The sequence below is a fragment of the Clostridium sartagoforme genome (genome assembly GCF_039521405.1).
Taxonomy (GTDB): Bacteria; Bacillota; Clostridia; order Clostridiales; family Clostridiaceae; genus Clostridium; species Clostridium sartagoforme.
Genome location: NZ_BAAACH010000025.1, coordinates 15,948 through 61,561, shown reverse-complemented (window position 1 = coordinate 61,561; position 45,614 = coordinate 15,948). Strand labels below are relative to the sequence as shown.

The following is a 45,614-nucleotide window of genomic DNA, read 5'->3' as shown; positions in this document are numbered from 1 at the left end:
TGCGAGCTCCTTTTAACTATATAGTAATTTATTTATTTTTAAAATACGCTATTTTCTGAACCGCTTACCAGTATTTTAATAAATTTATAATAAAAATTAATTAAATTTTATCAAATGATAGTGCTACTTCTCCGTCACCAATTATTGCTATTATTTTTTTTGGTGCAATATTACGGAGATAAAATTTAGTGTTATATGGTATTAAGCTAATAAATTGAACATTCATATTTTCATCAAGAATCATAATTTTAGTAGGGGTGTTGGTAATTAGTGTTATTCCTATATCAACATCATTTTTATTATCAAATTTATAAAAACCTTCTGTATAGGTTTTTGAAATAGTTGGTACAGGTTCAGCATAATTAGATGTTGTACTTGCATTAACACTGTTAGTCAATGATATAAGTATTATTATTGCTAAAAATATTTTTTTTATCATCATTTGTATTCTCCTTTATTTTTTATTTTTTGATAAAAAAAATTTTTTATGCTTATAATGTAGATTTTTAATGATAATTCAGTTTGCAATTTAAATATATAGCGAACTAATTAAAAAGTATTATCTTTGAAAAGTGAATAGTACGGTATTTTGTAAGATATACAATAATAAGTTTAGAATGTAATATAATATAATGCGAAATAAAGTGTATATAATCTTTATTTAACTACTTGGTTTTGTAAGTAGAGTAAAAAATTTTTGTGGAATGTTGTAACGAAATATAATTTTGATAGTCTTATATATGAAAGGTGGTGAGAATGTGACTGAATTTGAAGAAATATACTCTGAATATTTCAAGGATGTATATAGATATGTGTTATGTCTCACTAAAAATAAGAGTATTACCGAGGATATAACACAAGAGACATTTTTTAAAGCATTAAAAAATATTAATAGTTTTAAAGGAAATTGTAAAATGAGTGTTTGGCTCTGTCAAATTGCTAAAAACCTATATTTTTCGTATTTAAAAAAAGAACAAAATAATTTTGAAAGAGTTGAAGATATAGTTGATGTTTTTGACGCTGATTTTGAACAAAAAATAGTTGATGATGAAAGTACATTTGAAATTCATAAACTACTCCACAATTTAGAAGAACCATATAAAGAAGTCTTTACCTTGCGTTTTTTTGGAGATCTATCATTTTTAAAAATAGCTGAATTGTTTGGCAAAACAGAAAGCTGGGCAAGAGTCACTCATCATCGTGCAAGAATAAAATTAAAGGAGAAATTAATATGAGATTATCATGTGAAGTTATTAGAGATTTGTTACCATTGTATTATGATAAAGTTTGCAGTAAAGAAAGTTCTTCGTTGATAGAAGATCATTTAGTTGACTGTCCGCAATGCTTAGGGGAATTGCAAAAACTTAAACTGAATTTAGAAAAACCAATTGTTTCAGATGGAGAGATACAAGTAATAGAAAATATTGCGTTAAAATGGAAAAGGGATAAGAAAGTTTGGTTTACAAAGGGTTCCATGTTTATTTCTGCTTTAGCAGCTATAATTTGTTTCATCGCCTATAATGTTATAGGTGCAAAAGTTATGCCAGATGGAACATTGGTTGAGCCATTCGCATTAATACCAATGGGATATATATTTATCTTAGTGTTTATCATTTCACTAATATGCAACTTTGTATTCTTAAAGAAGTACAAAAGTAACACTAAGTAAAATAAGCATATACTAAGTTAGGTTAATTCACAATATTCAAATTACAAGATTAAAATTAAATATAAGTTAATAAGAATACAAAAGTACTATAATAGTTATTTATAATAAAAAGGTGGGTGTATCTTGCAAAATAATAAATTACTATCAATATCAATAATTATACTTGCGTTGGGTATGCTTTTAAGTTCTATTTATTTTGGATACTCAATACAAAAGGGAAGTAATATACAAGTAGAAAATGCTGCTGTAAATAGTAGTGTTATGAATATATCTGAAGTTGCCAACTATCTTGGAATGACAGAGGAAGAAGTTCAAGGAATAATTAATACAGAAAAAAATATGTTAGAATCAAGAGGAAGTTATACAGGTATTATGTTTCCTTATTTTATAGTAAATGATAAATTATATTTTTATAAAGAGCAAATAGATGAATGGTTAAAAGATATTTCAATTCAACGTAAAGAATATGATACAAAAAAACTCTTTGTATTTTAATAAATTCAAAATCTAAAATTACTGTAAATCATGAATAAAATATTAAATTAGTAGATAATTATGAGTTGTTTATAAAAATCATAATATAGTTGTAATAAAATATGGAGGAGAAATTATGAAAATTATAGATAGTATCTATGGTGAGTTTAAGGTTGAACCAATTTTAGAAGAACTTATAAAAACAAAAGAGGTACAACGATTAAAGGGAATTCATCAGGGTGGAGCAAGTTATTTGATTAATATTGAATGGAATGTTACTAGATATGAACATTCTGTTGGTACAATGTTGTTTATAAGAATAATGGGGGGGAGTATTGAGGAACAGATAGCAGGTTTATTACATGATATTTCTCACACTGCCTTTTCACACGTTATTGACTTTGTTTTTAAAAATAGTAATGAAGATTATCATGAAAAAATATATGATGAAATTATTGAATCTTCTAATATCCCTAAAATACTATCAACTAATGGATATGATTATAAGGATATACTTTTAAATGAGTCTAAGTGGACAATACTTGAAAAGAGAGCACCTAAATTATGTGCAGATAGAATAGATTATACATTAAGAGATATGTATCATTATGGGTTTATATCAAAAGATGAAATTAAGACATTTCTAAGTAATTTATCTGTAGTTGAAGGAGAGATCGTAGTTAATTCTGTGGAGATTTCTGAATGGTTTGTAGATGTATATTATAAAGAGGTTATAGGATTTTTTATGAATCCATTAAATGTATATGCTTATGATAGATTATCTAAAGCATTAGAAATAGCAATTAGATTACATGAAATTACTTTAGAAGACTTATTAAAAGAAGATGGATATGTATATAGTTTACTAAGGAATTCTAGTTCAGAAGAAGTAAGAAACTTAATTGAATCAATAAATAGTCAAGTAAGATTAATAGAAAATAAAGATAAATATGACATATTTCAAAAAAATAAGATAAGGATAATTGACCCAACTATAAATATTGGTGGGAAACGCTATAAAACCTCAGAAAAGTCAAGTTTTGTGAAAATATTAAATGAGAAGGCATTAAAAAAGTCTGAGGAAGGTATATTTATTAAAATAGGATAAAATTATTATTAAGCAGTATATATTTAAAATACCGTATTATTCAAAAGAGTGTACGGTATTTTTTAGCTGGCAATTCAGAAATATTATGCGTGGATTAAATAAGTAATATATTCTATATAAAGGTGTTCCTTGAAAATTGAATAGTACGGTATTTACAAAATATGTTATAATTATAATATGAGATAGATAAATAGGAATTTACTGGAGGGTTGCTAAGTGAAAAGGAAGTATTGTTTAATTGCGAATGTGATTTTGTTGGCATGGTTTTTCTTAGATATGGTAGGAGTATATTTTAAGAACAATCATCTAGTTACACGTTCATGGCGTGATGATGGAATCTTTTTTATCATTTTTCTTGGTGCGTTAATTTTATTTTTGCTAAAAGAGAATGTCGGGAAATATATATTAATTATATGGCAATCATTATGGTTATTAACCCAATTTATTTCTCATGAATGGTACACTATTGTTGGTGGCGGGGAAGAAAAAATACGATTTTTTGAAGGATCAATAAAGTTTATTAAATCTGATTTAAGATATATTCCCGACGTGTACCATATTGTTCTTCACATTTTGATACTTGTTGCATTGATTTCTACAATCATATATTCTATGAAATCAAAAAGATACTCATAATAATAAATTTCAAATTATTTTATGATTGTTTTAATTTTAGGATTTATATTTCTCTTAGAGATATAGTTTTTAAATATAATGTTGTGGAAATTATAAAGAATGGAGAATAATTTAATGAGTAATTATGCAATAGAAAATAAACTAGAGAATCTTATACCTATTATTTATCCAAGCTTGAAGAATAAAAGGGGAATCGAAACTGTATTATTATATAAGATTCTTCCTTGTAATGAGATTGATTCTTCTGAATTAGTAAAAAATGCATATGAAATTTTTTATGATGGTTGTATCCCTAATTCATCAGATACAATTTTTAATGCTTTGATGCCATTAAAAGATTTCTGTGTATTTAGATTGTTTGAGCTTTCCAAAGTGAACGAATGCTATTATCCTTTATATGATGGTATTTTGAGAAAAGATTTATATGAATTGATGTATTTGTATTTAGATGATATTTTTTATGGCTATGATGAATTGCGAAAGTTATTTGATGAATACTGTGATTTGATGTATTCTTTTTCTAATTTTATGCCTGTACCAATATATTTTAATGGTTCTAAAAATATAAAAGGTAAAGGTACATGGAAACTTAATAAGGATTATCCTTTCTTATATTTACAAAATTTAAAAGATGAAAATTCTTTTATTGATAATCGTGAATTTAATTTGAAATGGTTAAACGAAAATATGGATAAATATGAAGTTAAGAGCATGTATAACTTAAAGCCACCTTACGAAGTCATGAAAGAATATTACAATGATTATAAAAAAGAAGCATTAATGGAATTTATTAAGAAAGCAATTTATTTAATTAGAACAAGATTTGAAGATTAGGAAATTCTGGTCTATATAATAAATTAAATAATTAACTTGAGAAAATACTGTGCTATTTAAAAGTGGATATGCAGTATTTTTTAGTTCCAACTAATTACTATTAAATAAGTTGAAATAGTAAGAAATTGCATATAATATCAATAAATAATATAATTGATTTAGTACAAATAGGGAGTGTGATATCATGAATATTAATCTCATGGATAGAAAAATGCTTAAAGCACTCTGTGCAAAGTCTGTATGTATGAGCTTAGGCGACAATTTGCACAGAGATAGATATTTAGTCGCTTTTAACAAATAAATTAATATATCTACAGGCTTTGTTTCCTTAATTAAATAATAGGTTTAAGGAAGTGAGCTTTATGAAATATGTAAGAAGTGATAGAATACTACCAGATGATTTAGTTAAAGAAATTCAAAAGTATATTCAAGGTCAATATATATACGTCCCTTCCCCTCCTGAAAAGAGAAAAAGATGGGGTGAAAAATCTAAAAGTAGAGATTATATAAAAGCTAGAAATGCAAAGATATTAAAGCAATATATAGGTGGAAAATCAATTAGCAATTTAGCTGAAGAATTCTTCCTTTCAGATAGTAGTATTAAGAAAATTGTATATAAAAAGAATAAATAGGTTAAAGCTACCACTCTTGTATGGGTGGTAGTTTTTATGCAAAAAATGATATAGAAATGATTATTATCTTTTTTTAAAAATATAGAAGCTTTAAAATGATATTGAACATGAAATTCATTTTAAAAATGAATTTATAAATTTTCTCGTAAATATTAGAATAAGAGGAGAGAGTTAAAATGAATAGAAAAATATCATTAATTCATTCTAAAAATTTAGCTCCAGTAGATTATGCTTATGCTGGACGTGTACCTTCCGGAATGGACTTATTATTTTTAGCGGGAGCATGCCCTATTAATAGAGACGGAGAAGTGCCTTATTTGAATGATTATGAGCTTCAGGCAAAACTTTGTGTAGAAAATTTGAAAGAAGCACTGAAAGATTGTGGGGCAACCTTGGAAGACATTTCATATACTAGAGTTATTGTAGCATCGCAAAATCAGGCAGATCTGGTAACTGCATGGGATGCAATAAGAAAAGAGTTTGGAAATCATGATGTTCCAAGTACATTATCTGGAGTTACAGTATTAGGATATACCAATCAATTGGTAGAAATTGAAGCGGTAGCAGCAGTAGAAAATAGTAAGAAATGATAGTAAATATATAAATGAAGATTTTATTTATAGTTTAAGTTATTGATATAATAATCGATAAATTTAATAAAAGATGGTTTAAATATGGGGGAAATGAGAGTGTATTGGAGGAATTAAATATGAATGGTTTAGAGATTATTGATATCATTGAGAAGTCTGACAGATTACCAGTAATGAGTAGTGAAATAACTAATATAATAAATATGATTAGTGATTATGATACCATAAACATAGAAGATCTTGCGGAGAAAATAGGAAGTTGTGGTAATCTTAGAGAATCATTATTAAGCAATGTCAATTCTGGGTATTTTAGATTGGCAAGAAAAATAGAGTCTTTATCAGATGCAATAGTATATTTAGGAATGGAGACTGTTGAAAGGTTAATAATAGCATATTTAATAAAGTATTTAATTCCTAATGAGATGGGAAGATCAAAGGAGCTAAATAGGGAAAAGTATTGGAAACATTGTCTAGGTACTTCAATTTCAGCTACATTATTGGCTGAAAAGATAGGCAAAAAGGATAAATATAAATATTTTGCTTATGGATTGATTCATGATTTAGGAGTAGCATTACTTGATATATGTGTTCCACATATAGTTGATGAAGTTGTAATAGCGCAACAAAAGGGAATTCATCAAATAATAGCAGAAAGATTAGTAATGAAGGGAGCTACACATGAGCAATTTGGGCAATGGCAATGTGAAAGATGGGGACTACCTGAAGATATTAAAGAAATTGTATCACATCATCATACACCTTTAATGGCTAAAAATTATAAAGAAGAAGTTTATATTCTTTGCATAGCAGATTCAATTAGTTCTTTATATTATGAAAGACTATTATGTTTGAATACTAAATATGTATTAAATAAAAGTGTTATGAAGCAGATGGGAATAACTGAAGAAGATATTGAAGAAATAACTAAAGTATTACCAATGAAGGTTGAAGAAGCAAATAAACAACTTAATTTCAATTTATTTCAGCAATAAAATTAAGAGAGCTCCATCTAAGAGCTCTCTTATATATTTGCTTATAAAGCTTATTTTCATAAAACTTTTATAACTTAAAAGTATTTATAGATGAGTTAAAAATGCTTACTACAGAAATTAGACTAGTTAATACTCCTGATAATAAAAACCACTTATCTACTCCAATTATTTCGCACATTGGTCCAGCAATTAATAATCCGATAGGTGTAGCAAATAACATTATACTATTTACTATTCCAATAACTCGTCCCAAAATGCTAGGTTCAATAGAACTTTGGATTAATACATAAAATGAAGCACTATATAAGGGTCCGCTTAATCCTATTAGGGCTGACATAACAAGAAATCCTATGAATATATTGCTTGGAAGCAGTCCAGATATAGTTAAAGCAATACCTGATAGCAGGACAGAATAACCTATTATTTTTACCTTTTTGTATCGTTCTCCTATAATTCCGATTAATGTAGAACCAATAAGCATTCCAACTGCAAAAGCAATCTCAGCAAATCCAGCTTCAACAGCTCCACCATTAAAATGCGAACTTACAATAAGAGGAAATAAAGATCCTATAGGAATATATATCACAGCAACCATTGATAATATTATGGTTAATATAAACAATGCTTTATGTTTTTTTAGTTCTTTAAATCCATATTTAACTTCAGTAATAAAGCTTTCATTTTTAGTTTCTTCTATTTTTATTGGATTAGGTATATTTACAAAAGTTATTGATATACAAGCTATTACAGCTCCAATAATATCTACAAGCATAACATATTCAATAGAAACAAAACCAAGCATAAAGGCTGCTAAAGCTGGTCCAAAAATATTAGATGCAGATTGAATAAATTGAGTTACACTTGCTGCAACTGATAAATTTTCCTGTGGGACAATCATAGGGATTGATGCTTGTATTGCTGGCATATGAAATGCACTGCCTATAGATCTAATAATAAGAACAATATAAATTATACTTAAAGATTCTCTGCCAATAAAAAATGCAATTATTAAAATTAATGTTGCCATTGCAATTGCTATATCAGCATAAATCATAATAAGTTTACGCTTATTTCTATCTACAATTGCTCCAACAAAAGGTCCTAAAATTGCTTGAGGCAGAAAACCAACCATTGATGCAATGGTTAAAACAATTGCAGAGTTTGTTTCCATTGTTAACCACCAAACTATAGCAAATTGAACCATACTGCTTCCTATAATAGAAAAAAATTGTCCGGCTGATATTATATAAAATACTTTTTTCCAATTGTTAATTTCATTATTTTTTAATTTCTTTTCCATAAGTCAAATCTCCTTAATACTATTAAATTTTATTTCAAATTAGTTTAATAGCACAGAGCATGACTTTACTTAATGATAGTCACAATCTGTGCACTATCTTCTTAATTTTAAAGATCCAACTATCATATTTAATCCTCCTTAAAATTAGGCATAAAAATACTCTGAAGAATTATAGTTACCTCAAAGTAAAGTTAATGTCTAAAATTCTCTTATAGGATAATTTATTTTAATGGATTTGTAAAGCGCTTTTACTTATTTCTGAATTTTTGGACCTCAGAGGTAGTAAATTAAAGCTAAAAAAATCCAATTTTATTAAAAAAGTCCAAGCTTTACGTAATATTTTAGTTATTTTAAAAAGGAAATCTAAAAATATTAAAAACTTACATAAAGATATTTCTAAATTAAATTAAGGATCATGTGATAATATAAATACATAAGGTGTAAAGCATTACAAAAGAAAGTAACATATAAGTTTACGTCGATTTAAGAAGAAGTTTATATAAATGTAAACTATATGTGTTAGAGGTTAAATACTAATAAAATATTATACATGTAATTTAATATGGAGGGGTTTAAATGAAAATCAAAAAATTAGCATCGATTTTATTGGCAGCAACGTTAAGTTTAGGTCTAGTAGCTTGTGGAAGTAATAGTGGAAGCACAGGCAAGAAGGACGAAGACAGCAAAAGCAAGAAAATAACAATATGGGCATGGGATGAAGCTTTCAACATAGTAGCAGCAAATAAAGCTAAAGAAATATACAAGAAAGAAAATCCAGATGCAGAAATTGAAGTTGTTACAATGGCTCAAGATGATATTGTAGCTAAATTAAATACAAGTTTATCCTCAGGATCATATGAAGGACTTCCTAATGTTGTATTAATTGAAGATTATAAGATTCAAGGATATCTAACAGCATACAAGGATGAGTTTGCAGACTTATCATCAGTAGCTAAAAAAGATGACTTTGCAGAATATAAAACAGGTGTAAATTATATTGACGGTAAATTATATGGAGTACCTTTTGATAGTGGAGTAGCAGCAACTTTTTATAGAACAGATTTAATTGAGAAAGCTGGATACACTAAAGAAGATATGGAAAACTTAACTTGGGAAAAATACATTGAAATAGGTAAGGCTGTAAAAGAAAAAACTGGAGTTGCAATGTGTACATTAGATCCTAGTGATATAGGACAAATTAGAATGATGTTACAAAGTGCAGGAGCATGGTACACAGATGCTGATGGAAAAGTTTCAATTGCAGACAATCAAGCATTAAAGGATTCTATAAAAGTATATAATGAATTAGTAAAATCAGGAATAACAAAGCAAACAGCAGATTGGGATCAATTTGTAGGAGCATTTAATAATGGCGAAGTTGCATCAGTAGTTACTGGTTGTTGGATTGGACCTTCAATTAAAAAGGCTGAAGATCAAAGTGGAAAATGGGCTATAGCACCATTCCCTAAAATGGCAAGCAACTCTAAATCTGTTAATGCATCTTCAATAGGAGGAGCAGGTTGGTATGTTCTTAAAAATGTTGGAAATACAGATATGGCAAAAGATTTCCTAGGAAAAACATTTGCTTCAAATGCAGATTTAATGAACGATTTAGCAGATTCTATAACTTTAGTTAGTACTCTAAATAAAGCAGCACAAGCTTCAAATTATTCAAAACCAAATGAATTCTTTGGTGGACAAGAAATATTTGCAGATTTTGCAGATTGGACAGGTAAAGTACCTTCAGTAAATTATGGTTTACACACTTATGCTATAGAAGATATCATGACTGAAGCTGTTCAAGCTATAGTTAATGGAGCAGATATTGATTCAACATTAAAAACTTTCCAAGGTCAAATTGAATCAGCAGTAGCACAATAAGGATAAGAGATAAATATTATATTCCTTGAGACCTCGCAGGCTCCAAGTCACCAGAATATAATATATATCATCACAGACTTAATAAAAATAGGTAATTAGTCTATAAATTCATAAATAATAAAAAATAGCCATTTATTAAAAGATAATTAGTAAATGGCTATTTCTTGTATAGGGGGAGTACACTTGAAGAGGAGTAATAACAATAGAAGTATAAATTATAAATTAGATCGAAAAGCGTGGTTATTTGTTATACCAAGTATCATACTAGTAACTGTATTTGTGTTTTATCCAATGATACAAGCCTTTATAACATCATTACAAAGTGGAATGGGTAATAATCTAAGTTTTGTTGGTATAGATAATTATAAAAGAATGCTTACAGATTCAACATTTAAAAAAGCATTATTTAATACGGTATTATATTTAGTGATTCAAGTACCAATCATGATTATTTTAGCTCTTGTAATATCAGCTCTATTAAATGATAAAAAATTAAAAGCAAGAGGATTTTTCAGAACAGCAATATTTCTTCCATGTGTTACATCACTTGTAGCATATTCAATTATATTTAAAAGTTTATTTGCAACAGATGGATTTGTGAATGTATTTTTAATGAAAATTAACATGATATCACAACCAATTGCATGGATTACTCATCCTATATGGGCTAAACTATTAATCATAATAGCAATAACATGGAGATGGACAGGTTACAATATGGTCTTTTACTTAGCAGGAATGCAATCAATTGATGATTCAATATATGAAGCAGCTGAAATTGATGGAGCAAATGCTTTTATGAGATTTAAATGTATAACACTTCCATTATTAAAGCCTATTATCTTGTTTACAACAATAAACTCAACAATAGGAACATTACAATTATTTGATGAAACTGTGAATATAACTAATGGAGGCCCAGCAAATGCAACAATAACTATTTCACAATATATATATAACTTATTATTTAAATATTCGCCGAATTTTGGATATGCAGCAGCAATTTCATATGTAATAGTTCTTATAATAGTAATACTATCATTTATTCAATTAAAAGCAGGAGGAGATAAAGATGAGTAAAAAAAGTGGAAAAAGCAGAGTAATAAATTTTTTGAAATATTCATTTTTAACTATTTTATCTTTTGTATCAATTTTCCCATTTATTTGGATGATTATAGCTACAACTAATAAATCAGTTGATGTAACAAGAGGAACTTTAATACCAGGAAGCTATTTCTTTGAAAACTTAAAAAGTCTTTTAGGATCAGATCTTAAATATATGACAGCATTTAAGAATTCATTAATAATTGCAGTTCTTACAACAGTCTTAGCCATGATAGTTTCTTCACTAGCAGGATATGCATTTGAAGTATATAAAACTAAAACTAGAGATAAAGTATTTAATTTTATATTACTATCTATGATGGTACCTTTTGCAGCTTTAATAGTTCCTTTATTTAGATTATTTAGCAAGCTTAATAATGTGCCAGGACTAAAGACAATATCATTAAATACTCATGGAGCAGTAATTATTATTTCAATTGCAACAGCCTTTTTGATATTTTTCTTTAGGCAAAATACAAAGACTTTTCCAAAGGATTTAATAGAAGCAGCAAGAATAGACGGCCTTGGAGAATTTGCTATATTCTTTAGAATTTACATGCCAACTATGAAATCAACTTATGCAGCAGCAACAATAGTTACATTTATGGCTAGTTGGAATAATTATTTATGGCCACTTATAGCTTTACAATCACCAGATAAAAGAACTTTACCACTTGTTATATCAGCTTTAGGATCATCATATACCCCAGACTATGGAATGATTATGACTGCAGTTGTAATTGCAACACTTCCTACAGCATTAATATTCTTCTTAATGCAAAAGCATTTTGTTGCTGGTATGACAGGATCTGTAAAGGGATAAAAATATTAAAATACTAATATAAAGAGGAGTGTATAGAGATTTATGTTAAAGTCAATAAACACACAAAATCAAAAGAACAAGACTATTGAACCTAGTTTAGCTTGGCTATCAGACCCAGAAATTTTTAGAGTTAATAGAATAGATGCTCATTCAGACCATTTGTTTTATGAGAATAGAGAAGATTTAGCATTAGGTTATAATATGCCTCTTAAGCAAAGTTTAAATGGAAAATGGAGATTTTCTTATGCAGTTAATCCAAGAAGTAGAATAAAGGATTTCTATAAAGAAGATTATGACTGTAGTGGATTCGATTTTATAAAAGTCCCAGGACATATTCAAATGCAAGGATATGATAAGTGCCAATATATAAATACAATGTATCCATGGGATGGAGTAGAAGAACTTAGGCCTCCACACATATCAGAGGATTACAATCCAGTAGGAAGTTATGTTAATTTCTTTGAAGTAAAAGATGAACTTAAGAATAAAAGAATATATATATCCTTCCAAGGGGTTGAAACAGCATTTTATGTTTGGCTAAATGGAAGTTTTGTAGGGTATAGTGAAGATACTTTTACTCCATCAGAATTTGAATTAACAGAATATCTTAAAGAAGGAGAAAATAAACTTGCAGTTGAAGTATATAAAAGAGGTAGTGCAAGCTGGATAGAGGATCAAGATTTTTGGAGATTTTCAGGAATATTTAGAGATGTATATTTATATGCAGTTCCAGAGTTTCATGTAAAGGATTTATTTGTAAAAGCTAACTTAGATGATAGCTATAATAATGGTAAACTAAAGGTTAATATGAATTTGGTAAAATTTACACCCCTGGGGTCCAAAAATTTCCAAATGAAAGCTTATTTAAAGGATAGAGATGATAATTTAATTTATAGCTTCGAAAATATTGATGTAAATGACAGTCTAAATGAAGCTAATGTTACTCTTAGTGCAGATATAAGTGATATTAAATCTTGGAGTGCTGAAGATCCATATTTATACACTCTTTATATTGAACTTTTAGATAGCGAAGGAAATTTATTAGAAATAGTTCCACAAAAGCTTGGATTTAGAAGATTTGAAATGATAAATAATATAATGCACTTAAATGGAAAGAGAATAATATTTAAAGGCATAAATAGACATGAATTTAGCTCTGTTAATGGACGAGCAATAACAGAAGAGGATATGCTTTGGGATATAAAATTCTTAAAGCAAAATAATATAAATTCAGTAAGAACATCTCATTATCCAAATCAATCTTTATGGTATGACCTTTGCGATGAATATGGAATTTATTTAATAGATGAAGCTAATTTAGAAAGTCATGGTTCATGGCAAAAGATGGGAGATTGCGATCCAGAGTGGAATGTGCCAGGATCACTTCCAGAGTGGAGAGATGTTGTTGTTGATAGGGCAGAATCTATGCTTCAAAGAGATAAGAATCATCCATCAATTTTAATATGGTCTTGTGGTAATGAATCTTATGCAGGAAGTAATATTTTAGAAATGACAAAGTATTTCCATGAAAAAGACGACACTAGATTAGTTCATTATGAAGGCGTAGTTTGGAATAGAGATTTTGAAGAAATAACTGATATGGAAAGTAGAATGTATGCAAAACCAGCAGATATAGAAGAATATTTAAATAATAATCCTAAAAAACCGTATATAAGCTGTGAATATATGCATGCCATGGGAAATTCCTGTGGAGGAATGAAGCTATATACAGATCTTGAAGATAAATATCCAATGTATCAAGGTGGATTTATATGGGATTATATAGATCAGTCTATAGAAATAATTAAAGATGGAAAAAGAGTATTTACTTATGGCGGAGACTTTGATGATAGAGCAACAGATTACTGTTTCTGTACAGATGGAATTATTTATGCAGATAGGACAATATCTCCAAAGGTTCAAGAAGTTAAAAAGCTTTATGCAAATGTTAAACTTACTCCAGATAATAAAGGAGTAACAATAAAAAATGATAATTTATTTATAAGTACAGGTTGTTATGATTTTGTTGTGTATATAGAAAAGGAAGGAAATAAAGTTTTTGAAAAGACAATAAAAATTGATGTTAAGGCAAGTAGTGAAGAGTATATCAAAATAGATTATCCAGACATAAAAGAAAATGGAGAATATACTTATAATGTTTCTATGAGATTAAGTGAAGATACATTATGGGGAGAAAAGGGACATGAAGTTGCTTTTGGACAAGAAGTTTATAGCATAGTTAGTAATAATGATTGTATAATAAAAGACTTGAAAGCTGAAAGTAAAGCTGGCATAACAAGAGGATTGAAAATTGAAGGTAAAGCTTGTACAATTGTAGATGATGATGGTAATGTTTGCACTTTAGACAGCCAAAATACATTTAAAATAATTCATGGTGATGTGAATATAGGGGTTACAGGTAAAAACTTTTCAATGATGTTCTCTAAACAAGAAGCTGGTTTAATATCTCTTGTATATGATGGAAAAGAATATATAACAAGAGTTCCAAGAACATCTTTCTTTAGAGCAGCAACAGATAATGATAAGGGAAATAATCATAATTTTAGAACAGCACAGTGGCAAATAGCAGGAATGCATCAGATATTAGTAGATTTTAAATATATAGAAGAAAAAGATAAGATAACTTTAACTTATAAATTTGAAATGCCAGTTAGTGTTAAAACTTTTAATACAGTAACTTATACAGTGACTCCAGATGGAAGCTTAAAGATCGATTTACACTATGAAGGTGTTGAAGGATTACCTGAATTACCGTTATTTTCTATGGATTTTAAGCTTAAAAAAGAATTAAGCAATTTTGAGTATTATGGATATGGTCCTGAAGAAAATTATATAGATCGTAATAATGGCGCAATGCTTGGAAGATTTAAAAATACAGTATTAAATAATTTATCCAGATATTTAATTCCACAAGAATGTGGTAATAGAACAGAAGTAAGATGGGTAAAGGTTACAAATAGCAATGATGAAGGATTATGCTTTAAATATGTTGATACACCATTTGAGTTAAGTGTATTACCATATAGTGCATATGAACTTGAAAATGCAATGCATATAGAAGAACTTCCACCTGTTAATTATACATGGGTACGTATAATTGCAAAACAAATGGGTGTAGGTGGAGATGATAGCTGGGGAGCTCCAGTGCATGATCAATATAAAGTTTCATCTAAAGAAGATATAAACTTAAGCTTTATTATATCAAAGAATTAAATTTTTGAACCCCAGGGAACCAATTAATTGGACCCCTGGGGTCCAAAAAATTCCAAAAAAGTATGGAAGGTTTTGAGGAGTGGTATTATGAAAAGAGGTTATTGTAAAGTTTTAATTGTAGAAGATGAATTTATTATGCGGCAAGGAATGAAGCATATGCTTGAGTGGGAGAAGGAAGGCTTTACAATAGTTGGAGAAGCAAGCAATGGGCAAGAAGCCTTGGAATTAATTGGAATTTTAAGACCAGATATTATAATTTGTGATATAGTTATGCCTATATTAAATGGTGTTGATTTTTCGAAAATGGTACAAAAGGATTATCCAGATTTACAAATCATTATTTTAAGTAGCTATGATAATTTTGAATATGTAAAAAGTACTCTTTTAAATGGAGCAGTGGATTATATTTTAAAGCCAACATTAAATCCAAGTCAATTGTTAGCAACATTAAAAAAGGCTGTTGATAGAATTCCAGGTTTAGAATTGGTTAAAAATGAAGAAGTTTATTACAATAATTTAATTGAAAGATACTTACTTGGTTTTGATTCTAAATTAGATAGCAATAAATTTATAGATATATTTCCATATAGCTCTTTTAGAATATTTGGTATAAATTTAAAGCATGCTTGTGGAAGAAATAAAGATGATATAAAAAGAATAAAAACAGTAACCGAGAATTTTTACTTAAATAATAAGAGCTACAAATATCTAAGGATAATGATAAATGATGAAATCTTTCTAAATATAATTAATTACAAGATAAGCAAAGAAAATGAAATAGAAAAAAATATTGAAAAATATCTTGAGAAGAATATTATAAATAAAGAAAATGTTCTTTTTATAATCACCCCTAAGTTTGATAACATTTACAAGGTTAAAGAAGCTTACAATGAAAAATTTATACCATATTTGTCTCATAAGTTTTACCATAAGAATGATATATTATTAAACACAGAGAAATTAAAGACTACAGAAAAGTTAGAAAAATTTGATTCTAGTAGATATTCAAGCTATATAAAAAATAAGGAATTCAATTCAGCAATTAATATGATAGATGAGTATGTTAATTATGCTGTGAATTTGAAAATGGATGAATATAAGCTTAAGAATCTTGTGAAGAACTTGCTATATAATGTTTTAGTAACATTAGAAAATTATAAGATTGAAACTGAAGAGCTAAGGCAAGGTTATTTTAAAAGAATAGATAATACCTCATATTCTCAAGATTTTATTAAAGAAATAGATAAAATAATATTAGAACTTAAAGATATTATTTCTAAAAGAGTTAGTATTGAAGAAGAAAAAATTAAGGAAATTTTAGAGTATATAAATGATCATTACAATGAACCTCTTGAGTTAAGTGATATTTCAAGAGTATTTAATTTTAATTATTATTATTTATCATATTATTTCAACAATCATTGTAAAGAAGGTTTTTCAGAGTATTTAAATAGAATCAGAGTAGAAAAATCTTGTGATTTATTATTCCAGAACAAGTTTTATGTTTCTGAAATAAGCAATATGGTTGGATATTCAGATCATAGTTATTTTTGTAGAGTATTTAAAAAGATAACAGGATATACACCAAGCAATTACAGACGATTAAAATCAAGGGAGAGTGAAATGTAATGAAAAAGAAGCTGATAAAGAATAGTCTATTTGTTAAGATATTATGCGTTGTTGTTGCAGGAGTAATTTGTGTATCAGCTTCTATTAGTTACATTATAATTAATATATCTAAGAATATTTTTACAGATACATATAGTGATTCTCAAAAGAAAATATTTGAAGAGATAAATGATGAACTTTATGATTTTCATGGTGAACTAGTAAAAGTAATAAATTCTGTAAATTCACATAGAGCATTTAGACTTTTTTTCACTGCAAATGATTTATCAACAAAAGAAAATTTTTCAACTATATATAGTGTTAAAAATCAAATGAAATCAGCTTTATCAACTAACACTTATGATATGAGTGTCTTAGTAGTAGGATTAAATGAAAAATCTTATTTTAATCGATCAGAAATTTTAACTATGAGGCCAAAAGAAATATTGAATATGGATATTTCTAAGAAGGCATTAGAAAATAGTAAAACTATTATATATAACTATTTAGAAAAAGGTTTTACATCATCAACAAAGGATGAAGGAGTAATTGTCATAACAAAAGCTTTAAATTTGAAAGATGGGGAACCTTATGGAATTATATATTTTACAATAAAAGAAAAAGATTTTGAAAAATTCTATGATTATTTTACTTTAGAAATAAATGATATAGTTTTATTAAATGAAAATAATGAAGTCTTATCTTCAAATAAAAAAGAGAATATCGGACAAGTTCAAGAATCATTTAGAAGTAATATAGATGAGTTAGTGTTATCGAAGGAACTTAGTAAGAGTTATAATAACAAAAAGAATACAATATTAATTCAAAGATTGCCATATTGTAATTTAACCATATGTGGAACAGTTGATAATTATAAAGCACTAGGAAAAATGTATGATGTAAGTAAAATAGTTTTGATTTGCGTTGTAATAACTTTAGGAATTTTAATAGGAATATTTTTAATCGTTAGGCAAATGACAAGGCCTTTATATTTGCTTACTGAAAAAATGTCTAATGTAAGAAATGGAAACTTTGATGAATATATAGAAGTAAAGGGACCAGGAGAAGTTAAAGAACTTTCATCTACATTTAATTATATGATAAAGGACTTAAATAGATATGTTAATGAGCTTGTTAAAGTTCAAAAGGAAAAAAGAAAAGCAGAAATTCATGCTTTGCAAATGCAAATAAATCCACATTATATCTTTAATACATTATCAAGTATAAAATGGCTTATATGGCAAGGCAGTAATGAAAAATCAATATCAGCACTTGATTCATTTATTAGCTTGCTTAGAAATACCATTAGTAAGACAGATGAGTTTATAACAGTAGAAGAAGAAATAGAAAATATAAAAAATTATGTTTTTATAAATAATATTAGATATGGGGATAGGATTAAGGTGGAATATTTTATAATGCCTGAATGTAATGGTTATTTAGTTCCTAAGCTAATATTACAACCATTTATCGAAAATTCATTTTTTCATGGCTTTCCATCTGACGAAGAAGGAAAAATTCAGGTGTTTATAAAAGAACAAGGTGAAGATATAAAAATAGAGATATATGATAATGGAGTTGGAATAGAAGAAGAAACTTTAGAAAAGGTTAAAGAAAAGAGAGAAACAAGAAATGAGCATTTTAGTGGAATAGGAGTAAATAATGTTGATAGCAGGATTAAGCTTATTTACGGGAATGAATATGGAATAGAAATAAAAAGTAAATTAAATAAAGGAACAACAGTTACAATTTTGCTGCCTATAAAAGAATAAACAAGAAAAGTGATTGAAAAAGTGGACTCTAGGGGTGATTGTCATTACCTCCAGAGTTCAAAAAATTGGAAATGAAAATATTTTTAAAATACTCTTGTAAAGGTAATCAAAAGGTGCTATATTATAAATATACAAAATATTGTACGTTAAATCGGGGGTGATTAGGTGGATGTTCATAATAAGCTTATGCAAAAGCTTGGAATAGCAATTACTTCTTTAGCAGTTGAATTTTTACCCTTAAATGTAGGTGATAGAATAAAAACTGTGGCAGAACTTTCTGAAAGCTATGATACAGCAAGAGGAACAATACAATCTGCCTTAAAATTCTTAAAAGAGCATGGTGCAATAACTTTAGAATCAAGAGGACATTTAGGAACTTTTATTCAGAATATAGACTATATAAGACTTCTAGAACTTACAGGTATAAAGTCATTAGTAGGGGTTATGCCATTACCATATTCAAAAAGATATGAAGGATTGGCAACTGGAATTTATAAATGTTTAAATGATAATGGAGTAAATACAAATCTTGCATTTATGAGAGGATCTAATCATAGATTAAAGGCATTAGAAGATGGAAGATATGATTTTGCAGTAACTTCAAGGTTAACAGCAGATTATTATTTAGAGAATAATAAACAAATCCAAATAGTTAAAAGCTTTGGAGATTTTAGTTATGTTAATGAACATATAATAGTTGTTTCAAAGGAATTTAAAGGTGAATTCCAAAAAGGAACAAGAGTTGGGATAGATAATTCATCTATAGACCAATTTATGCTAACAAAAATATATTTTGATGAAATAGAAGTAGAATATATTCCTCTAAGCTACAGTCAATTTATGACAGCTATAAAGGAAAATAAAATAGATGCAGCAATTTGGAATTTAGATGATATTGAAGATAGAAAAGATGATATTAAGTTTATTCCAATAAATAGAGAAAGTAAAAATATTAAAGATACAGAAGCAGTTATAATTTCTAACAGAAGAAATTCTATAGTTCCAGCACTTTTTTCTAGAGTATTAAATGTAGAATATGTGAAGGAATATCAAAAATCAGTTATAGACAAGCAAATAATGCCTCAATATTAGGGGTATTGTAAGCATCAAAATACAAAAAAATGTACATTGGAGGTTTGAAGATGGATTTAACATTAAGATTAAACATACTAAGAGACGCAGGACAATTATCACAAGATAACTATGATAAAGTTATAAAAGTTATAGAATACTTTGAAGAAAAAAGGGGAATAAAGCTTTTAGAAGAAAATTCAGCTATGTTCATAACTCATTTGTGCTCTGCTTTATCAAGAATTGAAAATAATGATTTGGTAAATAAGCTAGAAGAGGTTGTAGCGCAATCTTTAAAGGAAGATAAAAATTATGAAAAAGCTGTGTTAGTAGCAAGGGATTTAGAGAATATCTTAGGCGAAATTCCAGAATCAGAGTTTGATTTTATAGTAATGCATGTTTGTACTTTACTTTAATTAATAACTTAATGTATGACAAGATAGAAAAATTTAATAATAAATAAACTTAATGCAAAAGCTAATACTAAAACTTAAAAAGAGAAATTTTAAAATATGGGAGGAATAAAAAATGAAAAGAATAGTAGTAGGCGGACAAATAGACAAACAAAGAGTAGCAGACATAATTGCCAAAGTAGCAGGAGACAAAGTGACAATTGAAATCAAAAGTGATATAGAAGCAGCGATGGCAATAAAAACAGGAACAGCAGATTTTTATTTAGGTGCATGTAACACTGGTGGCGGTGGAGCACTTGCAATGGCAATAGCATTACTTGGAATGAACCAATGTGCAACTGTATCAATGCCAGGAAATATTAGAAGTGAAGCAGAAATAAAAGCAGAAGTTGAAGCAGGAAAAAAAGCATATGGATTTACAGCACAACATGCAGAAGAAGTTATACCAGTAATACTTAAGTATTTACTATAGAAGTAAATTATAAAAATCAATCAGTTTTCATTTAAATTTATTATAAAAAATTTTAGGAGGTATTATTTATGCAATACGTAGTTGTAGCACTTTTAGGTGCACTAGCAGCAATATTAGCAAATGCAGGTATAGCTGTTTTCAATGATGGGTTTAGAGCTATAGTTCCAGAATACTTAGAAGGAAGAATGGACAAGAAAGCTTTAGCAGCAACATCTTTTGCAATTAGCTTTGGATTAGTTATAGGTTTTGGTATTCCAGTATCAATAGCTGCATCCATTATATTAATTCACAGTATATTATTAGGTACTGATATTATAGGTTCTTTCTGTCCAAGTGGCAAAAAAGGACTAGTTATATCAGGGGTAGTAGGAGCTCTTTATGGAGTAGGTATAGTTTATGGACTACAAATTGTAGTTGATTTATTTGCAAAGTTACCAGTTAATTTCTTAGGTGCATTAGGACAAGTTGGAACTCCAATAACAGTTGCTTTTGCAGTATTCCCAGCACTTGTTGTTTCTTATCAATTTGGAATTAAAAAAGGTTTCCTTACAGGAATAATTGCTTTATTAGTAAGACAAATTACTGCAATTTATGGAACTTTTGCTGTAAATGGTGGTGCAGCTAAGATTAAATTAGATCAAGAAGGTATGGCATTACTTGCAGGTATGATAATCATGATAATTTTCGCGATGCAGGAAAAAGCAGATCCAAATGCACCACAAATTGATTTAGCAGCAATTTTTGCTGAAAGAGTTAAGAAGATTAAAAAGAATTTACCTATATTAGCATTAATGGGTGGATTAGTATCAGCAGCAACAAGCCTTAGTTTAGTAGCTGGAGACCCAATAAGCTTAAATCTTTTAGCAGAAGGAAAGACAACTGAAGCTGCAATGACAGCATTTGCAAGAGGTATAGGATTTATACCACTAGTTGCAACTACTGCAATTTCAACTGGAGTATATGCACCAGCAGGTATGACATTTGTATTTGTTGTTGGATTCTTAATAGGAAACCCAATATTAGCATTTGTTGCAGGAGCAGCAGTAATGGCTTTAGAAATTTATTTCTTAGATGGATTAGCTAAGCTTATGGACAAGTTCCCAGGAGTTAGAAAATGTGGAGACAACATAAGAACTGCAATGAGTAAGGTTTTAGAAGTAGCTTTATTAATAGGTGGTATGATGGCTGCACAAGCTATGGCACCAGGACTTGGATTATTCGTAGTAGTTGGATTATATGTATTAAATAAAACTTCAAAGAAACCAATAGTAGACATGGCGGTTGGTCCAGTAGGAGCAATAGCAGTGGGTATATTAATAAACGTATTATACTTAGTTGGATTATATGTAGTACCTAAGTAGGAATTGGAAAAGTGAAAGAATGAAAGAGTGAAAGAGTTAAGGAAGTAACTCAGGCAAGCAGAGTTTTAAAGAGTGAAAAAGTGAAAAAGTTAAGAAAACAACTCAGACAAGTTTTTTACTCTTCACTCTTTCACTCTTCCCATTAAACAAAGGTGGTGTTTTTATGAATAAGGAAATTATTTATGCACATGAGCATATTACAATAGATTTGTCTGGAGTAAAGAAGGATATAGATTGTTTTTTAAATAATAAAAAGCAAACTATTGAAGAATTTAAAGATTTAAAGGCTAAAGGAGTTTCTACAATTATAGATGTTACAAATAGAGGCATGGGTAGAAGTACTGAATATGTAGCTGAAGTAATTGATGAAACAGGAATTAATATTCTTCAATCAACTGGATATTATAAAGAGCCATTTCTTCCAGAAGAAGTTTATAAAATAAATGAGAAAAAAATGGCTAAGATTTTAGTAGATGAAATAATAAATGGAATTGATGAAACATCAGTAAAGGCATCTGTTATAGGTGAAATAGGAACTAGTTTAAATAAGATAGAAGAAATGGAAAAGAAGGTATTTGAAGCTTCATGTATAGCTCATCTTGAAACAGGAGCTCCAATAATAACTCATACAACTCTTGGGAAATTAGGACTTGAGCAAATTGAGATATTTAAGAATTTTAATGTTGATTTATCTAAGGTTACATTAAGTCATATAGATTTAAGTGGAGACTTAGAATATATGGTTAGACTTCTTGATACAGGAGTAAATATAGCTTTTGATACAATTGGGAAAAATAATTATCAGCCAGATGAAAAAAGAGCAGAATGGTTAAAGATGCTTTGTGATAAAGGATATAGCAATCAAATAGTGCTATCTATGGATATTACAAGAAAATCTCATTTTAAAGAGAATGGTGGACTTGGGTATAGTTATTTAATAGATAACTTCTTGCCAAGATTATATGAAAAAGAAATTTCTAGCAAGCATATAGAAAATATGTTAGTTAATAATATAAAAAATATATATAAACTAAAGTAGGAGGATAGCTTATGAGAACATACCCATTACATTCAATAGATTTAGAGGAAGCAAAAAAGTTACAATTTAAAGTAATAGATACTATAACAAAGCATTTTGATGGGAGAGAAATCCTATCTTTAGGAGATTTAGGAGTTGTTAAAGGTCTAAATAAGCCAACCTATACTAAAAAAGTAGAAAATGTTTTTGCGGAAGTATTTGATGCAGAAGCTGCAATATTAGTAAGGGGAGCAGGGACAGGAGCAATAAGATGGGGGTTAATTAGTTTCATGAAAAGTGGAGATACTATATTGGTTCATGATGCACCAATATATCCAACTTCAAAAGTTACAATTGAAACTATGGGACTTAAGGTTATAAAAGCTAACTTTAATAATTTAGAACATATAAAAGATGTGATTTCAAAAAATCCAGAAATAAAAGGTGCATTAGTACAAAATACAAGACAAAAGATTGATGATTCGTATGATTTAGAAGAAGTTATAACTACTATTAAAGAAGGCAATCCTAATATAAAAATAGTTACAGATGATAATTATGCAGCTTTAAAAGTAAAGAAAATAGGAAATCAATGTGGAGCTGACCTTGGAAGTTTTTCATCTTTTAAAGTATTAGGACCTGAAGGTGTAGGAGTATTAATAGGTAAGAAAGATCTTATAGATAAAGTTTACTCACTGAATTATTCAGGAGGAAGTCAAGTTCAAGGACATGAAGCAATGGAAGCTTTAAGAGGACTTGTTTATGCTCCAGTTGCATTAGCAATACAGTCAGAAGTTAATGAAGAACTTGTAACTAGATTAAAGAGTGGAGAAGTTGAAGGCGTAAAGGATGCATTTCTTGCAAATGCTCAATCTAAGGTTTTATTAGTTGAGTTAAATGAAAACATAGCAGAAGATGTATTAGATTTAACTACAAAGTATGGAGCAGCATCACATCCTGTAGGTTCAGAATCAAAATATGAATTTGCTCCAATGATGTATAGAGTTTCAGGAACCTTTAGAGAAGCAGATCCTACATTAGAAAAAAGAATGATAAGAGTAAATCCAATGAGAAGTGGTGCAGACACTATAATAAGAATTTTAAAAAGCGCAATTGATGACGTTAAAAGAGAAGCAAAGTAAGGGGGAGTAAAGATGTTTCTTGAAAAAACAATAAATAGAAACAGAAAGTTAGTTCAAGCTGCATTTAAGCTCCATAAAGAAGGATTAATAATGCCAGATACTTATTTAATAGACTTGGATACTTTAATAGAAAATGCAAAAAAGATTAAAGACGAAGCAGATAAATATGGTATAAAGCTTTATTTTATGAGTAAACAAATAGGCAGAAATCCACTTGTTTGCAAGGAATTTATGAAACTTGGCTATGATGGAGCTGTAGTAGTGGATTTTAAAGAAGCTGAAGTTATGATTGATAACAATATAAAAATAGGTCATGTTGGACACCTAGTTCAAATTCCTAAAACTTTAATTGAAAAGGTAATTAAGTCTAGACCAGATTACATTACAGTTTATTCAATTGAAAAAGCAAAAGAAATAAATGAAGTTTGTTCAAAACTCGGACTAAAGCAAAATATAATGCTTAGAGTCTTAGATGAAAATGATAATTTATATTCGGGACAATATGGCGGATTTAAATTAAATGAACTTAAAAGTATAGGAGAAGAATTAACTAAGCTTAAAAGTTTAAACTTATCAGGAGTAACTTCATTTCCATGCTTTTTATTCAATGAAGAAAGTAATGAAATTAAAAGAACAAATAATATAGATACAATTAAGAAGGCTAAAGAAATATTAGAAAAAGAATTTAATATAAAAATAAATCAATTAAATATGCCTTCAGCTACTTGTGTTAATTCTATCGAAAAGATATATAGAGAAGGTGGGACCCATGGAGAACCTGGACATGGATTAACAGGAAGTACACCATATCATAAATTTAATGATGGAGATGAACTTCCAGCAATGGTTTATGTAAGTGAAGTATCACATAACTTACAAGATAAAGCTTATTGTTATGGAGGAGGCCATTATAGAAGATCTCATATGGAAAATGCTTTGGTTGGTCAAGATTTAGAAAATTCAAAGATTATAAAAGTTATTCCACCAACAGATGAGAGTATAGATTACCATTTTGAATTATCAGAAAACTGCAAGGTATCAGATACAGTAGTTATGGCATTTAGAACTCAAATCTTTGTTACAAGAAGCAATGTGGCAATAGTTAAAGGAATAAAGAGTGGTAATCCAGAAATAGTTGGAATTTATGACTCACAAGGAAGAGAAGTTAATTGATAACAAGGCACAGGGAACAGGTAGCAGGGAACAGGGAACAGGTATCAGGGAACAGAGGTATCAGGGAACAAGTAACAGGTATCAGGGAACAAGTAACAGGTATCAGGGAACAAGTACTAAATGTAAACTGTGAACTGTGAATTGTGCACTGTGAACTATATAAAATTGAATAAATAATTAGAGGAAAAGAAATGGATGCTGGGGATGGAAGTAGTATAACCCTGTGCTGAAGTTTCTTTTAATTATAATCAGAAAAAGAAGGAGGAAGTAATATGGGAAAATTTATTGTAATTGTACTCGATGGTTTTGGAATTGGAGAAATGGATGATGTTAAAGAAACAAGACCTCAGGATATAAATTCAAATACTTGTCTTCATATATTAGAAAGAAGAAAAGATGTAACTTTGCCAAATCTTGAAAAGTTAGGTCTTATAAATATATTAGGAACAGAAATAAACGGAATGAAGGAAAATCCTCATGCAACTTTTGGAAAGGCAAAGTTAACTCATTTTGGAGCAGATACTTTTTTTGGACATCAAGAGATAATGGGGACAAAACCAAAGATGCCATTTAGAGAACCTATTAAAAATAAAATAGAAGCTATATATAATGCTATTAAGGAAGCTGGATATAAGGTTAGATATAAGCAAAGTAAAAAAGAAAAGTACTTAGTAGTAGAAGAGGCACTTACTGTTGCAGATAATATAGAATGTGATTTAGGTCAAGCCTTTAATATAACTTCAGCTTTGGATTTAATATCATTTAGTAAGGTGTTAGATATTGGACATATAGTTAGATCAATTGCAACAGTTCCTAGAGTTATAACTTTTGGAGGAAGAGAAATAACTTTAGAAGATATATTAAATGCAGAGGAAGAAAAAGATGGTGGATATATAGGAATTAATGCACCAAAATCAGGAGTTTATAATAAGGGATATGAATGTATTCATCTTGGATATGGAGTTAATCCAAAAACTCAAGTTTCAACAATACTATCAGAAGAAAATGTACCAGTTTACTTATTAGGAAAAGTAGCAGATGTAGTTATAAATGAAAAAGGCACAAGTATTCCTATGGTAGATACTGAAAAGGTGTTGAAAAGAACAATAGAAATATCAAAAGAAGTAGAAGAAGGATTTATATGTTGCAATGTACAAGAAACAGATTTATCAGGTCATGCAGAAAATGTTGATAGATATGCAGAAAAACTTCTTATAGCAGATGAACTTATAGGTGAACTTACTAAAACTTTGAAAAATGATGATATATTATTAGTGATGGCTGACCATGGAAATGATCCAACAATTGGTCATAGCAAGCATACAAGGGAAATGGTTCCCCTTATGATATATGGAAAAAATATAAAAGAAGGAACAGTTGGAGTAAGAGAAACACTTTCAGATGTAGGAGCAACAGTTGCAGATTATTTCAAAGTAAAAGCTCCTGAAAATGGCAGTAGCTTTCTGGAAAAGCTTTATACTTTAGGAGTGTAAGTTCAATGGATAATAAAACAAAATTATATAAAACTAAAATTTTAGCAGACCAAAATTTATATAAGTCTGTTATATCTATAAATAAAAGCTTAGAAGAAGAATCAAAAAATAAAGAAAAAGACTTTTTAACATTTGGAGTTAAAAATACTGTGGATATTCCTAAAGGTTTAGTGGATAAATTAAGAAAAAATTCTAAATATTTATTTTTAACTGTGGATAAGATGTCTCATCTTGGTAGAAGTATAGACACTGATTTAGTTAATCCATTAACTTACAGGTGCATGACAGGCTCAAGCAGTGGAACAGCTATTAATATTTTAAAAGGAATTAATGATTTTGGGATAGGAACAGATGGTGGAGGTTCAGTTTTAGCTCCAGCACTTAGTACTAACTTATATTCATTTATAGGATCAGGAGTAGGATTAGTCACAGGAAAGGAAAGTTTATCCACAGATAGTATATCTTTTACAGGTGGTATTGGGATAATTTCTAAAAATTTTCCAATATTAAAAAATGTAGTTTTTGATATTTTGGATGAGGAAATTCAAAATAGTAATGAAACAAGAAATAAAGAAAAAAATATAAATGATACTGTATTAAGAATAGTAATCCCTAAATGCAATTTAATTACTTTACCTGATGACGTTGATATGAGAGTTGAAATAGATAAGGTAATTAGTAATCTAAATAAAGATAAAGACTTTGAGGACAGGCTATTAAAAAATGAACTAGATAGTAAGAATAGTAATCTGCTTGAAGAAAAAGTCATAAAGCTTGAATTTATAGAATACTCCTTTGAGAATATATATGAAAGGAATATAGCTATAAAAGAAATAAAAAATATATTTGATAATGATGTTGCAGATATTATTTTAACTTATGAAGGGCCAATAGATATTTATGGCTATGATGAAACTATCCAAAGAAGCTTTAAGGGTAAGGCTGAAAAGAAAATAACATCTAATGGGGGAAAGGGAATAGTTAAAGCAATAAATATGTGCAAGTGTACAGGAATCACCATACCAGGAGAGAAGCTTGCAAGTGGATTTGTTATTTGCGCAAAAGAAGGAATACAGGGATTAATTAATGCATTTACTTTAGGACAAGCAATTGACGAATGTATAGAAAAGAATGAGATGTTTAATAGATATTTTATTGATAGAGAGAAGTTTATAGATAGTATAAATTTAGATTAATATGGAAAGATTATTAATAATTAGTTATGAAAGATGTAATTTTTATTGCATCTTTTATTTTTTGTTACACATTTTAGTTTTCAATTAATTTGGTGATAATTAAATTATGATAGCATAGAAATTTAAGTTTAAGTTAGCATATAAAATATTACCATTTAGAATAAAAGTTAAATTGAAAGGAAGACAATCTTATATATAGAAGAAAATAATTTTAGTAAAGCACATAGTAATTTAACCAATTACTTAATTCCTATAAGTGGAGATGATATATCATATGTATATGCAAATTTTAATGGAAGAATATTAGATTGCAATATAATTGATTTAAATGACGAAAAATATATCGAGTTTTCTATAAAAACATCTGAAATAAAAGAGCTAAATAACTTTAACTTATATATTGTATCTAAAGATGAAGAAAGATATCAAGAAATAAGTTGCACACTTATTTAAAATAGGAAAAAGATTGGCGCTTCTGCATCCAATCTTTTTTTCATTATTCATTTATGGAAAATATGAATTTATGAAGTTCTTTGGTTGTTCCATCTATATCTATATTAGTATGGTACATATCTGTAAATCCTGCACTTATTATATTTTCATCTGAAGGAAATCTTCCTTGCTCTATATTACTTAACCCCATTCCTAAAGCTTTACTTGAAATTGATATAATTTCAGAGTTTGAAAGGTTAGTTGTAACTAATGGTAATACATTATTTATAAGGCTAGGAATTTCAGTTAAATTAATATCTTTAAATTTAACAAATAAAGCATTTAATACATCTCTTTGACGTTCAGTCCTTTTAAAATCTCTACCAGCTGTATATCTAATTCTACAATAAGCAGAAGCTTGAGTTCCATTTAAAAGCTGCATACCAGAAGTTGTTATATGGGTGGTAGTTGTTCCATTATTTTTATCTATATTATCAATATATCCATTAATATATTCTAATTCCTCAGAAGTAATTTCTATTTCTACGCCTCCAAGTGCATCTATTATTTTAGGAAGTCTTGCTAAGTCAACTTGCACAAACTTATCTATTTTTAAATTAAAGTTGTAGTTAATTGTTTTTAGTATGGAACTAGGCCCACCATCTAAAATTGTATAGTTTAAATTCATTTTACCACCTTGAGGTAAATCTAAGTAAATATCACGCATTAAAGAGCAAAGCTTTATATTATTATTTTTTGTATCAATAGATAATATCATTGTTGCATCTGCAGCACTTACTTCATAAAGTTCAGAAAAATCACTTCCAAACAAAGCAATAGTTATAACATCATCAGCTTCTTTAGGGGCTTCCTTTCCTGTATTAGTAACATCAGTTCTATCAACTTCAACTCTTTCAACTTTACTAGATAGATAATATGTATAAGATACTATTGAACCTATAATTATTAAAAGGATTACAATTGCAGAAATAAGTCCAATCTTCTTTTTTGACATTTTTTTCATATATTAGCCTCCAATTTTTGAAATATAGATATATTATATCAAAAATAAAGATATATTGGAAATAGATAATAACTATGATAAGTAGTATTAAATGTAAAAGTTAATAAAATTAGTAATGAGAAATATTTAAAGGTATAAGATTTAATATAAAGGATGAAGTGGTAATAAATGAGCTACAATAAATAGAAAAAAGTTATTCTGCTATGATATAATAATGTTAAATAAAATGGAAAACATATTTTCAGAAAAAGCAATAAATAAATACATGTTAATTTATAAAGTAAAATAATATAAGATACATAAAATCTGATACAATAGGATATAATGCATAATATTGTTTATATGTAGTGACTAGCAATATTGCATAAAAATATTGACAATCCAATGATAGCAAGGGTAGTATTTATATTGACAGAAATTATGATAAATTAAATAGGGTTATTCTTGATATAATCAATTATATTATAAAGTTTTATAAGGAGAATTTTATATGAAAGAAATACTTGCAATTATACCGGCTAGGAGTGGCTCAAAAGGAGTTCCAAGAAAGAATATTAAAGATTTAAATGGAAAACCACTTATAGCATATACTATAGAAGCAGCTAAGCATAGCAAATATATTGATAAAGTTATTGTGTCAACTGAGGACATTGAAATAAAGGATGTTGCTATTAAATTTGGTGGATACGTACCATTTTTAAGACCGAATGAACTTGCAACTGATAGTTCACCAAGTATAGATGCTATTTTATATACAATTAATAAACTAAAACAAGAATATGATTATTTTCCTAAGTACATATGTTTACTTCAATGTACATCTCCTTTAAGAACTGCAAAACATATAGATGAAGCTTTTTTAAAACTTCAACAAACTAATATGGATGCAGTTGTTTCGGTATGTGAGGCAGAAGTAAATCCTTATTGGAGTAATATATTTAAGGGTGATAAACTTGAATATTTTTTAGAAAAGGGTAAAACTATAACAAGAAGACAAGAACTGCCGGATATTTACAGAATGAATGGAGCTATATATATAATTAAAACTGATGTTCTTATGGAAACTAAAACATTTGAACCAGAGAATTTAACTGGATATATTATGGATGATATTAGTTCTATAGATATAGATACTTTTCTTGATTTTAAGGTAGCTGAGATTTTGATAAGGGAAGGTGATACAAATGCGTAAAATTGCAGTTGTAACAGGAACTAGAGCAGAATATGGTGTTTTAAGAAATACCATAAAAAAAATAAATGAAGATAAGGATTTAGAACTTCAGCTTATTGTTACAGGCGCTCATCTTTCAGAAAGATATGGGAAAACAATAAACGAGATAATATTAGATGGATTTAATATAGATTATTCAATTCCAATTTTGATAGATAATAATGATAGTAATAGTATTGCAAAGGAAATGGGTGCACTAATGACCAACTTATCTGAAGCATTTTCAAAATTAAAACCGAGTGTACTTTTAATTCTTGGAGATAGATATGAGATATTTGCAGCAGCAGCGACTGCTATGGCTATGAATATACCTATAGCTCATATTTCTGGTGGAGAAGTCACAGAGGGTGCTATGGATGAACAAATAAGACATGCTATAACTAAAATGGCACATATACACTTTCCAGGTGCCGATTGTTATGTTGAAAATATTAAAAAAATGGGTGAAGAACACTTTAGAGTATTTAATGTAGGAGATCCTGGAATAGAGAATATTAAATTAACAAAACTTTTAAATAAAAAAGAACTTTTTCAAGATTTAGGCATAGAAGTTAATGAAGATACACTATTAGTAACTTATCATCCTGTTACATTGGAAATGGATGATTTAGACAGGCAAATAAATAATTTAATAATTGCACTAGACAAACTAAATAAGAGAATGGTAATTACTTATCCAAATGCAGATAATGGTGGAAAACTTATAATAGATAAATTGGAAGGATTTAAACAAAGAAATTCTAATGTTCATTTATATAAGAATCTTGGAAGTTTAAGATTCTTAAGTGTTATGAACTTATGCGGTGCTGTGGTTGGCAATTCTTCAAGTGCATTAATAGAGGCACCTTTCTTAAAAAAGCCTGTTGTGAATATAGGTAATAGGCAAAAAGGGAGACTTATGGCTGAGAATATTTTAAGTTGTGATTATGAAATTAATAATATAGAAATGGCTATAAATAAGGCCATAAGCTCAGAATTTAGAGCCTTTGCAAAAAATGTGAATAGCCTCTATGGGGAAGGTAATACTAGTAGTGAAATAGTTAAAGTATTAAAAAATATTGAACTTGGAGAAAATTTATTAAAGAAAAAACTTATATGGAGTTGATATTATGTCAGTTTTAATTATTGCGGAAGCGGGAGTAAACCATAATGGTAAATTAGAGATTGCAAAAAAGTTAATAGATATGGCTGTTGAGTGTGGTGCTGATGCTATAAAATTCCAAATATTTAAGGCGGAGGAGAGCACCGGGGCTTTTGCTGAAAAAGCTGAGTACCAAAAGGAGAACATGCCTATTCAAGAAAGCCAACTTGATATGATAAGAAAATTGGAGTTGCCTTTTGAAGAATTTAGAGTATTACAAAATTATTGTAATGAAAAAGGAATTTTATTTATATCTACACCAGATGGTACAGAAAGTTTAAATTATTTAGTCAGCTTAAATTTACCTATTATAAAAATTGGCTCTACAGAGGTATCTAATGTAGAATTTTTAAAACAACTTGGAGAAACAGGTAGGGAAATAATATTATCAACTGGAATGAGCACATTAGGTGAAGTTGAAAAAGCTATAAATGTATTGAAATCAACTGGAAATGAAAATATTAAGATAATGCATTGTGTTACTGATTATCCTACAGCAATTGAAGATGTTAATTTATTAGCTATGGTTACTATGAGAGAGGCCTTTAAGGTTCCAGTAGGGCTATCTGATCATACTATGGGATTTGAAGCTGGTATTGCAGCAGTTGCTTTAGGAGCAGAATTTATAGAAAAACACATAACTTTAGATAGGGAGATGGATGGTCCGGATCATAAAGCTTCTATGCCACCAAATGAATTTAAGCAGTTTGTCAAATTAATAAGAAATACAGAGAAACTTCTAGGCGATGGTATAAAGAAACCTACCGACAAAGAAAAAGTTATTATGAGGGAAGTTAGGAGAAGTATAGTTGCAGGAATAGACATGCAAGAAGGTACAATTATAGGAAAAAACAATGTTGATTTTAAAAGGCCAGGTTACGGTATTGAACCAGAAATGGTTAAGCATTTGATTGGGAGAAAAATTAAAAGAGATATAAAAAAAGATGAATTAATATTATGGGATGATATTTAATGGTTGATATTCTATATAATTTTAGTAAATATTATTATATAAATGTGTATGTTTTATTTAATAAAGAGGAGAAGTTATAAATGTATAAATTGCTTGATAGTAATTGTCTTGAATGGAATGGATATATAGAGAGGTTAAGTAAAAAAAAGAGAGACATATATTTTACACGGGAGTATATGAAGCTGTATGAAAATAACGGAGATGGAGTTGCGAAGCTTTTCATATATGAAGAAAATGGTGAAGTAGCATTATATCCTTTTTTAATGAATAAAATCGAAGGATATAATCTAGATGATAATTATTATGATATACAAACATCATATGGATATGGTGGACCTATTTCGTCTACAGATAAATCTGAATTTTTAACAAGTTTTGAAAATGAATTTTTAGATTTCTGTAATGAAAGTAATATAATTGCTGAATTTATAAGATTTCATCCATGTATTAGAAATGAAAGAATATTTAATAATAATATTAATGTTATTGAAAATAGAACTACTGTGGTATTAGATGTTTCTAAAAGTAAAGATGAAATTTGGAAGAATGATATAAAGGGAAAAAATAGAAATATGATTAGGAAGTCTGAAAAAAATGGACTTACTGTTGAAATATATAATGACTATTATACATTTAAGAATATATATGAGGAAACTATGGGAAAAGTTGATGCAGAAGGATATTATTATTTTAAAGATGAGTACTATAATGCAATGGAAAAAGACACAAATTATATTATGTTGAATGTTAAGTATAAAGATGAAACTATTGCATCAGCTATTTTTATGAGTTATGAAGAATATTTTCATTATCATTTAGCGGGAAGTAAGAAGGAATATTTAAAATTTGCACCTAATAACTTACTACTATGGGAAGCGATTAAATATTCTAATGCTAAGGAAAAGAAAATATTTCATCTTGGGGGAGGGTTAACTAATTCTTTAGAAGATAATCTGTTTAAGTTTAAAAGTAGTTTCTCTAAAGAATATCTTAAGTTCTATATTGGTAAAAGAGTACATAATGAAGAAGTGTACAATTATTTAATTGATGAATGGGGAAAAAGAAATAATAATAAATCGAATATTTTACTAAAATATAGATTATAATTACGGGAAAGTTTTGTTGAATAATGTTAAAATGGAGTTTATGATTAAGTGGATTCATTTACATTAAATTCTCCAATGGAGAAGAAAATGGTATCATCCTATACAATTAATAGCAGTAGTTTAATGTTAGAATATAATAAGAAAGATAATAAAATATTACTGCAAGGTAAAGAGTAAAAAACAAAAAAAGTTATTACTAAGTTTTATTTCAATCAGACGGTAGAGTATAAGCAATTGAATTTAATAATTTATAAATGTATAATTAGTTATGCAAATAAAACAAAATTTAAACGGGGTTTATTTTCATAATAGGCGAATAGAATATATATTGAAGGGATGATAAATATGAATAAATTAAAAAAAGTACCATTTTCTCCTCCAGATATAACTGAATTAGAGATTAATGCAGTTATAGAAGTTTTAAGGTCAGGCTGGATAACATCAGGGCCTATATTAGATAAATTCGAGGAAGAATTAGCAAAATATTGTAATACAAATAAAGCTGTTGCAGTAAACAGTGCTACTGCAGCAATGGAACTTATACTGAAAGTTTTAGATATAAAAGAAGGAGATGAAATGATAACAACTCCTTATACTTATACAGCAACTGCAAGTGTAGCAATTCACAGGGGAATAAAACCTGTATTTTGTGATGTTGCTAAAGACTCATTTTTTATGGATTATGATAAATTGAAAAAATTAATAACAGATAAAACAAGAGTTATAGCTCCGGTAGATTATGCTGGATATCCAGCAGATTATGATAGAATAAAAGAAGTTTTAAAAGAATTAAATAGAGAAGATATAATTATATCAGTAGATTCAGCTCATTCATTTGGTGCAAAGTATAAAGGTGAAAAAATAGGAACACAATGTGATTTTCACTCATTTTCTTTTCATGCGGTTAAAAATCTCACAACATCAGAAGGTGGAGCAATAGTTTATAATGATAATAATTTTTATGGAAAAGAAAATTTATATCAAGATCTTAAATTTACGGCTATTCACGGACAGTCAAAGGATGCATTATCCAAAATGAGAGCTGGAGCTTGGGAATATGATATAGTAACAGATGGCTTTAAATGCAACATGACAGATATAAATGCAGCTATTGGAAGAGTACAGTTAAAAAGATATGAGGGACTTTTAAAGAAGAGAAAAGATATTTTTGAAACATATACAAATATATTAAAGAATGAAGAGTTTTCAATAATACCGATATATAAAAATGAAGATGGAACAGAAAGCTCATATCATTTATACACCTATAGAATTAAAGGTTTTACAGAGGAGCAAAGAAACTTACTTATAAGTAGATTAGCAGAAAAAGAAATAGCAACTAACGTCCACTATAAGCCTTTGCCGATGTTTAAACTTTACAAAAGTTTAGGGTATAGGATGGAGGATTATCCAAATTCATATAAGCAATATGAAAATCAAATAACTCTTCCAGTATATAGTACCTTATCGCTAGAAGATGCAAAATATGTAGCAGAAGAATTAGTTAAGGAAATAAAAGCTATTTTAAACAACTAACATAATAATTAAGATATTATTTAATATAGATTAACTTGTGTATTTAAGAAGTTAATCTATATTTTTTTATAAAAAGAATATAAAAAAATATAGATTAAATTTATATATATAAAATTTTTATTACATAAGTATTAAAAATTTTAAAATCGTATATTCTAAAAACAAATATTGTACTAAAATAATATTAAAAAGTTTGTATAACATAATAAATGTGGTAAAATATTAATGATAGTTTTAGATTTAAATTATAGCATAAAGGAGATTATAGCAATGAATATACCTTTAATAGATTTAAGGGCTCAGTATGAATCATTAGCAAAAGAATTAAATGAAGCCACTTTAGGAATACTATCTTCAGCTAATTATATAATGGGAAAAACAGTAATAGACTTTGAAAAAGATTTTGCAAACTTTATAGGAGTTAAACATGCAATATCAGTTGGAAATGGGACAGATGCTTTAGTAATATCTCTTAAAGCAATGGGAATAGGAGAAGGAGATGAAGTAATAACAACTCCATTCACTTTCTTTGCAACAGCAGAAACTATTTCAGCAGTAGGAGCAACTCCGGTTTTTGTAGATGTGGATAAAGAAACTTTCAATATAGATGCAACAAAAATAGAAGAAAAAATAACATCAAAAACAAAAGCCATAATGCCTGTACATATATTTGGTCAAGCGGCAGATATGGATGAAATAAATGAAATTGCTAAAAAGCATAATTTATATGTTATAGAAGATGCTTGTCAGGCAGTAGGAGGAAAGTATAAAGGAAGAAAGATAGGAACATTAGGAGACGTTGCTTGTTTCTCATTTTTCCCAACAAAAAATCTAGGCTGTGCTGGCGATGGTGGAATAATAGTTACAGATAATGATGAAATTGCTACTATAATAAGAGCATTAAGAACTCATGGTAGTGGGGAAAATGGTCAAAAAGCATATAACCTTTTAAATAATATAGAAGAAGAAGTAAAAACTGTTGATGGAGCAAATGATACTGTTTATAATCCTCTTAAGTACTATAACTACTTAATAGGATATAATTCAAGGCTAGATGCAATTCAAGCAGCTATTTTAAGTGTTAAATTAAAAGAAATAGATAGCTGGAATTCAAAGAGAAGAGAAATAGTTGAGCTTTATAACAAAGCTTTACAAAATAGTGATTTAGTAACACCAACAGCAAAAGATTGTAATGAACATGTATATCACATGTATATACTACAAAGTGAAAATAGAGAAGAGGTATTAGCTAAGCTAAAAGAAGCAGGAATTGCCACAGGAGTTTACTATCCAGTACCATTACATCTTCAAAAGGTTTATAAAAGCTTAGGATATAAAGAAGGAGATATGCCAGTATCAGAATATTTATCACATAGAACCTTTGCTATACCTGTATATCCAGAATTAACTAAAGAACAAGTTGATTATATAATACAAAACTTAAAATAAGAAATTGCTATGCAATTTTTCTAGCTCACAGTTCACGATTTACAGTTCAGAGTTATAGATGAAACTACTACGTAGTTTCTAAAATTAAGAATTGGTCATGGAATTTAAACTGTGATTTAAATAAAACTGTGAATTGTGCACTGAACACTGTGAACTGAATAAAGGGAGGAATATTAATGTCAGTTTTAAAGGATGAATTATTACAAAAAATAAATAATAAAACTGCAAAAGTTGGTGTAGTAGGATTAGGTTATGTTGGATTACCTTTGGCAGTTGAAAAAGCAAATGCAGGATATCAAACAATTGGTTTTGATGTTCAAGATCAAAAGGTAGAAATGGTTAATAATGGCCAAAACTACATTGGAGATGTTGTAGATGCAGAATTAAAAGAATTAACAGAAAAGGGTCTTTTAAAGGCAACTACAGATTTTAGTTTTATAAAAGATGTAGATACAGTATGTATTTGCGTACCAACTCCACTTGATTTATATAAACAACCAGATTTATCATACGTTGTAAATTCAACAAAGGATGTTGCAAAGCATTTACATAAAGGTATGATAGTAATATTAGAAAGTACTACTTATCCAGGAACAACTGAAGAAGTACTTAAACCAATATTAGAAGAAAGTGGATTAAAATGTGGAGAAGATTTCTTCTTAGCCTTTTCTCCAGAAAGAGTAGATCCAGGTAATAAGAGCTATAATACTAAAAATACTCCAAAGGTAGTTGGTGGATGTACTGAAGAATGTACAGAAATAGCAGCTGCTTTATATGAAAATGTATTAGAGGGGGATATCCATAAAGTTTCTTCACCAGCAGTAGCTGAAATGGAAAAGATTTTAGAAAATACATTTAGAAATATAAATATAGGTTTAGCGAATGAAATGGCTATTCTTTGTAATAGAATGGGAATAGATGTATGGGAAGTTATAGATGCTGCTAAAACTAAGCCATATGGATTCATGCCATTTTACCCAGGCCCAGGACTTGGTGGACACTGTATTCCATTAGATCCTTTCTATTTAGAGTGGAAGGCGAAAGAGTATGACTATCATACTAAACTTATAGAAACATCAGGAATCATAAATGATTCTATGCCTGATTTTGTCTTAGAAAATATTATGAAGATATTAAATAAACAAAAGAAAGCTTTAAATGGATCAAAAGTATTAGTTATGGGCTTAGCATATAAGAACGATATTGATGACTATAGAGAATCACCATCATTTAAAGTTATAGAATTATTGGAAAAGAATGGTGCAGAAGTTATAGTTAACGATCCTTTCTGTGATACAGCTAAATATAAAGGTAAAACTTACTATTCAGTAGATTGGAAAGAAGTTATCGACGAATCTGATATGGTAGTTATAACAACAGGCCATAGTGTTTATGATTACGAAGAAGTAGTAGGGAGAGCTAAAGTTGTTTACGATACAAGAAATGCAACAAAAGAAGTTATTAATAACAGGGAAAAGATTTATAAACTATAATCTTGATTGTTGAATGAAAGAGAGGTCAACATATAATGAATGATTTAGTATCAATAATTACACCCACATATAATTGCGGGGAATTTATTGAAGAAACCATAACTTCGGTTATTAATCAAACTCATGAAAATTGGGAAATGATTATAGTAGATGATTGTTCTACTGATAATACTAAGGAAGTTATAGATAAGTTATCTAGGCATGATAAAAGAATTAAGTATTTTTTATTAGAAAAAAATTCCGGTGCAGCAGTAACTAGAACAAAAGCTATGGAATTAGCTAGTGGTAATTTTATAGCTTTTCTAGATAGTGATGATTTATGGATGCCGCATAAATTAGAGTACCAATTACAATTTATGAAAAAAAACGATTATGCTTTTACATGTACTGCATATGAACAAATTGATGAAATTGGAAACTCGTTAAATAAAGTTATAAAAACAAATATGAAAACAAATTATAATGGAATTTTATTAAGTTGTCCTGTGGGTAATTCAACTGTAATGTATAGCGTTGATAAACTTGGGAAATTTGTAGTTCCTAATATTAGAAAACGAAATGATGATGCTTTATGGTTGCAGATATTAAAAAAAGAAAAATATATCTATGGGATGCCAGATATCCTAATGAAATATAGAATACGAAATAATTCGATATCTAGTAATAAACTTGATTTAGTTAAATATCATTGGAAACTTTATAGAGAAATTGAACATTTATCAGTTATAAGATCAATTTTTCATATATGTTGCTGGGGTGTATTAAAAACGTTTAAGATTAAATAGGAGGAATATGGAATGAAAATAACAGTTGCTGGGATTGGATATGTTGGACTTTCTAATGCGGTATTATTGGCACAACACAATGAAGTAGTTGCATTAGATGTAATAAAAGAAAAAGTGGATATGATAAATGCTAGAAAATCTCCTATAGTAGATGCTGAAATAGAAGATTATTTATTAAATAAGGATTTAAATTTAAAAGCTACTACAGATAATTATTTAGCATATAAAGATGCTGAGTATGTTATTATTTCTACTCCAACAAATTATGATCCGGAAAAAAACTATTTTAACACTAGGACCGTAGAAGCTGTTATAGCAAGTGTTCTATCTATTAATCCAGATGCTATAATGATAATTAAATCTACTATACCAGTTGGGTATACAGAAAAGATAAAGGAAAGGTTTGATACTAATAATATAATTTTTTCTCCTGAGTTTTTAAGAGAAGGTAGAGCCTTATATGATAACTTATATCCTTCAAGAATAGTAATTGGAGAAAAATCTGAAAGGGCAAAGGTATTTGTAGAGTTATTATTACAAGGTGCTTTAAAGAAAGATATTAAAGTTGTTTATACTAATTCTACAGAGGCTGAATCAATTAAGTTATTTGCTAATACTTTTTTAGCTATGCGGGTAGCTTTCTTTAATGAATTAGATTCCTACTCAGAGATTAGAGGTCTTAATACAAAACAAATAATTGATGGTGTATGTTTAGACCCTAGAATAGGAGATCATTACAATAATCCATCATTTGGATATGGTGGATATTGCTTACCTAAAGATACTAAACAATTATTGGCCAATTATGCAGATGTACCTCAAAATATCATGTCTGCGATCGTTGAAGCCAATAGGACTAGAAAAGATCATGTATCTGAAATGATATTAAAGAGAAATCCAAAAGTTGTAGGAATATATAGATTAACAATGAAAATGGATTCAGATAATTTTAGACAATCAGCGATTCAAGGAGTAATGAAAAGAATTAAGGCTAAGGGAGTAGAAGTCATTGTATATGAACCAGCTCTGAACGAAGATAACTTCTATAACTCTAGGGTTATCAGAGACTTAAATGAATTTAAATCTATGTCAGATGTTATTGTTGTAAATAGAATGACAGAAGATATATTAGATGTATTAGATAAAGTATATACGAGAGATTTGTTTAGTAGAGATTAGATGTCTAGCTAATCGGATTATAATGGAACGAAGGATTTGATCGAATGAATAAAAATATTTCTAATTTGATGGTAAATAAAGATATTACTATCAAATTAGCTCTAGAGAAATTAGATTATGAAGCAAAGGGATTTCTTGCAGTAATAGATAAAAGTGATGTTTTAGTAGGAACTATCACAGATGGAGATATTAGAAGATGGATTTTAAAAAATGGTGATTTAACAGAATTAGTAGATAAGGTCATGAATATCAATCCCATAAGTATAAGGTGTGGAGAAGAAAGTATTGCTAAGGAAGTTATGATGAAAAATTCAATAAAGGCTTTGCCTGTATTGAATGATAAGAATAAAATTGTTGATATTATTTTTTATGAAGATGAATTTATAAAAAGAACTAAGAAAAACAGTTTGAAAAGTATTCCAGTTGTAATAATGGCTGGTGGACTTGGAACTAGGTTATATCCATATACAAAAATACTTCCCAAGCCACTTATTCCAATAGGAGATACTCCTATATTAGAAAGAATAATTAATAAATTTGTTGATTTTGGTGTTGAGGAATTTTATTTAACAGTTAATTATAAAAAGAATATGATAAAATCTTATTTCAATGAATTAGATAAAGAATACAGTGTAAGTTATGTTGAAGAAGATAAGCCACTAGGTACTGGTGGAAGTTTATATTTATTAAAAAGTGAAATAAAAGACACATTTTTTGTATCAAATTGTGATATTTTAATAGAATGCGATTATGAAAGTATATATAAATACCATAAAGAGCGAGGAAATAAGGTAACTGTTATCGCTTCAGTAAAAAATTTTACAATTCCATATGGAGTGTTTTCACTTAATGATAAAGGTAATATAGATAAAGTACAAGAAAAGCCAGAATTTAGCTTTCTAATTAATACTGGTATGTATATCCTAGAACCAGAAGTAATTAGTGATATACCTGAGGGGGAGTTTTATAATTTACCAGATATATTACAGAAATATATTGATAATGGTGAAAGAATTGGACTTTACCCAATAAGTGAACAATCATGGATGGATATGGGGCAAATTAGTGAAATGAAGGAAATGGTTGAAAAAATAGAAGAGAAAGAAAAAAATAATGACTAGGAGTGTGTAAAATGGACCTAAGAGGAAAAAAAGTGCTAGTAACGGGAGCAGAAGGTTTTATTGGAAGTCATCTTACTGAAAGATTAATTGAATTAGGAGCTGATGTAACTGCTTTAGTTCAATATAATTCTTTTAATAACTGGGGATGGATTGATACTTTTGATAAGGAAGTTTTAAATAGTATTAAGGTTGAAACTGGAGATATAAGGGAATTGGATGGAATGAATAGGATAATTAAAGGTAAAGAAGTTGTATTCCATCTTGCAGCTTTAATTGCAATTCCATACTCATATCTTTCTCCTATGGCTTATGTAAGAACTAACGTGGAAGGAACAACAAATGTTTTAGAAGCCTGTAGAACTCATGATGTACAAAAAATTATTCATACTTCAACTTCTGAAACTTATGGAACAGCTCTATATGTACCTATAGATGAAAAACATCCAATGCAAGGTCAATCACCTTATTCCGCATCGAAAATTGGTGCTGATAAAATGGCAGAAAGCTTTTATAGATCATTTAACATGCCGATTACTACAATAAGACCATTTAATACTTATGGTCCAAGGCAATCAGCAAGAGCAGTTATTCCAACCATCATATCACAAATACTAGCGGGTAAAACGGAAATAAAACTTGGAAGTTTAAGTCCTACAAGGGATTTTAATTTTGTTAAGGATACTGTAGAAGCATTTGTAAAAGTTGCTGAATCTGATAAAACTATAGGAGAAGTTATAAATGCAGGTTCAAATTATGAAATATCAATAGGAGATACTATAAGAAAAATAATAGATATAATTGGAACCGATGTTAATATAGTTTGTGATGAAGAGAGAATAAGACCGGAAAAAAGTGAAGTTAATAGGTTATGGGCAGATAATACTAAAATTAAAAAACTTACAAGTTGGGTTCCTAAATACTCAATAGATGAAGGGCTTGCAGAAACTGTAGCATGGATTAAAGAAAATATGAGGTATTATAAAACTGATATCTATAATGTATAAATAAAGTAATTCGTAGGGCTGTCACTAAGTGAAAACAGCCCTAATTAATTTATAAAAAGGTGGGATAAAGATGATACCATTATGTGTACCTGAAATTAAAGGGAATGAATGGAAGTATATAAAAGAATGCTTAGATACTAATTGGGTTTCTTCAGTTGGAAAGTTTGTAGATAGATTTGAAGAAGAATTCGCAAAATATAATGAAGTAAATTCAGCAGTAGTAACTATGAATGGAACAGCTGCACTTCAACTTGCATTAATAACTTTAGGGATTGGAGAAGGTGATGAAGTTATTGTTCCTTCAATGACATTTATATCTTCAGTAAATGCAATAAAATATATAGGTGCCGTACCCGTATTTGTTGATGTAGATAGAGAAACATTTGTAATGGATGTTAATAAAGTAGAATCTTTAATAAGTGAAAAAACTAAAGCAATAATGCCTGTTCATATTTATGGATATTCAGTAGAAATGGATGAACTAAATGCGATAGCTCAAAAATATAATTTATTTGTGGTGGAAGATGCAACAGAGGCTTTAGGAACAACGTATAAAGGGAAATTAGCAGGTACTTTAGGAGATATAGGATGCTTCAGTTTCAATGGCAATAAAACAATTACAACAGGAGCTGGAGGAATGCTAATTACAAATAATGATGAATATGCTAAAAGAGCTAAATACTTATCCAACCAAACAAAAACGATTAAGAAAAATGGAGCTATGGATCATGAAGAAATAGGATATAATTTTAGAATGCCTAATTTATTGGCAGCTATGGGAGTAGCACAACTAGAAAATATAGATAATTATTTAGAGGCAAAAAGAATAAATGCTAAATTATATGATGAATTATTAAAGGATGTGGAAGGAATAACTTTAATAAAAAAGGCAAATCATATAAATAATTCTTATTGGCTTTATTCTATATTAGTTGAGGATAATTTTAGGATTACTAGGGATGAACTTTTAGAAGTGCTAAAAGAAAATGGAATCCAGTCAAGACCATTCTTTTTACCAGTACATAATATGAAACCTTACGCTGGTAGCAAATGTGGTAGTATGGAAATCACTATGGATATTAGTAATAGAGGTATAAATCTACCAAGTTCAGTATCACTTACAAAAGAAGAAATAAGAAAAGTATGCGATGTAATAAGGAATAAGTAAAATATAATATAAAATTTAAAACTATTATTAACTTGGCTATCTTGATGATAGCCAAGTTAATTGTATTTTATCAGATTTTGGATAAATATGAGTATAAAAACAATTAAAATACTGTAGTATAAGAAAGATTGTAGTAAAAGATTGATTAAAAATTTAATAAGCTGTATAATTTAAGAGACTGCAAAATTTGATAAGTTGGCATAACTTCTAATAATAGAATATTGGAGGTAGATTATGTCGAAATTTAAGAAATATGTTTATATACTATTAATAACGATGGCGATTAATTTCATAGCACCATCTATAAATGCAATGGCAGACATACTAAATAATAATGAAAATACTGTGGTAGTTGATAATTATCAGAATAATAAATTAAATGTAGAAGAAAAAAATTTGAAATATGAAAACGTAAATAATGATTTAGAGAATAATAAATCCATTTATAATAGCGAATTTCAAAGTTTTAACACAAGTATTTTCCAAGAAAAAAGTTCAAGTGTGATTGAAGGAATGATAGAAAATATTACTACACCACACAAGCTAACAGGAGACTTTTTTGTAAAAGGATACTTTGTCTCTACACATTCAATTACTAGGGTTGAAGTGTTTATTGATGGTAATAAAATTGGAGAAGCTAGATATGGGGTAGAAAGGCGTGATATAGGAAGTAAGTATCAGTATCCTAACTCTATAAATAGTGGATTTGAATTTCCAGCAAGAGGTATTTCTAATGGAAGTCACGAGTTAAAGGCAGTTGCGACGAATAGCGAGGGTACAAGCAAAGAATCTATAGTTACTATTATTGTTAATAATAGTAAGACTAGTATAATGGGGGCTGGAATTTTAAAAAGAGAACAAATGGCAAATTTTCTTCATAAGAATAATTCCGATAAATCTATGAGTTATATTTTAAATTTTGTAGATTTAGTAATAAGTGAAGCTTCTTTAGAAGGTATTAATCATGATATTTTATTTTCACAAATAATGAATGAAACTGCATTTTTAAAATTTACTGGTGATGTAAAAGAAGAACAAAATAACTTTGCTGGAATAGGTGCTACAGGAAATGGAGAACCAGGAAATTCTTTTCCGAGTATTCAAATTGGAATAAGAGCAGTAGTACAACATTTAAAGGCTTATGCATCTTCAGAACCATTAAAAATGGGATTAGTAGATCCAAGGTTTAATTATGTGCAAAGAGAAAGTGCTCCATATGTTGAATATTTAGGTATAAAGGAGAATCCGAATTATAAAGGGTGGGCTTCTGCTAAAGAATATGGATATAGACTTTTATCAGTAAGAAGTAATGTTAATAGCGAATCATCTGAATTAAAATATTCATATTTGACTGATTTTAAAATTAGTGGACAAGCCAAAGTAGGTAATAATATAACTTTAGTAGCACAAGCGGATAAATCTAGTGGAATATACTATAGATTTGAAATTCTTGAATCTGGCTCTAATGTATGGAAGGTCGTAGGAGATTGGTCATCAAGTAATACTATAGAGTACACACCAATAAAATCTGGTAAATATAAGTTTAAAGTTAGCATTAGGGGTAACAGTACAATAGTAGATGACCACAGAATAGTAGATGTGGATGTAATAAACACTATATCCAAAATATCAACAATAAATATTAGTGGTGATAAAATTGTTGGTGAAAAATTAACATTTGAAGCAAAAGGCACTCCAGAAACAGATACATTATATAGGCTATGGATGTGTAATAGAAGTACAAATACATGGATACTATTAAGTGATTGGAGCACTAAAAATATAGTAGATTATACTCCAACTAAGGCTGGCAATTATACTTTCGTAGCTCATGTGAAACATAAGACTAGCAATAAAAATGAGGAAGATGATTATAAGTCATTAGATGTAAATGTATTGAAGCAAGAAGCAAAGGTGCAAACAATAAATATTAGTGGTAATAAAATGGTTGGTGAAAAACTAACATTTGAAGCGAA

General features: G+C 28.5%; 41 protein-coding genes. 38 read left to right on the top strand and 3 right to left on the bottom strand.

Annotated features, from left to right (window positions below):
- Nucleotides 1-100: 100 nt before the first annotated feature.
- Nucleotides 101-442 carry a hypothetical protein gene (locus tag ABDZ60_RS11370; protein ID WP_343778247.1) on the bottom strand — a complete coding sequence of 114 codons (342 nt, stop codon included), beginning with the start codon at nt 440-442 and terminating at the stop codon, nt 101-103.
- Between the two features lie 316 nt (nt 443-758).
- On the opposite strand from ABDZ60_RS11370, the gene ABDZ60_RS11365 reads away from it, so the two are divergent.
- The 9 genes from ABDZ60_RS11365 to ABDZ60_RS11325 all read left to right on the top strand — a co-directional run bounded on the left by ABDZ60_RS11365 (nt 759) and on the right by ABDZ60_RS11325 (nt 6,935).
- Nucleotides 759-1,235: an RNA polymerase sigma factor gene (locus ABDZ60_RS11365; protein WP_343778245.1), complete on the top strand. Its 477-nt coding sequence runs from the start codon at nt 759-761 to the stop codon at nt 1,233-1,235.
- On the top strand, nt 1,232-1,669 hold the full coding sequence (locus ABDZ60_RS11360) for a DUF3955 domain-containing protein (protein ID WP_343778243.1): 438 nt from the start codon (nt 1,232-1,234) through the stop codon (nt 1,667-1,669). The genes ABDZ60_RS11365 and ABDZ60_RS11360 overlap by 4 nt, the downstream gene beginning before the upstream one ends.
- A 123-nt stretch (nt 1,670-1,792) precedes the next feature.
- A complete protein-coding gene (locus tag ABDZ60_RS11355; protein ID WP_016208821.1) occupies nt 1,793-2,164 on the top strand; it encodes a MerR family transcriptional regulator in 372 nt (123 codons plus the stop codon).
- A 115-nt stretch (nt 2,165-2,279) separates the two neighbouring features.
- Nucleotides 2,280-3,251 carry an HD domain-containing protein gene (locus ABDZ60_RS11350; protein WP_343778241.1) on the top strand — a complete coding sequence of 324 codons (972 nt, stop codon included), beginning with the start codon at nt 2,280-2,282 and terminating at the stop codon, nt 3,249-3,251.
- A gap of 216 nt (nt 3,252-3,467) precedes the next feature.
- Nucleotides 3,468-3,887, top strand: coding sequence for a hypothetical protein (locus tag ABDZ60_RS11345; RefSeq protein ID WP_343778239.1), 420 nt, complete (start codon nt 3,468-3,470; stop codon nt 3,885-3,887).
- Nucleotides 3,888-4,001: 114 nt separating this feature from the next.
- Nucleotides 4,002-4,721, top strand: coding sequence for a hypothetical protein (locus tag ABDZ60_RS11340; RefSeq protein ID WP_343778237.1), 720 nt, complete (start codon nt 4,002-4,004; stop codon nt 4,719-4,721).
- A gap of 362 nt (nt 4,722-5,083) precedes the next feature.
- Nucleotides 5,084-5,353 carry a CD3324 family protein gene (locus ABDZ60_RS11335; RefSeq protein ID WP_047001169.1) on the top strand — a complete coding sequence of 90 codons (270 nt, stop codon included), beginning with the start codon at nt 5,084-5,086 and terminating at the stop codon, nt 5,351-5,353.
- Between the two features lie 176 nt (nt 5,354-5,529).
- Entirely contained in the window at nt 5,530-5,943 is a 414-nt protein-coding gene (locus ABDZ60_RS11330; RefSeq protein ID WP_047001168.1) for a RidA family protein, read from the top strand.
- Between the two features lie 119 nt (nt 5,944-6,062).
- A complete protein-coding gene (locus ABDZ60_RS11325; RefSeq protein WP_343778234.1) occupies nt 6,063-6,935 on the top strand; it encodes an HDOD domain-containing protein in 873 nt (290 codons plus the stop codon).
- Between the two features lie 67 nt (nt 6,936-7,002).
- Here ABDZ60_RS11325 and ABDZ60_RS11320 read toward each other — a convergent pair whose 3' ends face one another.
- A complete protein-coding gene (locus ABDZ60_RS11320) occupies nt 7,003-8,235 on the bottom strand; it encodes an MFS transporter (RefSeq protein WP_343778232.1) in 1,233 nt (410 codons plus the stop codon).
- A gap of 576 nt (nt 8,236-8,811) precedes the next feature.
- On the opposite strand from ABDZ60_RS11320, the gene ABDZ60_RS11315 reads away from it, so the two are divergent.
- From ABDZ60_RS11315 to ABDZ60_RS11245, 15 genes are all read left to right on the top strand, one after another.
- The gene (locus ABDZ60_RS11315) at nt 8,812-10,116 is read left to right on the top strand and encodes an ABC transporter substrate-binding protein (protein ID WP_016207802.1); all 1,305 of its coding nucleotides are present in this window, start codon (nt 8,812-8,814) and stop codon (nt 10,114-10,116) included.
- A gap of 183 nt (nt 10,117-10,299) precedes the next feature.
- On the top strand, nt 10,300-11,196 hold the full coding sequence (locus ABDZ60_RS11310; RefSeq protein WP_016207801.1) for a carbohydrate ABC transporter permease: 897 nt from the start codon (nt 10,300-10,302) through the stop codon (nt 11,194-11,196).
- Nucleotides 11,189-12,043 carry a carbohydrate ABC transporter permease gene (locus tag ABDZ60_RS11305; RefSeq protein ID WP_016207800.1) on the top strand — a complete coding sequence of 285 codons (855 nt, stop codon included), beginning with the start codon at nt 11,189-11,191 and terminating at the stop codon, nt 12,041-12,043. Before ABDZ60_RS11310 ends, ABDZ60_RS11305 begins: the two co-directional genes overlap by 8 nt.
- Before the next feature lie 42 nt (nt 12,044-12,085).
- Nucleotides 12,086-15,277, top strand: coding sequence for a beta-galactosidase, LacZ type (gene lacZ, locus ABDZ60_RS11300; RefSeq protein WP_343778229.1), 3,192 nt, complete (start codon nt 12,086-12,088; stop codon nt 15,275-15,277).
- 87 nt (nt 15,278-15,364) lie between these two features.
- Nucleotides 15,365-16,906 carry a response regulator transcription factor gene (locus tag ABDZ60_RS11295; protein WP_343778227.1) on the top strand — a complete coding sequence of 514 codons (1,542 nt, stop codon included), beginning with the start codon at nt 15,365-15,367 and terminating at the stop codon, nt 16,904-16,906.
- The gene (locus tag ABDZ60_RS11290; protein ID WP_343778225.1) at nt 16,906-18,657 is read left to right on the top strand and encodes a sensor histidine kinase; all 1,752 of its coding nucleotides are present in this window, start codon (nt 16,906-16,908) and stop codon (nt 18,655-18,657) included. Before ABDZ60_RS11295 ends, ABDZ60_RS11290 begins: the two co-directional genes overlap by 1 nt.
- Nucleotides 18,658-18,822: 165 nt before the next feature.
- The gene (gene yhfZ / locus ABDZ60_RS11285) at nt 18,823-19,749 is read left to right on the top strand and encodes a GntR family transcriptional regulator YhfZ (RefSeq protein WP_343778223.1); all 927 of its coding nucleotides are present in this window, start codon (nt 18,823-18,825) and stop codon (nt 19,747-19,749) included.
- A gap of 50 nt (nt 19,750-19,799) precedes the next feature.
- Nucleotides 19,800-20,144, top strand: a complete 345-nt coding sequence (locus tag ABDZ60_RS11280) for a PRD domain-containing protein (RefSeq protein WP_016207796.1) — start codon at nt 19,800-19,802, stop codon at nt 20,142-20,144.
- Between the two features lie 112 nt (nt 20,145-20,256).
- Nucleotides 20,257-20,613 (top strand): DUF2620 domain-containing protein, encoded by a 357-nt coding sequence (locus ABDZ60_RS11275; protein WP_016207795.1) that lies wholly within the window; start codon nt 20,257-20,259, stop codon nt 20,611-20,613.
- Between the two features lie 68 nt (nt 20,614-20,681).
- On the top strand, nt 20,682-21,974 hold the full coding sequence (locus ABDZ60_RS11270) for a YhfT family protein (protein ID WP_016207794.1): 1,293 nt from the start codon (nt 20,682-20,684) through the stop codon (nt 21,972-21,974).
- Nucleotides 21,975-22,137: 163 nt separating this feature from the next.
- Nucleotides 22,138-23,013, top strand: a complete 876-nt coding sequence (locus ABDZ60_RS11265; RefSeq protein ID WP_343778219.1) for a phosphotriesterase family protein — start codon at nt 22,138-22,140, stop codon at nt 23,011-23,013.
- A gap of 11 nt (nt 23,014-23,024) precedes the next feature.
- Nucleotides 23,025-24,134: an aminotransferase class V-fold PLP-dependent enzyme gene (locus tag ABDZ60_RS11260; RefSeq protein WP_343778217.1), complete on the top strand. Its 1,110-nt coding sequence runs from the start codon at nt 23,025-23,027 to the stop codon at nt 24,132-24,134.
- A 12-nt stretch (nt 24,135-24,146) separates the two neighbouring features.
- Entirely contained in the window at nt 24,147-25,307 is a 1,161-nt protein-coding gene (locus ABDZ60_RS11255; protein ID WP_016207791.1) for a YhfX family PLP-dependent enzyme, read from the top strand.
- Between the two features lie 272 nt (nt 25,308-25,579).
- Nucleotides 25,580-26,800 (top strand): phosphopentomutase, encoded by a 1,221-nt coding sequence (locus tag ABDZ60_RS11250; protein ID WP_343778214.1) that lies wholly within the window; start codon nt 25,580-25,582, stop codon nt 26,798-26,800.
- 5 nt (nt 26,801-26,805) lie between these two features.
- Entirely contained in the window at nt 26,806-27,996 is a 1,191-nt protein-coding gene (locus ABDZ60_RS11245) for an amidase (RefSeq protein WP_343778212.1), read from the top strand.
- Nucleotides 27,997-28,492: 496 nt separating this feature from the next.
- On the opposite strand, the gene ABDZ60_RS11240 is transcribed toward ABDZ60_RS11245, so the two are convergent.
- On the bottom strand, nt 28,493-29,452 hold the full coding sequence (locus tag ABDZ60_RS11240) for an LCP family protein (protein ID WP_343778210.1): 960 nt from the start codon (nt 29,450-29,452) through the stop codon (nt 28,493-28,495).
- 490 nt (nt 29,453-29,942) lie between these two features.
- On the opposite strand from ABDZ60_RS11240, the gene ABDZ60_RS11235 reads away from it, so the two are divergent.
- The 14 genes from ABDZ60_RS11235 to ABDZ60_RS11170 form a co-directional block, all read left to right on the top strand.
- Nucleotides 29,943-30,644, top strand: a complete 702-nt coding sequence (locus ABDZ60_RS11235) for an acylneuraminate cytidylyltransferase family protein (RefSeq protein ID WP_343778208.1) — start codon at nt 29,943-29,945, stop codon at nt 30,642-30,644.
- A complete protein-coding gene (gene neuC / locus ABDZ60_RS11230) occupies nt 30,637-31,788 on the top strand; it encodes a UDP-N-acetylglucosamine 2-epimerase (protein WP_343778206.1) in 1,152 nt (383 codons plus the stop codon). Before ABDZ60_RS11235 ends, neuC begins: the two co-directional genes overlap by 8 nt.
- Nucleotides 31,789-31,792: 4 nt before the next feature.
- Entirely contained in the window at nt 31,793-32,797 is a 1,005-nt protein-coding gene (gene neuB, locus ABDZ60_RS11225) for an N-acetylneuraminate synthase (RefSeq protein ID WP_343778204.1), read from the top strand.
- 80 nt (nt 32,798-32,877) lie between these two features.
- Entirely contained in the window at nt 32,878-33,903 is a 1,026-nt protein-coding gene (locus ABDZ60_RS11220) for a lipid II:glycine glycyltransferase FemX (protein WP_343778202.1), read from the top strand.
- 48 nt (nt 33,904-33,951) lie between these two features.
- Nucleotides 33,952-34,080 (top strand): hypothetical protein, encoded by a 129-nt coding sequence (locus ABDZ60_RS11215; RefSeq protein ID WP_343778200.1) that lies wholly within the window; start codon nt 33,952-33,954, stop codon nt 34,078-34,080.
- A gap of 168 nt (nt 34,081-34,248) precedes the next feature.
- A complete protein-coding gene (locus ABDZ60_RS11210) occupies nt 34,249-35,439 on the top strand; it encodes a DegT/DnrJ/EryC1/StrS family aminotransferase (protein ID WP_343778198.1) in 1,191 nt (396 codons plus the stop codon).
- Between the two features lie 270 nt (nt 35,440-35,709).
- Nucleotides 35,710-36,888, top strand: coding sequence for a DegT/DnrJ/EryC1/StrS family aminotransferase (locus tag ABDZ60_RS11205; RefSeq protein WP_343778196.1), 1,179 nt, complete (start codon nt 35,710-35,712; stop codon nt 36,886-36,888).
- 176 nt (nt 36,889-37,064) lie between these two features.
- Nucleotides 37,065-38,381, top strand: coding sequence for a nucleotide sugar dehydrogenase (locus tag ABDZ60_RS11200; RefSeq protein ID WP_343778193.1), 1,317 nt, complete (start codon nt 37,065-37,067; stop codon nt 38,379-38,381).
- Between the two features lie 35 nt (nt 38,382-38,416).
- Entirely contained in the window at nt 38,417-39,166 is a 750-nt protein-coding gene (locus ABDZ60_RS11195) for a glycosyltransferase family 2 protein (protein WP_343778191.1), read from the top strand.
- 12 nt (nt 39,167-39,178) lie between these two features.
- Entirely contained in the window at nt 39,179-40,345 is a 1,167-nt protein-coding gene (locus tag ABDZ60_RS11190; RefSeq protein ID WP_343778189.1) for a nucleotide sugar dehydrogenase, read from the top strand.
- Between the two features lie 44 nt (nt 40,346-40,389).
- Complete coding sequence (locus ABDZ60_RS11185; protein WP_343778187.1) at nt 40,390-41,466, top strand: nucleotidyltransferase family protein; 1,077 nt, start codon at nt 40,390-40,392, stop codon at nt 41,464-41,466.
- An 11-nt stretch (nt 41,467-41,477) separates the two neighbouring features.
- On the top strand, nt 41,478-42,470 hold the full coding sequence (locus ABDZ60_RS11180) for an NAD-dependent 4,6-dehydratase LegB (protein ID WP_343778185.1): 993 nt from the start codon (nt 41,478-41,480) through the stop codon (nt 42,468-42,470).
- A 70-nt stretch (nt 42,471-42,540) separates the two neighbouring features.
- On the top strand, nt 42,541-43,638 hold the full coding sequence (locus ABDZ60_RS11175; protein WP_343778183.1) for a LegC family aminotransferase: 1,098 nt from the start codon (nt 42,541-42,543) through the stop codon (nt 43,636-43,638).
- A gap of 234 nt (nt 43,639-43,872) precedes the next feature.
- The coding region (locus ABDZ60_RS11170; protein ID WP_343778181.1) for a glucosaminidase domain-containing protein at nt 43,873-45,614 on the top strand (1,742 nt) is incomplete at its 3' end.

What these genes read in the sequence shown, in the direction of transcription:
- ABDZ60_RS11320 (WP_343778232.1), bottom strand. Translation starts at nt 8,235, where the DNA reads ATGGAAAAGAAATTAAAAAATAATGAAATTAACAATTGGAAAAAAGTA.
- ABDZ60_RS11290 (WP_343778225.1), top strand. Translation starts at nt 16,906, where the DNA reads ATGAAAAAGAAGCTGATAAAGAATAGTCTATTTGTTAAGATATTATGC.
- ABDZ60_RS11265 (WP_343778219.1), top strand. Translation starts at nt 22,138, where the DNA reads ATGAATAAGGAAATTATTTATGCACATGAGCATATTACAATAGATTTG.
- neuB (WP_343778204.1), top strand. Translation starts at nt 31,793, where the DNA reads ATGTCAGTTTTAATTATTGCGGAAGCGGGAGTAAACCATAATGGTAAA.
- ABDZ60_RS11330 (WP_047001168.1), top strand. Translation starts at nt 5,530, where the DNA reads ATGAATAGAAAAATATCATTAATTCATTCTAAAAATTTAGCTCCAGTA.
- ABDZ60_RS11185 (WP_343778187.1), top strand. Translation starts at nt 40,390, where the DNA reads ATGAATAAAAATATTTCTAATTTGATGGTAAATAAAGATATTACTATC.
- ABDZ60_RS11280 (WP_016207796.1), top strand. Translation starts at nt 19,800, where the DNA reads ATGGATTTAACATTAAGATTAAACATACTAAGAGACGCAGGACAATTA.
- ABDZ60_RS11180 (WP_343778185.1), top strand. Translation starts at nt 41,478, where the DNA reads ATGGACCTAAGAGGAAAAAAAGTGCTAGTAACGGGAGCAGAAGGTTTT.
- ABDZ60_RS11205 (WP_343778196.1), top strand. Translation starts at nt 35,710, where the DNA reads ATGAATATACCTTTAATAGATTTAAGGGCTCAGTATGAATCATTAGCA.
- ABDZ60_RS11350 (WP_343778241.1), top strand. Translation starts at nt 2,280, where the DNA reads ATGAAAATTATAGATAGTATCTATGGTGAGTTTAAGGTTGAACCAATT.
- ABDZ60_RS11190 (WP_343778189.1), top strand. Translation starts at nt 39,179, where the DNA reads ATGAAAATAACAGTTGCTGGGATTGGATATGTTGGACTTTCTAATGCG.
- ABDZ60_RS11360 (WP_343778243.1), top strand. Translation starts at nt 1,232, where the DNA reads ATGAGATTATCATGTGAAGTTATTAGAGATTTGTTACCATTGTATTAT.
- ABDZ60_RS11370 (WP_343778247.1), bottom strand. Translation starts at nt 442, where the DNA reads ATGATGATAAAAAAAATATTTTTAGCAATAATAATACTTATATCATTG.
- neuC (WP_343778206.1), top strand. Translation starts at nt 30,637, where the DNA reads ATGCGTAAAATTGCAGTTGTAACAGGAACTAGAGCAGAATATGGTGTT.
- ABDZ60_RS11295 (WP_343778227.1), top strand. Translation starts at nt 15,365, where the DNA reads ATGAAAAGAGGTTATTGTAAAGTTTTAATTGTAGAAGATGAATTTATT.
- ABDZ60_RS11305 (WP_016207800.1), top strand. Translation starts at nt 11,189, where the DNA reads ATGAGTAAAAAAAGTGGAAAAAGCAGAGTAATAAATTTTTTGAAATAT.
- ABDZ60_RS11270 (WP_016207794.1), top strand. Translation starts at nt 20,682, where the DNA reads ATGCAATACGTAGTTGTAGCACTTTTAGGTGCACTAGCAGCAATATTA.
- ABDZ60_RS11195 (WP_343778191.1), top strand. Translation starts at nt 38,417, where the DNA reads ATGAATGATTTAGTATCAATAATTACACCCACATATAATTGCGGGGAA.
- lacZ (WP_343778229.1), top strand. Translation starts at nt 12,086, where the DNA reads ATGTTAAAGTCAATAAACACACAAAATCAAAAGAACAAGACTATTGAA.
- ABDZ60_RS11220 (WP_343778202.1), top strand. Translation starts at nt 32,878, where the DNA reads ATGTATAAATTGCTTGATAGTAATTGTCTTGAATGGAATGGATATATA.
- ABDZ60_RS11335 (WP_047001169.1), top strand. Translation starts at nt 5,084, where the DNA reads ATGAAATATGTAAGAAGTGATAGAATACTACCAGATGATTTAGTTAAA.
- ABDZ60_RS11235 (WP_343778208.1), top strand. Translation starts at nt 29,943, where the DNA reads ATGAAAGAAATACTTGCAATTATACCGGCTAGGAGTGGCTCAAAAGGA.
- ABDZ60_RS11250 (WP_343778214.1), top strand. Translation starts at nt 25,580, where the DNA reads ATGGGAAAATTTATTGTAATTGTACTCGATGGTTTTGGAATTGGAGAA.
- ABDZ60_RS11325 (WP_343778234.1), top strand. Translation starts at nt 6,063, where the DNA reads ATGAATGGTTTAGAGATTATTGATATCATTGAGAAGTCTGACAGATTA.
- ABDZ60_RS11340 (WP_343778237.1), top strand. Translation starts at nt 4,002, where the DNA reads ATGAGTAATTATGCAATAGAAAATAAACTAGAGAATCTTATACCTATT.
- ABDZ60_RS11315 (WP_016207802.1), top strand. Translation starts at nt 8,812, where the DNA reads ATGAAAATCAAAAAATTAGCATCGATTTTATTGGCAGCAACGTTAAGT.
- ABDZ60_RS11255 (WP_016207791.1), top strand. Translation starts at nt 24,147, where the DNA reads ATGTTTCTTGAAAAAACAATAAATAGAAACAGAAAGTTAGTTCAAGCT.
- ABDZ60_RS11175 (WP_343778183.1), top strand. Translation starts at nt 42,541, where the DNA reads ATGATACCATTATGTGTACCTGAAATTAAAGGGAATGAATGGAAGTAT.
- ABDZ60_RS11275 (WP_016207795.1), top strand. Translation starts at nt 20,257, where the DNA reads ATGAAAAGAATAGTAGTAGGCGGACAAATAGACAAACAAAGAGTAGCA.
- ABDZ60_RS11260 (WP_343778217.1), top strand. Translation starts at nt 23,025, where the DNA reads ATGAGAACATACCCATTACATTCAATAGATTTAGAGGAAGCAAAAAAG.
- ABDZ60_RS11240 (WP_343778210.1), bottom strand. Translation starts at nt 29,452, where the DNA reads ATGAAAAAAATGTCAAAAAAGAAGATTGGACTTATTTCTGCAATTGTA.
- ABDZ60_RS11210 (WP_343778198.1), top strand. Translation starts at nt 34,249, where the DNA reads ATGAATAAATTAAAAAAAGTACCATTTTCTCCTCCAGATATAACTGAA.
- ABDZ60_RS11245 (WP_343778212.1), top strand. Translation starts at nt 26,806, where the DNA reads ATGGATAATAAAACAAAATTATATAAAACTAAAATTTTAGCAGACCAA.
- ABDZ60_RS11200 (WP_343778193.1), top strand. Translation starts at nt 37,065, where the DNA reads ATGTCAGTTTTAAAGGATGAATTATTACAAAAAATAAATAATAAAACT.